The organism is Corynebacterium sp. ACRQJ, assembly GCF_022346045.1.
GTDB classification, from domain to species: Bacteria; Actinomycetota; Actinomycetes; order Mycobacteriales; family Mycobacteriaceae; genus Corynebacterium; species Corynebacterium evansiae.
In genome coordinates, this window is record NZ_JAKRMT010000009.1 from 1 (window position 1) to 57671 (window position 57671).

The window sequence follows — 57671 nt, forward strand, 5'->3', positions numbered from 1 at the left end:
TCGAAACACTCCACCAGCTGCTCACGCTGATGCTCACTCAGCGAACTTCGTGCTCTCAATGAAAACTACTCCCCACTAGTCGGTAACTGATTTCTCAGTCCAACTAATGGGGAGCAGTTCACTTTGCTGTGGTAGGGGGTCTTTTTCGTTTCTTGCTAACGCCCTCGCAGGGGACAAATGCTGTTGGGGTGTAGCGGAGGTAGGTAACTGCCGGCGTGGGGGTCTAACTTCGGGGCGTTTAGGACATTTGTCCCGGATGACCCGTGGAAAGTGCAACGTTGAGCGTGGAGGCACGGGTGAGGTTTGGAGGGTGGACCATGGCGAGTGGAGACCCTCACGGTGCGTCCGCGTGTACACGTGACCGAGTCATGCCACACCCACCTGCATCTGTTCGGGTGTCAGCCTGTTGCCCGCCTAGACCCACATCTAGCTTAACTATCCAGCAGTTCGATCCAGGCCGTCAGCCGAGTATCCTCCGCTAAGTCGGCGAAGCTCACATCGTAGCCTTTCTCCTGCAGCCAAGTGAGAACCGTAACTAGCTGCAGAGAGTTCATACCCTGGTCATAGAGTTCCTCGGAAACCTCGATCTCTGCTGGCTCCATCTTCATCGTCTCGGCTACACATCCGCGCAACTGGTCTTCAGTGATTGGTTCCATTAGTTCGCTACCTCAATCTTCCGTTCGGCCGTGCTATCTGCGTTGTTCTGTTGGATTCGTTTATTCACTTTGCCCACCCCGGTGGTGGGGAACTCCTCCACTATGTGCACGTGGTCCGGTACTGCGAACCGCGCGATACCGGCAGCCCGAGCATGCTTCCGGACAGCAAGTGGCGTTAGATCATCCACCCCATCCCTCAGGATCACATAGGCCGTGATGGCTTCGCCCAGATTGTCGTCCGGAGTGCCAACCACCGAAACATCGTGGATATCCGGATGGCTGAGCAACGCGTTTTCGACTGCTTCCGGAGCCACCTTTTCCCCACCGCGGTTGATCTGATCCTTTGCCCGGCCGACAACCGTCAGAGCACTATCGTCGACGGTGACGATGTCGCCAGTAATGTAAAAGCCATCTTCGGTGAATGCCCTAGAGTTGATCTCTTCAGCACGGTGATAGCCCCGGATCGTGTACGGCCCGCGGGTGAGTAGGTGTCCGGGGTGGCCTTCGGGGAGGGGGAGCGTGGCGTCATCAACAATGCAAATCTCATCGTGGCTGCTCATGGGGCGACCCTGTGTATTGATTATTTCCTCGGTCGAGGCGTTTAACGGTGTGAAGTTTACGAGTCCCTCAGCCATGCCGAAAACCTGTTGCAGTTGACAGTCGAGTTCCGGCCGGATGCGGCGGGCCACCTCGGCAGATAGCTTCGCCCCACCCACCCATAGCGTGCGCAGAGTGCGTAGGTCGTGGCGATCGCGGGCCGGTGCGTGGAGAATGCCCAGTACCGCCGGAGGTACCAGGGCGAGGTGAGTCGCACCGTGGCGGTCAATGGCAGGCAGCAGATCGCTGGGCATCGGTGATTTGGCGAAAACGATGTGCGCTCCGCGCAGCAGCGCACCCAGAATTCCCGGCGAGCTGAGAGTGAAGTTATGCGCCGCGGGCAAAGCGACGAGCAGGCAAGATTCCGTCTCCAAGTCACAGGCTTGCAACGCACAACGGATCGAATAGAGATAATCCGCATGGGTTCGCGGGATTAGCTTCGGTAGGCCGGTCGTGCCACCGGAGAGTTGCAGGAACGCAAGCTCGTCTGCTTCTACATCGGCGGTTGGAGGGGCGGGTGACTCTTCGTTTGCAGCCTCCGAGTGCCCCGTTGATTCGGTAGCCCAGGGAGATTCGGCGGTCTCGTCGATGAGGATCGCTCGAACAGTGCGGCCATCGTCCAGCGGCTCTTGTAGCGTGGCGTGGACGCCCGCAAGGTGCCGATCGGGGCGTGACGTGCTGATGTAGAAGCGTGCTGGCGCGTGGCTGGCGAAGTGGCGCACCTCCGTGGAGCCGAGGTCAGGCAAGGCGAAGATGGGAATGGCGCCGAGCTTCCATAATGCCAAGAGAGTTTCGAGGAACACCACACTATTGGGAAGCTGCAGGATGCAGCCATCGCCCCGGCGTACTCCGGCTTGGTGAAGGTAGTGGGCGGCGGTCTCGACGCTGTTGTCTAGTTCGTGCCAGGACAGGCTGCGGTGGCCGTCCGTCGTGGCGGGTCGATTGGGAAAGGTGGCAACCGTTTGCTGGAAGACATCCCAGTGGGTGTGGTGGGTCCATATTCCCTGGCGGTGGTATTCCTGCGCGAGGGTACGGGGCATGTGGTTGGCCAGTACCTCTGGGCCGTGGCTTCCGTTAAGCGGGCTGAGGTGGGGCTCGGGATTGGGCGCTATGTGTGCTGACGGGGGCTGTGCGGTGCCTTCTGTATCTCCCTTTGCGGCCAGTCCCAACAGCGCACGCACCGGACCGAGTTTGAAGTTGGTTTCCTCGATCTCCTGGTCTGGCTGGGATTCGGCAACGATTCCGCCGCCGGCTCGGGCAGACACTTGGGAGCCTTGAACCGTGGCACTTCGGATAGCTACCCGCCACTCGCCATCGCCGTGGGAATCTGCGTATCCGATGGCGCCGCCGTACAGACCCCGCTCCGGCTCCTGCTGGCGCAAAAAGTCCAACGCAGCAGCGGACGGTGCTCCATTGACTGCCGGAGTGGGGTGTAGCAACGCAGCCAACTCCAGAACGGAGGTATCAGGGTTCCGCAACGTGCCTTCGATATGGGTTCCTAGGTGCCAGGTGTGCGACGTGGCGGTCAGCGTGGGTAATTCCGGAACGTGTAGCTGAGTACACAGGGGTTCAAGAACCTTCCGGATGGCCGTGGTCACGAAGCGGTGCTCGGCGATGTCTTTGTGGGAGAGCGTGAGCTCAATTGCCCGCGCCCAGTCCGTCACCGGGTCCTCCGATCGAGCGATAGTTCCGGCCAGCGGGTGGGAAACAATCCGCGCGCCTTCCTTGCGGATCAGTAGCTCCGGGCTAGATCCCACGAAGAAAGCTTCTTCGGGGCCGTTAGTCGTAGCTACCAGGTGCCCGTGCCCCGTGGCGGAGGTTTCCATGAACCCTCGTAGCAGGGCTTCCGGCTCCACAGGGCTAGCCAGCGTGTACTCCTCCTCGCGGGAAAGCACCACCTTTTGAAACTCGCCACGCCCAATCGCCTCCACGGCACGGCTAACCCGCCGGCCATGCTCTTGCAGGCTGGGGCGTTGTGAGATGTCCACCACGTCGGGAACCAATGGAGCCGTCTTCCAACGCGGAGCTCCCGCGTGCCACTGAAAGCCCTCGGGGGCCAGCAATACCGGTGCTGTGTCTGGATCGAAGGGCAGCGCTCCCACCACGACGTCTTCCCGTCCTGCCTCCGCCGCCCTACGAAGTGCTGCGGCGGCTTGCTCTACCGTGCCATAACGAGTTTTGACGCCGCAGGTTGTCAGAGTCTGGTCGCTGTCGCTCATGACAAAGCTGGGTGGGCCACTAGCCTCCCCACTGGGCGGACCATCGTGCACCTCCAGCTGTTTCAGCGCGCTGGCCGTATCCAGGCTTCTTCCACAGCGCTTGGCTACCCAATCAATCGTTTCCTGGTGGTCCTGTGCCGTGAAATCCGCAATTCCGTCCGTGATCACAAACGGCTGAATGTCCTTCATAAACGCATCCACCGCGGTGACCTTGCAGCCCATGTGGCCATATACCCCGGTGATAATTAGCTGATCCCGCCGAGCGAAAGCCAGCGACTGGTAAAGGTCCGTGCGCTCGAATGCGGAATAGCGCCACTTCGTGAGTATCTGGTGATGCTTGCCTGGCGCCAACTCTTTGATGATCGACGCTTCCTCGGCTGTTTGTAAACCTTGTCCCCACATATCGCTTAAGAGCCCTCGTCGGGTGGGGTGCTGTTGCGGCGGCTGGGCGGAATAGAACACAGGAATACCCAGCTGATCCGCCGTGGTGATGAGGCGCGCGATGTTGGCGAGCGCCGAGTGTAGCGGTTCTTTGTTCCAGTCATAGGCAGCTAGGAAGTACTTCTGCATGTCGTGCACCAGCAGTGCTGCGCGTGCGGGCTCCAGGGCCCAGGATCTCGCCGGACAATCGGCGGGCAGTGTGGTGGATGGAGTGGGGATGGGATAGGGCGAAATGGGTGGAATCGCCATAGAGATAACCTTTCGTTGGGCTGGTGGGGTACAGAGGCTAGGCATCTAGGGTGGCGCCACCATCAACACGGAGGTCGTGCATGGTGATGTGGCAGGCTGCAGGGGAGATAAGAAAGAGGCATGCTGCCGCGATATCTTCTGGCTGCGCGATGCGTTGTAAGGGGATGCCTAACCGGTAGTCCTCCGGTACACCGGCAAGGGTCTGCGCGGCTCGATCCTCGCCGTGCCAGCTGGTGCGTAGCATCGCGGTGTCTGTGGAACCAGGGGATACGCTGTTGCAGCGCACCCCGTGTGGGGCGCACTCTAGCGCCAGAGTTTTCAACCAGGCAGTCGCTGCCGCTTTGGAAGCTCCATAGGAGGCCATGCGTGCCCGGGGCTGTGCTGCTGCATTGGAAGTCACTGCCACAATTGCTCCAGTGCCGCGATCCACCATGTGCTGGGCGATTGCGGAGCATGTGCGGGCTAAGCCGGTGACGTTGACAGCGAAGTTGTTTTCCCAGGCTCCGGTCTCGTCGGGGTCCGCACCGATACCCGAGACTGTGTCAACTGTGTCAACTGCCGTGGGGCCCGTCAGTGCGCTATCTGGGATTAAGGTTCCCGCGCAGTGGATGAGTGCATCAATGTGCCCGTGAGCTGCCAGTGCTTTCGACAGGTGGCTTTCCACGCTGCGTGGGTCAGTCGGGTTTGAAGAGGTGATGTCTACTTCCGGTAGATCCCAGCCGATCACGGTGTGATCGTTCTGTCGTAGCAGGCGCACACACTCGCGGCCGATGCCTCCAGCAGCACCTGTCACGATCACCGTTTGTTGTAGTTGCGCTTGCTCCGGCGGCGACTCGGTTGGCTGCCGTGTGGCTAGGTGCGGAGGAATGTTGAAATCCATAGCGGACACTGTAATCGACTTAGGTTAGGCTAATCAAGGGTGTTATTTTTGGATTTCTTGAGAGGGATGATGAGCGGGTCACCAGTCTCCGGATCTTCGATCACCCGTGCTCGCAGGTCGAAAGCCCGCTGCAGTAGCTCTGCAGTAATGATCTCCGAAGGCGAACCGGAGGCCATCACCTGGCCTTCATTCATGACCACTAGATAATCGGAATAACGCACCGCAAGATTTAGATCGTGCAGCACCATAACCACGGTGCGGCCAAGCCGTTGGCACAGGTCCTCAACCAGTTCCAAGATGTCCACGGAAGTCGCCAGGTCTAAGTAGGTGGTCGGCTCGTCGAGGAAAAGGATGTCGGTGTTCTGCGTCAACACCATGGAAATCCACACGCGCTGGCGCTGGCCGCCAGAGAGTTCATCCAGCGTGCGGTTAGCAAGATCCTTGGAATCTGTTTGCTCCAGGGCCTCGAGTACCGCCCCTTCGTCCGTGGAAGACCATTGCCGGAACCACGCCTGGTGTGGGTGCCGCCCGCGAGCCACCAGATCGGAGACCAGCAGGCCCTCTGGGGCCACGGGCGATTGGGGAAGTACGCCCAATAGTCGGGCGACCTCCTTGCGTTTCATGGCCGTGATGTCCTGGTTATTCACACGAACGGTTCCCGTATTGAGGTCAAGTAGGCCGGACATGGCACGCAGCAATGTGGACTTACCGCAGCCGTTGGGCCCCACGATGGTAGTAATCTTGCCCGCCGGGAACGTGGCACTAAGGTCGCGGATGATGGTGCGCTCGCCGTAGCCCACCGTGATCGAGGACGCAACTACGCCGCTGGTGTCGCTTGGCTGTGCTGTATTTGGTAGTGCCGTGTTGTGCTGTGCTGTATTTGGCTGGGGTGTGGAAGAGGTCATGCGTCTGTGCTCCTAGTGCGTTGAACGAGCAGATAGATGAGGAAGATGCCACCTAGGGCGGAGGTCACAATGCCCACCGGAAGTTCCACCGGCAGAATCGCTTGGGTGACGATGTCCGCCCCCAGCAGCAGTACTGCACCGGTGAGCGCCGAAGCCGCAAGCGGTGGGGTGGGTACGCCGCACATTCGAAGGGCCACCTGGGGTGCTACGAAGGCGACGAAGCCGATGGGGCCGGCGGCGGAGACTGCTACCGCAGCTAGGGCCACGGCCAGCGCCAGCATCGCGACCTGTACACCGTTGACTCGCTGGCCGAGTGCCCGAGCCAGATCGGGTCCCAAAGTGGTGGCCAGCGCCTGGTAGCCGATCCAGGCCAGTAGGGGACAGCACGCGATCACCAGAATCACCATCGGGATGGTGGTATTCCAGCCCGCTGTGGCCAAGGAGCCTGTGAGCCAGAACTGCGCTTGGGTAGCATTCCGTAGCTCCGAGCGGATCATAAGGAAATTGATGTAGGAACTGAGCAGCGCGGTGATGATGATGCCAAAGAGCACTAGTCGGTAGGAATCCGCCTGGCGCCGCCACGCCAGTGCCCAGATCGCTGTAGCGCTGAGTATCGCCCCTAGTAGTGCGGCCAGAGGGATTCCGATTCCGGACAGCCAGCTGAGAAATCCGCTGCCACCGCCGAGGACGATGACCGTCACGGCCATGGCTGAGGCGCCCGTGGTGATACCAAGGATATCCGGGCTGGCCAGTGCGTTGCGGGTGACTGTCTGAGTTAGCGCGCCAGAAAGCCCCAAAGCACTGCCGACCGCGATGGCGGTTGCCACACGGGGCATGCGCCAGTCCAGGACCACTAGCCTTTCCACGCGGTTTCCATCCCCGCGGAAGACAACCTCCAGCACTCGGGAAACGGAGATGGGGAAATCACCTAGTCCAATGGAAAATGCTCCCAAGAAAACGATAAGGGCCGCGGCAATGAGGCATACAAGCAGCACTCGTGGGCGCCAAACGAAGGAGATTGGCCCGACCCTGAATGCCGGACGGCCTGGAACCCGCTCGGTAGCGGTGAGCCTATTGCGCGAAGTCTTGTTGAGCCCCATCAGAGCGTCGCCACCTTCTTTCGGTAAATCAAGACGATGAAGAACGGTGCACCCACGAACGCCAGCACAATGCCCACCTGGAGCTCGCCGGGCCGGGCGATGAGGCGCCCCACCACGTCCGCGTAAAGAAGTAGTGCTGCACCGGCTAGCGCGGAGTACGGCAGAATCCACTTGTAATCCGGGCCGGTGAGGGCTCGGACGATATGGGGTACCACCAGGCCGATGAAGCCCAGCGGTCCTGCAGCGGCAGTGGCTGCACCTGCCAGCAGTGCGATGATGCCCATGCCCCCTAGTCGCGCGGCCGCAGTGTTGATACCTAAGCCAGCAGCCACGTCGTCGCCCAGATTTAGGATGTTCAGCTGCGGGCCCGTGGCAAAGGCCAGGATCAACCCCAGAACCACAAACGGCAAGACGCTGAGCGCGATGTTCATATCCCGGCCCGCTAGGGAACCGACGGTCCAGAAGCGCATCCTATCCAGGTTGTTTTCACTTGTGAGAACGAAGGCGCTCGTGATGGCACTTAGCACTGCCGACAGCGCGGCTCCGCCCAGCACGAGGGTCAGGGGATTTACCGTGGCTCTGCCCGCGGAAGCTAGGCCGAAGACCAGCGCCGTCGCTGCGATTGCACCAAGGAAGGCAACCACCGCAGTCGCCCAAGGCGCGCTGATGCCCAACAGGGCGTAGCTGGCCACCACGCTCAGTGCCGCGCCGGAACTGATTCCCAGTATCCCCGGATCCGCCAGGGGATTGCGGGTATGTCCCTGGATTAGGGCGCCGGCTACGCCTAGTGCCGCGCCCACGATAATGGCCAATATGGTGCGTGGCAGGCGCAGCTCGGCGACCACGCGTTGGTTGATTGGAACCTCCTCCGGGGAGCTACTGGTAGCCGGGAGATCCCGAAGTGCAGCCCACACGTCCTCTGCGGGGATGGAACGGGCGCCGTACAGGAAACTGCAGATCGTGCCACTGACGACCAGTAGGAGTAGTACCCCCAGACCCAGTAGGCGGCTGGTGCGCACACTCATGGCGTGGCCTCCAATCGCTGTTGCGGCTCACGCCCTGCGCTAGGCCGTGTTAAGCCGAACAACCGTACGCGCCGGTCTGCCCGCTGCTGTCGCTCGCCGAAATCTTGGAAACTGGCCTTGGCCAGCGCCCGGTGCGTGCGGGTGTTGCGATAGTCCGGCTCGCCAAGCACCAGCTGGCACTGCGGGTCTTGCTCTAGCAGTGCTGCGGCCAGCTTGCTCAGAAAAGAAGAGAAGATCCCATGGCCAGTCAGTTCTGGCTTGCCGATTGCGATATGGGCTCCCAGGTCGTGGGGTTGAGAGAGATAGCTGCTGCCAATCTCGTCCCGGTGTGGGCGATAGATTTCCACGTACCCCACCGGGGTTGTGGCGTCATTCTCGTCAGACGGTGTAGGAGCTGCGGAGGCATCGCCCCTCGTGGCTTCCTTTGCAGCCCGGATGTGGGGGGAGCGGGGTATCGAATAGGACAGTATTGCGGCGCGAGCGTAGGTGGTGTGAGTTTTTGCGACCCAGTCCTGGCGCCAGCGTTCGGCTGGCCAGGGTTGTTCCCACGTCTCGCGCAAGTGAGGGCGGGACATCCACTCGGCCACCAGATCGGCATCGGAAGATTCGGGATCTGGGTCCGCAGGGCGTAGGGAAAAGGGAGGGTTCATCTGCGGTAACGGTGGCGGGGAAGGGAGGAAATCCGCTGTCGGGATGTCGTGGCGCAACCGGGCCAGTATTTCCTCCGGGCGGGGTTGGGAGCTTCCTGTGAGCAGTGACTCAGGCTGTTGCTGGGGGTCATTGTCAATCATGGGTAAGCATACTACCGTCTATGTGTAAGGTAAGCCTTCACTTGGTAAGGGAATGGTAAGTTGAAATCATTGGCGATCATCGGAGCGGGGCCAAAAGCGCTAGCCGTTCAGGCGAAACTCCACGCTCTGCGCAGCCTGGGCGTTCCAACCCCGGAAGTAACCGTGCTGGATCCGCACGGCATTGGCGGTAATTGGAAGCCTTGCGGTGGGTGGACGGACGGGCGGCAGTTGCTGGGAACCTCGCCCGATAAAGATCTGGGATTTCCCTACCGCACGCGCATCGCGGGCGAGCTCAACGAGGCCGTGGACCGGAGCATGCTGGGGCTTAGCTGGGTGCGCTTCCTTACGGAGTCGGATCGTTATGCCTCTTGGATCGACCGTGGCCACCCCAACCCACCGCACTACCTGTGGGCTAGCTACCTGGAGTGGGCGGCGCAAAAGATGGGAATGCGGGTGGTTCCAGCAACGGTGCGGCTACTCGACGTGACCACTGAAAGTAGTGCCACTAGCCCTACGGGCACGGCCACCGGCACTGCCTCCCAGCCCTGCCGGTGGCGCCTCACTGCCGAGGACACACGTGGCGCCGAGTTCACTCTGGAGGCCGATAGTGTGCTCGTTACCGGCCCTGGCCGTAGCGACGGCAAAATTTCGGATGTTCCGGGTGTGTTCTCTGTGGCAGAATTTTGGGATCTCAAGGCGCGTGGAAGCCTCCCCGAGGTCCCTCGTGTTGTGGTGATCGGTACTGGGGAATCTGCAGCTTCCGTGTTGGACCAGCTAATTCACCTCAATATTGAGGAAGCTCTGGCCGTATCGCCCCTGGCCACGATGTTCAGTCGTGGGGAGAGTCAATTCGAAAACGAGTTGTATACAGATCCGCGCAAATGGGTGACACTCAGCGAAGCAGCGCGTAGAGACTTCATCCGCAGAACCGACCGTGGGGTGCTTTCTGTGCGGGTGCAGCAGGTGTTAGATTCCGATGATCGCGTGGCGCATCGCCGTGGCGTTGTCCGCCGTGTGGAGCTGGCGAGCTCGCCGGACGCTGATTTTCGACTGCGGGTGCATATTGATGATGAAGTGTGTGGCTCCTACACCGAGCTGTGCGATCTCGTCATTGACGCTCGCGGTGGTAGGCCCTTGTGGTTCTGTGATGTGATGACGCCACAGGTGCGCCTCCTCCTGGAGCGCGCACTAGGCAACCAGTCCGATGCAGCGCTGAGCTCCGTTCCGGCCTGGGAGGCCAGTATTGGGGCAGATCTGGCAGTGGAGGGATTGGTTCCGCACCTGTTTGTTCCGGCACTGGCAGGTATGCGCCAGGGGCCGGGGTTTGCGAACCTGAGCTGCCTGGGCGAGCTTTCCGATCGGGTAGTAGCTGGGCTCGGTGTAGGGGACGGCCTGGGCGATAATGCCGCCGATGTGCAGGCTGGGGTTCGGGCGGAGGTGCGTTCATGAGTGCATTTCCAGCACCGCGGCCTCATGGCCGCCGAGTGAAGCAGCGCTATGCCACGGTGGATGCGATGATTTGTGCGGCAGTCCAGGAGTGTGGGGTAGATAGCCCACGGCTAGCGGTTACGGGGCCTGCTGGGGCCATTACTTGGCCAGAACTGGCTAGAGGTGCCAGGCGAGTGGCCGGCAGTATTAGCAGCCGCGGGCTGGGTAGAGGGGACCGGATCGCGGTACTGGCGCGCCGGGATACTCGGCTACCGGTAATGGTGGCAGGGATTCTTCACTCGGGCGCAGTCTATTGTCCATTGGAGGTGGATTCTCCAACAGAGCGTTTGCGTTGGCAGCTGGAAGATCTTCAGCCGGAGCTGGTGATGTTGCTCGGTGTGGAGCAGTCTGCGGAACAGGAGCTGCGCCGAGTCGTCGCCGAAGCTTGCGCCGCTGAAGTGTGGATTGGTGGCGCAAAGTGTGACCGCGAAAATATAGATGGATCGGGTGGCTCGCTGCAGGTGAGCGGTGCGCTGTTGGAGGTGAACACGGACATTTGCCCGGAGGATCCCTGTTACATCACGTTCACCTCAGGTTCGACCGGGCGGCCGAAGGCGGTGGTGAATACTCACCGTGGCGTAGCCTGCCATTTGGAATGGAGCGCCCGGATCGTGGGGCCTGGCGAGGAACTTCGTGTGCTGCAGAAGGCGCCGGCGGTGTTTGATGTGGGTATCGCGGAGATCCTGAACCCCCTGGCTAATGGTGGAACGGTGGTGATGCCCGATTCACAGTGGTGGATGGGGGATATCGATGGCTTTTTGGATTTGCTGGTGGATTACCAGGTCAGTGTGCTGTCGATGGTGCCGAGTATGCTCGGCACGCTGTTGGATGTCATGGACGACATGGGTGAGCCTCTGGAAAGGTTGGCTGGGCTCAAGCATCTGCTGCTAGGTGGCGAGGCTGTGCCCAGTGCGCTGGCAGAACGGTGCCTGCGACAGATCGGTTGCCGGGTGCATGGACTTTATGGGCCCACGGAGGCCGCGATGGATGTGCTGTGGGTTGAATATACCGAGGAATTGCTGGCTGAGCTGGCGGGATCCAGCGCGGGGGATGGTCGGCAACCGTCGCTGTTGGGTCTGCCTCAAGACAATGTGAGCTGTTATCTGCGCGCTGAGGATGGGAAAGAGGTTACCGATCCTGGCCAGGTGGGTGAGCTCTGCATTGCCGGGGTGCAGGTGGCTACTGGCTATTGGCGCCGCCCGGAGCTAACGGCACAATCTTTTGTGCCCAGTTGGTACCCACAGGTTGATGGCGGCCGAATGTACTGCACCGGAGATCTAGCACGATGGAACCAGGTGGGGTTGCTGGAATTCGTAGGTCGGGTGGGTGACCAGGTGAAGATCCGGGGCAACCGAGTGGAGTTGGGAGAGGTAGATGCGGCGCTGCGACGGGTTCCTGGTGTGCGGCAGGCGGCCAGTCGTGTCGTTGGCGAGGATTCACCAGTGCTGGTGGGCTATGTGGTGTGGGATCAGGAAGCAGTGGTACTACCGCCTACGGAGGTGGCTGCTGTGCTGCGCGAATCAGTACCGGAGTACATGGTTCCCAGCCGTGTAGTGGCTCTGCAGGCATTGCCGCTGAGTAGTAATGGGAAGCTGGATCGTCGTGCCCTCCCCGATCCAAATTAAGTTAAAAAGTCTCAGATTGCCCTTGTTAGCCTACCCTTGGTGATGGTAGCCTTACCTTATCTTGTTCGTTTAGTGAAATGGAAACCCATTCAGAATGAAGAACTCAAACGTTGTCCGTGCGCTCAGCATCGCCGTGCTCTCCACTACCCTGGTGTTGGGAGCCTGCAGCTCCGATGCAGATGACAAGGCGGAAAATACTTCCTCAGGCGCAAACTCCGCAGCGAATTCCGGCGATAATGCCTCCGAAGTCAACATCAAGCACGCCTGGGGGGAAGACACATACCCCGTAAACCCCGAGCGCGTCGTTGCCATTGGTCCAGCCATCGACAACCTGCTGGCTATGGGCATCAAGCCCTCCGCCGTGGTGGTGTCTGCTAAGGACATGAATGCCCCGTGGCGCGACGGCAAGTTGGATGGCGTGGAGATTATCAAGCAGACCGATTTCAAGACTCTGCCGAAGGAAGAGATCGCCGCCGCTGCTCCGGATTTCATCGTCGGGGACTACTGGACGATCTCCGAGGATAACTACACACAGCTCTCCGAGATCGCGCCCACTCTGGGTGGTATTGGCACCGAGGGTGAGGGGATCAGCTGGAAGTCGCAGTTGAAGGAGCTCGGCAAGATCTTCAACAAGGAAGATAAAGCTCAAGAAGTCATCGACCAGGATGAGAAAGTCTTCTCCGATGCGAAGTCCGAGCTGCCGAATATCGAGGGTAAGACCGGTGTGGTCTCCCAGTTCGCTCAGGGATCCTTTGGAGCTGTGGCCGACCCGAAGGATCCAGGAGCCTCCTTTATCTACGACCTGGGTATGAAGTTCCCGGAATCTCTGACCGACGGCTCAATCGAGGTACAGCAGGGGCGCGTGACTCTGTCGCCAGAAAACGTCTCCGCCCTGGCTGCGGACTTCATGGTGATCTATAACCGCACCGGTGACATCGCGGAGGTGGAGAAGATCCCGGGCTACTCAGACCTGCCGCAGGTCAAGTCCGGCGCCACCCTGGCGGGTAACGAGGCTGTGGTTGCTGGCCTGAACACGCCGACCGCCCTGTCCCGTGCATGGGTATTGGAGCAGGTCAAGCCTACCTTGAAAGAGATCTCTTAGTCTCTTTTCTCCAGCACCCCTCGCGAATGTGTCGCCCGGTGTGGCAGCGTGGGGTGTTTTCTTATGCCCTTTCTTGTTCTCTCACTCGCCTCCCCGCTGCCGCCCGCCGACTCACAAGGAACTTGACTTGTCTTCTACGCTGCCGTTAACGAGCGCTCAATACGGTGTCTGGAACGCCCAAAAACTCAACCCCGAATCGCCCTACTACGTGGTTGGTGAGGTACTGCACCTGGGGCCAGGGCACATCGAGCTGGAAACTCTGCAGCACTCCATCGCACAGCTGCAACAGGAAGCTGAGACATTGCGCGTGCGCGTCACGACGGATGGCCTTACCCCGCAACAATCCGTGGTACAGGAAGGCCCCGGGGTCGACCGCGTGATCGACGTGCGGCACGCCGCGGATCCCCAGCGCAGCGCGGAAGCCTGGGTAGATGCGCTACGCGCCGAATGTGCCGAGACGATGCGCACCATGGTGGATCAACCGTTGTGTCGTTATGTCATTATTCTTCTCGACGTCACCGAGACCTGGGTTGTCCAGCTTTATCATCACCTTATTGTCGATGGCTTCTCGGCTTCCCTGCTCACGCGTCGCCTTAGTCAGATTTATACCGCTCGCGTGGCAGGAAAGCAGGCTCGTCCATTCCGGGCAGCTTCGCTGTCCGAACTGGTGGCGCTGGATCAGGAGTACCGCGAATCCGCGGAGCATACCCGGGATAAACAGTATTGGACGTCCGTACTCGCACAGCTTCCGGAAGTTGCTGAGCGCGCCACGATGAATACGGCCACAAAGGCAGAAGGCACAGGGCAAACCACAATCACCACCACCATGCGCCTGGGGCCGGAGATCATGGAGAAGGCCACGAAAGCCGCTACTGATGAGCAGATTACGTGGGTAGAGCTCATGATCGCACTGTACGGGGCGTTTGTTCACCGTCTGTTGGCTCCACGCTCGACCAGCGAACAATTCCTGGCTGTGCCCGTGATGGCACGCTCGCATACGCGAGAGCTCCGCACGCCTGCAATGGCCGTCAATGTGCTGCCACTGCGAGTCAACGTCGACAATCAACAAACGGTGCAGGAGTATCTACACCATGCGGTGGAGTCGCTGCATGGTCTACTGGCCCACCAGCGACTGCGTGGAGAGAGCCTACCGCAGATCACGGGGGACTCCCGGGTGGCTGACGTGCTACACGGAGTGGGAGTGAATGCTAAGGCCTTCACCACCCGGGCGGATTTCGCGGGGGTTCCGGGGCGGTTGCGCAATGTGGCGGGTGGGCCGCCGGAGGATTTGGGATTGGTGCTCACCCCGGCCGAGGATGGCGGACTGGACATGGCTTTTGAGACGGATCCGGCCCGCGTGAGTGCCGAGCATGCGCGGGCTCGGTTGGAGGCACTGCGGGAGTTCACGTGTCAGGCGCTTGAAGACACATCCCGAAAGATCGGGGAGCTGCCACTGCATAGCCAGAGACGGCGCGTGGAAATGTTAGAGCAGCGGCGCGCCCAAGGTGTCGAAGTGGCCGAAAATAGCCGATCGCAGGACGCTCTGAGCACCGCTTTGTCCACGCTGCGAAACCACACACAGGCACATCTGGTGGTTCACACTGCCGATGGCTGGGATACCGAGCCCGGAACTGAGATGTTGGATCGAGAGATACTGGGCGCTGCAGTGCTGAACAGCAAGGATCTCCACGCTGCAGTACATCGCCTGGCTAGTTACTTTCGCCGTGAGGTTCTGGGAAGCGACAGGTGGCGCCAGGCGGAACAAGTCACCGAGCAAGATAGGGCGCGACCAGTGCTCGCTCTCGAGATGGAGCGGGGGCGCGAATTGGCCCTTGCTGTGCTAGCCGCTTTCGCCGCGGGTGTGCCCTTCGTCTATATCGATCCCACCAGTCCTGCCCAGCGCCGTGAGCAAATCCATGCGAACGCTGAACCGGTAGCTAGTGTGGATGCGGCGGCCATCCGCTACGCCCTAGCCTTGGGCAGTACCACCTCGGAGGAGAACGTCGTAGAACGGTCCGCGGAATCGGCAGCCTGTCCAGACCCGGAGCAATTGGCCTACCTGATCTATACTTCTGGATCCACCGGCAAGCCCAAGGGCGTGGAGGTTCCCCGCCGTGCCATTAGCTCTCTGTTTGCCCAACACCGCAGCGGATTGTACGACAGGCCGCACGCGGTGGTGGCGCATACGGCGTCTTTCAGTTTCGATGCAGCATTCGACCAGTTGCTGTGGCTGCTGGCGGGCCACGACGTGCACCTCTACCCAGAACAGGCCACTGGGGATGCAGACAAGCTGGTGGAACACTTCGCTACACAGCAGATCAATGTGGTGGATACGACTCCCTCCATGATGAAGGCGTTGTTGGCCGCGCAGTTATTGGAGAAAGTACCGAGCCTGCAGTTAGTGGTTTTGGGTGGCGAAGAGCTGCCCGCTGAGCTGTGGGATCACCTGGCGGCCACCGGCCTGGAGGTCGTCAATGCCTATGGCCCCACCGAAAGCACTGTAGATGCCCTTTTGGCCCGAGTGGAGCCGGGCGTGGCACACCTGGGGCGGCCCGTTGCCGGTATGCGTGCCTACCTGGTGGATAACGCCCTGCAGCTGGTAGGAGACCAAGAAGTAGGCGAACTGGTTCTAGCCGGTCCACAGCTGGCACTCGGCTACCGTGGCCTTCCGGAGGCCACCGATGCGGCGTTCAAGGAGGACGTTCGCATCGACCCGCGTCGGGCTCCGGAGCGCATTTACCGCACCGGGGATCGGGCACGATGGATTCCTGGGCGGGGCTACCAGTTTCTGGGGCGTGCCGATGAGCAAGTCGAGATCAATGGGCAGCGCGTGGAGCTGGCCGAAGTGGAAGCTGTACTAGCCAGCGTGAACGGCGTGCGGCACTGCGCCGTGGCACCACTGAATCGCAGTGGGCAGGCCACTGTGTTGGTTGCTGCGGTGGTAGGGGATTGGCCCATGGACGCTTCAGATCTGACCGCTATCCGGCACCAGTTGCAAGCTGCTTTACCCGCCGCGGCGATCCCCCGGCGCATCCATCCAGTGCGAGCGCTGCCCACCACCACCTCCGGCAAGATCGACCGGGAGGCCATCGCCGGATACGGACTGCAGCCGCCGACCGCTGGTGCGAAGGAGGATACCGCAGCTCCCGAGGCGACCGAACCCGTGGAGGTCTCTAGCGCAGGTAACGCAACTACAAGCGGTAAAAACGACCCGCTTGCGCCGCTCGACCCTGCCCACCTCCTGCTGCATCGCACGGTGTGTGATGTTCTCCATCTACCGCCGCAGCAGACTGATCCTGATCAGGACTTCATCAGTTTGGGAGGGGAGAGTATTGCTGCTCTTCATGTGGCCTCTCGCGCACGTCAGCAGGGGCTGCTGTTGCAGCCGAAGGACCTAATGGGCGGCATTGCGTTAGCGCAGATCCCATTAGACTTCCGTCCTCCGCAGAATCCGCAGGCTCCCCAGGTTTCGCAGGCTGCGCGCCCGACCTTCCTTAGTTCTGGTGAAGACCTGGGCGATAAGAGTAATGAGGGCTCCAATAATGGGGACGACCAATGGCTGGATTGGGGTGTATTGCCGTGGAGTCCGGTGGCGCGCACGCAGATTGCAGCTGCTCCCACCGTGCAAGCGATGCGTCGCCACGTGATGTACCGGTGGCTAGATGTGCCACCCGGGTGTGGCCAAGCCGATGTACTGCGCGCGGTGGAGGTGCTTCAGCGCCGGCACGCGAGCCTGCGGATGTTGCTGGACTGGGACAACGTAGTGCAGCTGATCTCGCGTGTGCCACTGGCCAGTGCCACGGAGATTGTGGTGGAGCTTGCGCCGGACGGCCCAGATCCGGTGGAACAGCTGGCCGCCCGCATAGCCCCCGATAGAGGAGTGATGTGGCAGGTGGGGCTGTGTGCGGAAGGCGCGCTGGTGATGGTGCACCATCTGGCAATCGACGCGCTGTCCTGGCCGAACCTGCAGCGCGAGTGGAATGCTGTATTAATTGACGCCAACGTGAAGCTTCCCGCACTCACCGGCCTCCTGCGCGCCCACGGGATGCAGCGTGCCGTGGAGCACCAGGCCGTGCAGAACGTGCCACCGGGATCGGCGGAGCTGTCGGTCTTGCCGGAGTTGCCGGAGAAACTGCTATGCCCACGGGGGCAGGCCACGATGATGTGGCGACATATTGCGATGCCGGACGCTGCGGCGATGAGTTCCGAGCTGGCGCAGCGTTTTCGAACAGACCGACAGGTCGTGGTGGTGTCATTGTTAGCGCAAGCGCTACAGGCCGTAGGTTTGACCGAGCTTCAGCTGGTGGTGGAAGGGCACGGCCGCGATGGCGGCACCGGTGCCACTCGTTCTGGTGACTATGGCAGCACCGGTAGCGCGGTGGATTGCATGGAGCTGATCGGTTGGTTCACTACGGAGGAGCGTTGGGCTTTCTCTGTGAGGGCTGACGGTGCCTCCGTTCATTCATCCGCCAATTCTCCGAGGTTTATGGCAGCGTGGGTTCGCGCTGGGCGCGTGGCCGAGTCGCAGGCTCAGCCGTGGGATCCAGCTTCGTGCCCTCCAAACCGTCGTGTGGTGATTAATGTTCTGGATGCACAGCCGGAGGAGAGCTTCGGCGTGTTGGAATCCGACGACCGGCGGATGACGGAGGCTCTGACGATAAATGTCTTCCTCACCTCGGACGGCGCAGACGTGGAATACGTGGCGGACCTGGCAGCACTCAGGGATGCATCCCCGACCGTGCTGGAGAAACTGCACGAACAGCTACAGCGTGCGGCGCGGGACCTGCTGGTCGCGGATCGGTTGGTACTGCGCCAAGCACTGCCTAGCGACTACCGGGCATTCGATACACAGCCGACGAACCCTCGGCTAGGCCACAGCTCAACCAACCAGCCCACACCGACCCTCAGCGTTGCTCATCTGCGCTCCCTGGAAGCCGCCCACGGTCCCCTGGAAGACATTGTCCCGGCTACTGCCTCCCAGCAGGGGCTGCTGTTCCACGGATTGGCCGGAACCGACCGCTACGTCATTGCCGCCGCCGTGGACCTTACTGGTGTGGCTTCCCCAGAGCTTATCCACCAGTCGATGCGGGCAATTCTGCGCCGCCACGCAGCACTGCGCGCCGTGTTCGATTGCAGCGACCTTCCGCTGATGCTGATTCCGGAGCGGCTCGATCTGCCCTGGACAATCCACGACTGCAGAGACTTCTCACCGGCTGCAGCTCATGCGTTCGTGGAACATCTGCGGGAGTTGCGCGGCCACCGCGCCGTGGACCTGGAATCCGGCCCGCTAGTCACCGCAGACCTGGTGCTGTTGCCAGAGAGTAACCGACTAGAAACCAACCGCCCTGCCACACTTGTGCTGGGCAGCCATCACATCCTCACCGATGGCTGGTCCACCGCCGTGATGCTGCAGGATTTGCAGCGACTGCTAAGCGGCGAGGATCTGGACCCCGCGCCCTCCTTCGCGGAATTTGCTCGAAGCCTGTGCCAACGCAGCGTCGAACAACTGGAGCGGGAACACCGCGCCTGGCAACAGATTTTCACCGGCACCGATCAGCCCCATGAGGCCAGTCGCACAGGCGAGCACGGAGGTGTGATTGCGGGCTTGCGGCCGGTGGCGTCAAGTAAAAAGAGCACAACAGAAGCCCCAGAGGTGCCGCACGTACTGCACCGCGACACAGACGGGCGGGTGACAACGGCCGCGGCGAGCCTAGGGACCACACCCAGTGTGCTGGTACAAACCGCGTGGTTGCTCACGCTGGCTGCGCTGCATGGTGGGCGCCGAGTGACTACGGGGGTGACTCTTTCCGGCCGGTCCGCGGAGCAGCCGCGAATGGCTAGTGCGGTGGGCATGTTCATCACCACACTCCCGTTGCACGTACAACTCGAACCGGGGCACACGCTGCGCCATACCGTGCGACAGGTGGCAGATACCATGGCGCTGATCAGCGAGAACCAGACCACGCCGCTACAGGAGATCGAGACCCTGGTGGGAAGTGCACCGTTGTTCGACACCGCGGTGGTGTACGACCATCACGCACACTTCGGTGCACCGAGCGGTCCACACACAGTGGAGACCTCCGAGTCGTGCCTGCGCATCCAGGGGCTGCGCACCAGCGGTCGCACGCATTACCCGCTGACTGTCGTGTGCCCGCCCGGGGACGTTTTGGAAATTACGCTGGTGCACCGTCCGGATGTGGTGGAACGCATTCTTCCTGACGCCGCCGCGAGGTGGTTCGGCACATTCCTCAATGCACTGTGCGACGCCGCCACCGGTAGGGATCTCCGGTTGGTGGAGTTGCTTCCGGAGCGCGGCGAGTTTGAGGAGCCAGCGGACGGGCAAATAGAAGTAGATGGGCACAGCGAAGTAGAGGAAGCGGATACGTGCAATACCGGTAACCGGGAGCTTTCTGAGGACAACCCCGTATGCGCCCAGGTGCAGGCCGCCATGGAGAGCTTGCTAGGCAACCCGATCGGCCCCGAAGAGAACTTCTTCACCTCCGGTGGTGACTCCCTGCTGGCCATGCGTTTGATGGGTGTGCTGCGCAAGCAGGGCATGCAGTTGAAGATCCAGCACATTGTGGATGCTGGTACTCCGGCAGCCATCGCGGAACGGCTGGGGCAGGGCACTGGTGGAGCTATGAAGGCTAAGCAGCCGCCGAAGCCGCAGCAATCCCAGCGCTTACAGACTGCCGAGCATCCGCAACGCCGCCCGGTGTGGTGCCTCCATCCGATCGGCGGACATGGCTTGGCCTTCGCCCCGCTGGCCAGCCTTCTGGCGGACACTGAGTTCGACGCCCGCCTGATCGAACTACCGTCCCCGCTACCCCAGGTGGAAACACTGGCCGAGCTAGCGGAGCTCTACACCGAACAGATCCTGGCCGAGCAACAAGAAGGACCCTTCACGTTGGTGGGCTACTCCTTCGGTGGCGTGGTGGCTGAAAACATCGCTGCCGCGTTGCAGCGCCGGGGCTATGAGGTGCGGTTCTTAGGAATTCTTGACGCCTACCCCAGCGGCAGCAGCCCCAGCTCCGGTACGCATTCCTGGCCGCCGGGCACGCCCGATGGCAGGACAGCCTTTGGTGACTACGACGTTCGGGCAATTGCGCGTGCCGATGGGATGTCACACGAATTGGGCACTGTGGGCGTCGACATAGAAAGCAACATCCGTTTCTGCATGCAGATGCTGCACACAGCAGCACCCACCAGCTACGAAGGCCGGGTCGAGCTAGTGGTGGCAACGCAAAACAACAGTGATGTGGCACACGGGCAGTGGGATCCGGCTGCTGCGTGGAGGCGCCGTCCGGGGGCGTATCCGGTGCGGGTGAGCGAGCTTGAACTTACGCACGCGCAGCTGGTGAAAGCCGATGGCTGGAAGAACGTTTTCCAGCAATGGGCACCGCGGCTGCTGAACAAGAGTTCGGCTGACCGGCCAGCACCCGAGGCGACAGACATCGACCCTGCGCATGCCGCCCCACCGCATGCCGACCCTGCGCACTGACCCGCTACACACCGACTCACCGCACACCGCCAACCCAGAAACGAGAAAGGAATGACCATGGCGAGGAATAGCCGAGACAGGGAAATCTACCCCATTACGATCCGCGAACTGCAGGTTGCTGACATCGAGGACATCACACCAGGGATGCGTCGTATTACTCTGACGGGCGAACAGTTACGCGCCCACAGTGCATTCGGAGTAGAGGCACCACCACTAATCAGTGATGGTTTCGACGACGATATCCGTATCATCTTCCCCGACCCGGCCACCGGGGAGCGCCCTCACCCCATCACACGGGAGGACGCGACGGTGCTATGGCAAGAAGAGGTCAAAGATCTGTTTCGGACGTATACCGTCCGTTCCTTCGACGCCTCCCGGGGGCGCCTCGTCGTAGACTTCGCGCGGCATGGCCAAGGCTTGGCCGAGGACTGGTCTGCACGAGCTCGACCGGGGGATTCCCTGTATATCGCGGGGCCGAAATCGTGCGCAGCGCTGCCCACTCACACTCCGTGGTTGCTGATGGCGGGCGACGAGACGGCACTGCCGGCGATTTCCCGCTGTATAGAGACTTTGCCCGCCGGGTATAGGGCAGTGGCGATTATTGAGGTAGCCACGCGGGCACATGTCCAGCGACTGGAGTTCGAAGCACAGGTGGACATTCACTGGCAGGTGCGAGACGAGGGCGGGGACTTCGTGGCGAAAGCTACCGAGTTGTACGGAGAACACCCAGAGTGGGCGGCCGAGCCCGCCGCGATGCCCTATGTATGGGCTGCGGGAGAGGCCGGGCGATTGAAGGCGATCCGACGCTGGGTTCGAGCTCTGGGGATTCCGCGGGAAAACGTGGAGATTACGGGGTACTGGCGCGCAATGGCACCGGCACAATCGGAAGCAGGGGCGACGGCTACGCAGGGCGACAGTGAGGGGGCGGAGACAGGGGCTGTGACGAGCCACCGTAATGCGGTGATTGAGCTGCATGAACTCACCGAGATGGGGTCGGCGATTCTGGTGCGCCAAGCCGTAGGGTTGGGGATTTTTGGCCTGATTGATGAGGGCGCGGATCGAGTGGATCAACTGGCCGCAGCAACTGGCCTGCAGCAGGAGCTGGCTCTCCGGATTGCGCGTTACTTGGAGGCAGTGGGGTTAGTGACTTTGTCGGCGGATGCAGCACTGGATAGCTCAGCGGAGGATGTGGCGGACCAACGGGCGGTTCGAATCGGCCTCACTGCGCTGGGCAGCGAGTTAGCAAACCCGGATTCTCCAGTAAGGGATTGGATTGCCGGGCCGGCAGCCGCCAAGACCGCAGCACTTGGCCAGCTAGGGCAGGCACTGCAGAATCCGGCTGATACGGGCGAGCACCGCTGGGACTACATTGTGCAAACCCAGCCACAACTGGCCGTGGAGGAACACGAACAGGCGGCCTCCAGCGCTCAGTGGTCGGCCCCGGCCGCAGCGGAGATTCTGAGCAGCAAGCTACTAGCGCGACAGGATGCTGGCTCGCTTCGGTGCGCGGTGGGAGGTCCGGCCGCGGCGGTGTATGCGGATGAGATTCTACGTAAGATACCGCAGGCCAACGCCGTGGTGTTGGGGTCGTTTTCGGAGGCAGAAGATGACGCAAGGATTTCAGTAGGCGCAACAACTGCAGCGATGACGGAGCCTGGGGCCAGCGCAGAGGAGGTTATGCTGCGCGATATTGCTCCACGCCGCCGGGATCGTGCTCGCTATAGTGCACTGCACGCTCCAACGGTTGGGCGTAGCGGTGAGGATGTGCGCCGGGCGGATTGGGCTGGCACAGTGGCTACTTTGTGTGAGCAGGTAGATGCTGTGGTGCTGGTTGATCCGTGGCGGCGTTGGCCAGCTATAGAGCTGCAACAGCTGGTAGCTGCCGTACTACGTTTTGGGGCGCAGCTGTTCCTGGTGACCCCAGTGTTGCAGGAAAGCGGGGCCGAGGATCATGACTACGAGGAAGATTTATCACGCCTCGTTCTGTATGGATCGCAGCTGCCCACGGCCCGTGTGATTGCGAAGCACCTGGCTGCCGTGGGTGCGGTAGTGCGTTCGCAGCAGGCGGTGGGGTGGAGTGCCCAGCTGTTCGAGGTGGGGAGGGGAGGTAGGTAACTGCCGGTGGTCGGGCGAACCTCAGGACATTTGTCTCGGGCGAAGCGTGTGGAGGAGCGGCGGACGTTTGGTGGTTTGCTAAACCGTTTCTAAAGTGCCCCCTGTCGGCTGGCCCCTAGCGGCTGAGCTGCCTCCATATCGGCGGCCACACATCCCCCAAAATAATTAACTTAGGGCAGCATTTTGTGTGGTTAGCCTAACCTGTGTAAGATGGGCGCGATTGCTGAATCCACCGTAGCTGAAAGAGGCCATCAGCCCTTTGGGGCTACGGGTACTTTACAGCGCCTCAAAGAGTTCCTTACACGTTAGGCTTTCACATGTTTCGAAACAATTCGCTGACCCGTCGAGCGGCACTGAAGACCGCCGCTGTCTTGGCAGCATCCACTCTTGTTCTGTCTGGTTGCTCCCGAGGCGATGACGCGGCGGCGTCAAAAAATGAGGGCACCGGGGACGAGCGCATCGCCGCAGTTGGCCTGGGAGACAGCGATACCTTGCTCGCCCTTGGCATCCAACCAGTCCTCGTAGCGCCCTGGGGTGCTGAGGGGGATGTTGATGCGTCTGGCGTCGGCCCATGGGCTACCGAAAAGCTCGGCGACAACAAACCAGAGGTGGTCTACGGTACCGCCAACGGATTCACTGCTGAAATCCTGGAGAAGATCTCCGCCGCTGATCCGGACAAGATCATTGCGGTGAACTCTGCCGTAGACGCGCAGGCGAAGAAGGCGCTTAATGACATCGCCCCAACCACCGTTAAGCCAGACGGTGCCACGGACTGGCAGATCCCATGGCGGGATCAGGTCAACCAGATCGCCGGCGCTGTAGACAAGCAAGAAGAAGGCGACAAGCTTGTCAAGGAAACGCAGAAGGCCTTCGATGATTTCCAAAAGCAGCATCCTGAACTCAAGGGCAAGCGTGCGGCTATCGTCATGCCTTATCAGGGAAAGATCGGCCTGTACACCTCCGGTGACGGCCGCGGGCAGTTCATCGAGAGCCTGGGCTTCGAGATCCCGAAGGAGCTCGAAGGCGACGGGGGCGAGTTCTATCGCGACATCGCACCTGAGAACTACAGCGACCTCAACAACGTCGATTATCTTTTCGTCCTTGATTACCAGGGTGCCGCGGATACCTTGAAGAAGGATCCAACATTCAGCAAGCTGGATGTTGTTCGCGAAGGCAAGGTCCGCTGGATGGACGAGAACGTGGGCAATGCAATGAGTATGCCGAACCCATTGACCATCCCCTGGGCAGTCGACAAGTTCTCTGACGCAATCTAGTTGAAAGTGTCTGCGTCAAGAACTCGACATTCTTTGGTGTTTTCCCGGCGTTTGCTTGCTTTGGCCGCACTCGCTGGTTTGGCATTGCTTCTGCTCGCTTCCCTGTACTTGGGTTCCAAAGATCTTTCCATTGGCGAGGTGACCAGCATTCTTATGCATGGTCCGCACCCGTCCGCGCAGTCCGGGATTAATGCTGAACAGTCCGGCATTATTTGGGATCTGCGCGTTCCACGCACGCTCTTGGCTGTGGTCACAGGTGCGGCCCTGGCTATGGCGGGTGCCATTGCTCAGAGTTGGACCCGCAACCCCTTGGCAGACCCCGGCATTATCGGCGTGAACGCCGGAGCGAGTTTCGCAGTCGCCGCGGCACTGACCTTGGGCTGGGCAACGACGGTCGGGGAGCGGACACTTGTGGGACTCGTCGGAGCTGCCGTCGCCGCTCTAGTCGTGCTGTTGATTTCCCGCGTATCCCGTAACCCACTAACTCTGGTACTGGTGGGCGTGGGAGTTACCTTTGCCCTGCAAGCGGCCACGAACATGCTGAGCCTCTATTCTTCCGACACCCTGGAAGGGCTCCGTCGCTGGACTGTCGGCTCTACGGCTGGGCGGGGTATGGAAGACGTGGCCTTAGCTGCTTTAGGTCTAGCACTAGGTGCTCTATGTGGTGCGCTTGCAGCACGCCCGCTGGATCTACTTGCGATGGGAGAGGACTCCGCCCGTTCCCTTGGCAGCTCGCCCACGAGAACCCGCTTGTTGGCTGCCGCAGCGGTGATCATCCTCGCCGGCTCGGCGACTGCCACCGTGGGGCTTGTGACATTCGTGGGCTTCGCCGTGCCACACCTACTGCGCCCGTTTACCGGCCCGGCACTTACCCGCCTCTTGCTACCAACTGCCATCGTCGGCGGTGCGGCTGTACTGCTAGCCGATATTGTGGGCCGCTTCGTCCTGCAGCCTAACGAGCTGGAAATGTCCATTGTCCTAGCTATTGTCGGCGCTCCAGTGATGATTCTGGCGGTACGGCGTAAGAAGAGCTCACCGACCTCGAATGACTCGGAGCTGGCGATATGAGCGATATGAGCGATATGACGTCTATCCGTAGTATCAAGCGTTCACGAAGCAGACGCATCTTGGCAGCCACATCGGGGTTCGCCCTCATAGCGGCTCTGTGTTATTGCCTGATTCTGGGGCAAGGCGCGGTGAAGCTCAGCCCGATGGAAGTCATCGAAGTGCTCACTGGTGGGGGCACACAGCAAGCAATCAACGTGGTGTGGGATCTCCGCCTGCCTGTAGCAATCGCTACCGTTCTGGTCGGCGCGGCGCTGGGGCTGGCCGGCGCGTGGACCCAGACCATGGCTCGCAATCCGCTAGCTAGCCCGGACATTCTCGGTGTCTCCGGTGGCGCAGCGGTTCTGGTTGTGGCGGGCACCGTAGTCACCCGCCCCGCATGGAGCGAGGAGTTGCCGACGTTCTGGTGGCGTGCTGCACTCGCTTTGGTTGGCGCACTAGTAATCGTTGGTTTGCTCGTTCTACTCGGTGGTTTCGGGACGTCCCAGCGCGTAGTGGTCATCGGCCTGGCACTGTCGTTCCTCACACAGTCCTTAGTGCAGTATCTGTTGCTCAGGGCTGACTTGACTCGTGCCACGGATGCTCAAACCTGGCTCGCTGGGTCTACCGGCTTTGTGCGCACGGAAGCTTTGTTGCCTATGGCGTTGGGCCTATTGCCCTTCGTAGTTTTAGGCCTTTGCGTTACGCGCGACGTTCCTCTTCTTTCTCATGATGACGCCACCGCGTCCACACTTGGAGTAAATGTCACAAGGGTGCGAGCTATTTTGCTCATCGCCGCAACGGGCATCGTCGCGGTGGTGGTTTCGTTTGTCGGCCCGATTGGATTCGTCGCACTGTTGGCTCCTCAGCTGGCCAAGCTGGTGGCGGCCACTCCCACGCCCCATCCGCTGTGCTCTACTTTCGCAGGCGCCGCTCTATTAGCTGCGTGCGCCGTCGTGGCGGGCGCACTGCCATTTACATCCCCTGTGGGTTTGGTTACCGCCATCATCGGTGGCCCCGCGCTGGTGCTGCTTGTGTGGTTGGCGGCCCGTCGCGGAACTCTGAAAGGAATGGTTCAATGAACGTTCGTGTTGATCGCGTCACCGTGGGCTACAACGACGGCCCAAGCATCGTTAAAGACGTGTCTTTCGATGCAGAGCCCGGGAAGGTCACCACGCTCTTAGGCCCCAATGGTTGTGGCAAGTCGACGTTGCTCAAGACGCTTTCTCGGCTGCTTGCTCCCACCGAAGGACAGGTACTTGCCCAGGAGAAAGACGTGCATAGTTTGCGGGCGCGTGAAGCCGCCCAACTAATTGCGCTTTTGCCACAACACCCGCTGTGTCCGGCGGGGTTGACCGTTGGAGAACTCGTGGAACGCGGACGGCACCCTTATCGTCGATCGCTCTGGGGTGGGGGAGCGACGGCGTCAGAAGATAAAGAAAAAGTGCGCGAGGCGCTGAAGAAGACGAAGGTCGACAATCTTGTTGCCCGCGACGTGGCGGAGCTTTCTGGCGGCCAGCGGCAGCGGGTCTGGATGGCGATGGTGTTGGCGCAGGATACGCCAATTGTGCTGTTGGACGAACCGACAACGTACCTGGATCCGGCACATGCGATAGAGATTCTAAGTATCGTGCGGGAGCTCGCTCAAGAGGGCAAGACGGTGATTACCGTGCTTCATGATCTTGGCCTGGCGGGAGCTTTTAGCGACGAGATGATCGTCATGAAGGAGGGGGAAAAGATCGCCGAGGGTTCTCCAAAGGAGGCTCTGACGGTGGATGTGTTGCGCGAGGCATATGGCCTGAATGCCGAGGTGTGGGAAGATCCCCGCGGTATGGCTCCGATCATTGTGCCGCGAGGCATTGTGGCTAATTAAGGCCGCGCCCTGCCGAGGAACCAATAGGGGCACCACTGCACGGATTCGCTATTGAGGCCCCAGGTGTGAACTGCGTGGCGCCGTACTTCCTTGCAGAGTTGCCCTTCGCCCGCGACCCAGACGTATTTCGACTGGGTTGCAGGGTGTTCGGCACGGTCCAGTTGCTGTAGGTGGGACATCACTGCCGCGCTGAAGTCCGTTGTAGCGCTAAACAGCACTTCGAGGCTGCCCAGCTTGCTCTCCCAGTCGGCGACGAGGGATGGCTCGAGGTCACCGTGGTTCTCGGCGACCACTACGAGGTGTATGTCGCGCAACTGTTCCGGAGCGAAGGCATGCGCGTACTCCAGGATGGCACGAACGGAAGGTGCGGCAGATGGGTCTGCGATAAGTGTTTGTGAACTTTGCGAGCGGTGCCAGAGGCCCTGGCATGTCCAGATGCCTACCTGGTCGCCAACACGAGTTGCAAGAGCCCAGGCGAGCCCTGGTCCGACGTGTTCATCCTTTGGATTTTTGACGCCATGTGTCGCCACGTCGAAAGTTATCTGTCCGCACTCGGGATCGAGTGAGCGTACGGTGTACCAACGTAGATTTGGGCGTTGGGTCTCCGGCATGGCTGCAACGCTTGCGCGGATATTGGCGCCACCTCCGTGGAGTGGTAGATGGAGATTCTCGCCGGGCTTAGCGGGCATAAAGAGGCCAAAGAATTCGTCAGGGCCGGAAAGTTGAAAGCCGACTAATTCAGGGGAGTGGATGACAATCCGTTGCAGGTTCTCTGCCGGGGTACTGACGTCGTAAACGGTGGCGCGGATGATCTGGTGGTGTGGTTCAGCTGGGGCGGCCAGGAGTTGGTGGTCAGAAAAGGCTGCGCGGTAAGCGGAAGTGTTCGTCGGAGTGTTCAGGGTAAAAGGACTCGAAACCATAGTGGACGTGAGCCTACCCTTACCTGAGGGAGAGTGAAAGAGCGGGGGCATAGATAAAGCCCCGCGGCGATTCGGGGATCGCGGCGGGGCTGGAATCTGTTCGGCTAACTTGTCTATGTAGTCAGCCCGAATTTGGCTCCTGGTGGAACCGAGTCCTGGTTACTTGACCAGCTTGCCCAGCTTGTCGAAGTTGTTAACCAGCGTAACGATGCCGGCCACCAGCGCGCCGACAGCGGTAATCAGAGCGGTAACGTCCTGGAGCTTCTTCAGGGGCTTGGTGTCCTCGTCCCAGCCGAAGAACTTTGTGGAACCAGCCAGGTCCTTCTTACCGGGCTTGCCGTCGTTGTTGCCATCCTTGCCCGGCTCGGTGCCGGGCTTGTCGCCGCCCTTGTCGTTGTCGGTAACGATGGAGCCTGCAGGGGTGTTGGGCTCCTCAGCAACAGCAGCGGTGGAGCCAGCAACTGCAACGGTAGCGGCGGTGGTCAGAGCCAGCAGGGACTTCTTGAGCTTCATGTGTTTTATCCTCACGTGAAAGATGGTGCGTCGGCCGGAACTGGCCGTGGTACGGGGATAAATTTAACATGCCCGTGAACTTTAAGCACGGTGCAAAAGTGCTACCTGCCCGCTGAAGCGGTGCATAAACGATTCTTTATGTCGCCTGGGTACAGGCTGAAAGATGCCTGTTAGCGCGAAGAAGGATCTGGCCGAAGCTGCCCTTCTACCAGTGCGAGCGCCGTTCCGGGTACTTAAGTTTTTAAACATAACCCCACGCTACGGGCATATTCAGGCCAGAGATTTTGATGGCCAAAACACCATGCGGGCTCAGTGTTAGCAGACCTGCTGGAATGTCGAAGCAATGGGGAGTGAGGGGGCGTCAATAAAGAATGAAAATAGCGTTACGCGGGGGTGAGCCAACATACCCCCGCAGAGCGAAATCCACCGCCGCCCCGAAAAACTCTGATACGGCGATTTGGTCGGCCGAACAGGGATGTGGAAGAATATAGCGGTTGCCAGAAAGCGAAGTGAGTTCACGATGAACTGAACGCGCTGGCACGGACCGCGTGCGCGAGGGTCGGAAATCCCACGCACGGCAAGCAAAAATCTAGGTCAAATTAGGAGACTCAAGTGATTCAGCAAGAATCGCGTCTGCGAGTTGCCGACAACACCGGTGCCCGGGAAATCCTGGTCATCCGTCCGCTCGGTGGTTCCGTTCGACGCTCCGCTGGTATCGGTGATGTCGTCGTAGCTACCGTCAAGGAAGCTGCACCGGGCGGCACCGTCAAGGCCGGCGACATCGTCAAGGCTGTCATCGTCCGCGCAAAGAAGGAGACCCGTCGTCCGGACGGCTCCTACATCGCATTCGATGAGAACGCGGCTGTCATCATCAAGGCAAACGACAACGATCCCCGCGGCACCCGTATCTTCGGCCCGGTCGCACGTGAGCTTCGCGACAAGAAGTTCATGAAGATCGTTTCCCTGGCTCCGGAGGTGCTCTAAATGAAGATCCGTAAGGGCGACACCGTACTGGTAATCTCCGGCCCGGACAAGGGTGCAAAGGGCAAGGTCATCGAGGCCTACCCGCAGCGCGACAAGGTCCTGGTCGAGGGCGTCAACCGAATCAAGAAGCACGTTGCAAACTCCGCTCCAGAGCGCGGCGCTGAGTCCGGCGGCATCGTTACCCAGGAAGCTCCGATCCACGTGTCCAACGTGATGGTCGTTGACTCCGACGGCAACCCGACCCGTATCGGCTACCGCTTCGACGAAGACGGTAAGAAGATCCGCGTGTCCAAGCGCAACGGGAAGGACATCTAACGATGAGCGAAAACTACACCCCACGTTTGAAGACTCGCTACCGTGAGGAAATCCGCGAGAAGCTGAACGGCGAGTTCAGCTACGAGAACGTCATGCAGATCCCGGGCGTCACCAAGGTTGTCGTCAACATGGGTGTCGGCGACGCTGCTCGCGATTCCAAGCTGATCAACGGTGCAATCGAAGACCTGACCAAGATCACCGGTCAGAAGCCGCAGATCCGTACCGCGAAGAAGGCAATCGCTAACTTCAAGCTGCGTGAAGGCATGCCCATCGGCGCCCGCGTTACCCTGCGTGGCGACCGCATGTGGGAGTTCCTGGACCGCCTGCTGACCGTCGCTCTGCCGCGTATTCGTGACTTCCGCGGCCTGAATGACAAGCAGTTCGATGGCCACGGCAACTACACCTTCGGCCTGTCTGAGCAGTCCATGTTCTACGAGATCGACGTCGACAAGATCGACCGTCCTCGCGGTATGAACATCACCGTCGTTACCACTGCAACCAACGACGACGAAGGCCGCGCACTGCTGCGCGAGCTGGGCTTCCCCTTCAAGCAGAAGGGCTCCGCTGAGTAAATCAGCGTGACAAAACCCCCGCTTCCCATCGAGGTTCTCCTCGAATAATAGGGAAGCGGGGGTTCTTTGTTTTTGGTATCCGCTGCCGGTTTACAGGAAGATCTTAACGATCTTGCCGATGAAGCCGATTACGTCCTTGACCTTGTCCAGGGTAGAGGTGGAGTCGTCCCAGCCGACCAGCTTGTCGATGGAGCCCTTCAGCTTCTCCTTCTTCTCGTCGTCGATGGAGCCCTGGGTGCCCTCCTCGGTGGAGCCCTCGGAGGAACCCTCGTTCTCGGTGCCCTCGGCGTTCTCGTCTGCGGTCTCGCCAGCCTCGGCCTCGTCGTCTGCCTCAGCCTGGTCATCACCAGCGGTAGCGTCCTCAGCCGGTGCGGCCTCGTCGGCAGCCGGCTGGGTTGCGACATCGGCGGCGACCGGTGCCTCAGCGGCGTCGTCTGCAACTGCAGCCGGAACGCCAGCCAGGGCGACGGAGGATGCTGCGGCCAGGGTGATGAGGGACTTCTTGAACTTCAAAGGAATCTCCTTCCGAGAGGGGTGTATAAAAACTGCAAAGTTGCGGCGGGGTAGTGATCGGTTCTGCGAGTTCCGACCAGGTGCCGCAAGTCTGTACTTCGTGTACGTACAACATGTGTAGTGAATTGCGCCTCACTCTCGCAACAGGTGCAGCAAAAGTGTGAGGCAATTCACGTAACGGCTGAAACGTGCAGGTAGGGACACTTAATTCCTCTTGTTTTTCCGCTCATGTAGCACAAATGCTACACACAGTGTTCGCTTATCCGTCACTGCTTGACGCGCCACACTAACCCCGCACGCCACCGCTTAAGCCGCCGCCTAAACCCCCGCACGTAGCCACCGTCACGGTCGCCGGGGGTTGTTGAAGGTAGTTGACTCTTTTGTGACGCCCCTTGCCTCCGCCGGTCTAGTTCACCGACCGAAGCGCCTACGCATCCGCGGGTTCAAAGATTGCCACGATCCCCAGCTCGCGGAAGCGGTCGGGTGAGCGCGCGGACTTTTGGGTTAGGTCGTGACTGGGACTGGCCTACTCCTGATCTGCTGGATTTCTGGCCCTAGGGGCGTCCCAAAACAAGAAAAACAGCGATTTGGGGAAACCCGCAGGTGATTGCTAGAGTTATCAGGTCTTGCGTTGCCCCATGCCCAAAACTGGGTTGGCAGCGTGAGCAGTGTAAACATCAAACCACTTTGTTGTAGGCCCCTCGCCCAATAAAGCGGCCGCGCGGACACGGCGGCGAGCACCCCACGTTATTTAGCATGGGGCGCGCTAGTAGCCAGCAAGCGCGCGGTACACGCATCCTGGGTGGGCTGGGAACCGCAATGAGAAAGGCTATAGGTCAAAACTTATGACCATGACTGATCCCATCGCGGACATGCTGTCCCGCGTGCGGAACGCATCCAACGCGTTCCACGAGTCCGTCTCCATGCCTTCCTCCAAGATCAAGGCGAACATCGCCGAGATTCTGAAGGAGGAGGGTTACATCGCTGACTACACCGTCAATGACGCCAAGGTTGGCAAGACACTGGACATCGAGCTGAAGTACGGCCCGTCCCGCGAGCGTTCTATCTCCGGGCTGCGCCGTGTCTCCAAGCCGGGTCTTCGTGTGTACGCAAAGTCCAACGAGCTGCCGCAGGTTCTCGGCGGCCTGGGCGTGGCCATCATTTCCACGTCCCACGGCCTGCTGACCGACCGTGAGGCTCAGAACAAGGGTGTAGGCGGAGAAGTTCTCGCCTACGTCTGGTAACTAGAGGAGGTCTAAACCATGTCTCGTGTTGGCAAGGCACCGGTGGCTGTCCCCTCTGGCGTCACCATCAACATCAACGGCCAGTCTGTCGAGGTCAAGGGTCCGAAGGGCACCCTGAGCCAGGACATTCCGGCCCCGATCACCGTGGCTCAGGAAGGCGAGGAGCTCGTCGTTTCCCGCCCGGATGATCACCGCAAGAATCGTTCCCTGCATGGCCTGTCCCGCTCCCTGGTCTTCAACATGATTGAGGGCGTGACCAAGGGCTACACCATCAACATGGAAATCTTCGGTGTTGGCTACCGTGTGCAGCTCAAGGGCAAGAACCTGGAGTTCGCACTGGGCTACTCCCACCCTGTGCTGATTGAGGCACCGGAGGGCATCACCTTCGCCGTGGATGGCAACACCAAGTTCTCCATCGCAGGTATCGACAAGCAGCAGGTCGGACAGATCGCCGCGAACATCCGCCGTCTGCGTAAGGACGATCCTTACAAGGGCAAGGGCATTCGCTACGAGGGCGAGCAGGTCCGTCGCAAGGTCGGAAAGACGGGTAAGTAATGAGCAACACTGCACAAAACGAAAAGCGTCTGCCGGTGGGCAAGGACATTTCCACCCGCCGCCGCACCGCACGCGCACGTCGTCACTTCCGTATCCGCAAGACCCTCTCTGGCACCCCGGAGACCCCGCGTCTGGTAATTCACCGCACCTCTCGCCACATGCACGCACAGGTCATCGACGATGTTGCAGGCCACACCCTGGTCGCAGCATCCACGATGGAAGCCGATGTGCGCGCTATGGAGGGCGACAAGAAGGCTCGCGGTGCGAAGGTCGGTCAGCTGATCGCCGAGCGCGCCAAGGCCGCTGGCATCGAGGCTGTCGTCTTCGACCGTGCGGGCTACAAGTACCACGGCCGCGTCGCCGCTCTGGCTGATGCTGCCCGCGAAGGTGGTCTGAAGTTCTAATGACCAACTCCACGAACAACACCAACGGAAGGAACGCGTGATGTCGGGACGTGAACGTAACGGCGGACGCTCCGCCGAGAACAACGACAAGAAGGAGCGCAACGAGCGTAACGGCCGCAACGACCGCGGTGGCCGCAACGATCGTCGCAACCAGCAGGATGAGCGCAGCCAGTTCATCGAGCGCGTGGTTACCATCAACCGCGTCTCGAAGGTTGTGAAGGGCGGTCGCCGCTTCAGCTTCACCGCGCTGGTCATCGTCGGCGACGGCCAGGGCATGGTCGGCGTCGGCTACGGCAAGGCCAAGGAAGTCCCTGCCGCCATCCAGAAGGGCGCAGAAGAGGCTCGCAAGAACTTCTTCCGCGTACCGATGATCAACGGCACCATCACCCACCCGGTTCAGGGTGAGGACGCTGCAGGCATCGTCATGATGAAGCCCGCAGCACCCGGTACCGGTGTGATCGCTGGTGGCGCTGTCCGCCCGGTGCTGGAGTGCGCCGGCGTGCAGGACATCCTGTCGAAGTCCCTGGGCTCCGACAACGCCATCAACATTGTCCACGCAACCGTGGCTGGCCTGAAGCAGCTGGTCCGTCCGGAAGAGGTTGCCGCACGCCGTGGCAAGTCCCTGGACGAGGTTGCTCCGGCCGCTATGCTGCGCGCCCGTGCAGCAGGACAGGGGGCATAAGCAATGGCTTTGAAGATCACCCAGGTTAAGGGCTTGGTCGGAACCAAGCCGAAGCAGCGCGATTCCATGCGCTCTCTCGGCCTGAAGCGCATTGGCCAGACGGTCGTCCGCGAGGACAACCCGATCGTCCGCGGCCAGATCAACACTGTGCGCCACATGGTCGAGGTCGAAGAAGTGGCAGGAGAGTAAACATGAGCGATCCAATTAAGCTCCACGACCTCCGCCCCGCTCCGGGCGCCAAGAAGGCCAAGACCCGCGTGGGTCGTGGTGAGGCGTCTAAGGGTAAGACCGCAGGTCGTGGTACCAAGGGCACCAAGGCTCGTAAGCAGGTTTCGGCAGCATTCGAGGGTGGCCAGATGCCACTGCACATGCGCCTGCCTAAGCTGAAGGGCTTCAAGAACCCCGCCAAGGTCACCTACCAGGTGGTAAACGTGTCTGACCTGGAGAAGGCATTCTCCAACGGTGGCGACGTCACCGTTGCAGACATCGTTGCAGCTGGTCTGGCTCGTAAGAACCAGCCGGTGAAGGTTCTGGGTAACGGCGAGATCAGCGTGAAGCTGAACGTCACCGCTAACAAGTTCTCGGGCTCTGCAAAGCAGAAGATCGAGGCTGCCGGTGGCACCGCTACCGAGGCTAAGTAAACAAGACGGCTAGCCCGCTCTAGCCGCGCTTAGCTCTTAAGAATCGCCCCGCCAGTGCATTGTTGCGCTGGCGGGGCGATTTCTTTCTTTATCTATTGACGCCCTCATTTCGGCGGGCGATGATTCCAGGTAGATAGAGCGGGGCCGGTGGTAGGGCGGTGGCGCTTAATTTGTAGTGCGCTATGGGTGGTACAGTAACCTAAGCATTTGTCCTGTCTGCTAACCTGTACAGGTTGCAATTGGTGTCGCCTCTATGCGGGCGTATCTTGAAGTGCAGGTGCGCTGGCCAGCAGATCCCGCACGAAGGTAAGAAACTACACAGGAGGCAAAGTTTGTCCGCCCTCACCTCGGCGTTCAAGAACGCTGATCTTCGCAAGAAGATCTTGTTCACGCTTGCGATGATCATCCTCTATCGCATCGGCGCCCAGATCCCCACCCCAGGCGTGGATTACGGCTCGATCCAGTCGCAGATCTCCGACCTGACCGACAGCTCGGCCATGTACTCGCTGATCAACCTGTTCTCAGGTGGCGCACTGCTGCAGCTTTCGGTGTTCGCCGTCGGTATCATGCCGTACATTACGGCCTCGATTATCGTGCAGCTGTTGACAGTGGTGATCCCCAAGTTCGAGCAGCTGAAGAAGGAAGGCCAGTCCGGCCAGGCGAAGATGACGGAGTACACCCGTTACCTGACCGTGGCTTTGGCGCTGCTGCAGTCCGCGGGCATCGTGGCGCTGGCGGATCGCCGGCAGCTGCTGGGGCAGGGCGTGCAGGTACTGAAGGACGGCACGGGTGTGTTCGGGCTGGTAGTTATGGTGCTGGTCATGACCTCCGGTGCGGTGCTGCTGATGTGGATGGGTGAGCTGATCACCGACCGCGGTATCGGCAACGGCATGTCGCTGTTGATCTTCGCGGGTATTGCCACCTCTCTGCCGGCGCAGGGCGCTTCCATCTTCTCCAGCTCCGGTGGCTTCGTCTTCGGCGCAGTGCTGGTTGGAGTGCTGATCCTGGTCGTCGGCGTGGTCTTCATCGAGCAGGGCCAGCGCCGCATCCCGGTTCAGTACGCAAAGCGTATGATTGGCCGCCGCCAGTACGGCGAGACCTCCACGTACCTGCCGCTGAAGGTTAACCAGGCCGGCGTTATCCCAGTGATCTTCGCCTCCTCGCTGCTTACGGTTCCGATTCTGATTACTCAGATCATCCAGTCCGGAAACCCGGAAGGTGCTGGACAGGAGAACTGGTGGAACCAGAACGTCATGTCCGTGCTGACGGACCCGGCTGCCTGGCAGTACATCCTGCTGTATGTGGCACTGATCATCTTCTTCTCCTTCTTCTACGTTTCCGTCCAGTACGATCCCTACGATCAGGCGGATAACATGAAGAAGTACGGTGGCTTCATTCCGGGCATCCGCCCGGGCCGCCCGACCGCGGAGTATCTTGGATATGTGATGAACCGTCTGCTGATCGTCGGTTCCATCTACCTGGCGCTCATTGCCGTTCTGCCTAACATCCTCATCAACATGGGTGTGCAGACGACGCAGGCCGCAGGCCAGGGCCAGATGCCGTTCGGTGGTACCGCCATCCTGATTCTGGTATCCGTTGCCCTGACCACGATCAAGCAACTCGAATCGCAAGTTATGCAGTCTAACTACGAAGGATTCCTCAAATGAGACTAGTTCTGCTCGGCCCTCCCGGCGCTGGCAAGGGTACCCAAGCATCACTGCTGTCCGATGCACTGAAGATCCCGCACATCTCCACCGGCGATCTGTTCCGCGCCAATATCTCCCAGGGCACCGAACTGGGCAAGCAGGCGCAGGAGTACATGGACGCTGGCAAGCTGGTCCCGACCTCCGTCACTGCCGACATGGTCCGCGACCGCCTGAACCAGGACGATGCCGCCGACGGATTCCTGCTGGACGGCTTCCCCCGCACCATCGAGCAGGCAGAGCTGCTGGAGAAGATGCTGCAGGAGGACGGCCACTCCCTGGACGCAGTCATCAACTACGTAGTCTCCGAAGACGTTGTTGTTGATCGCATGCTGGCCCGCGGCCGCAACGATGACAACGAGGACACCATCCGCACCCGCCTGGAGGTCTACCGTGAGGAGACCGCCCCGCTGATCGACCACTACAAGGACGTTCTGCTGAACATCGACGCGGAGGGCACCGTGGAGGACATCTCCTGCACCACGCTGAACGCGCTGGACAAGTAAACACCCTGCGCAAGAATCGCTGATCCCGCCAGCCGGCCCCACACGGTCCGACCTGGCGGGATTTGTGGTTATTCGCCCCGCGAGGGGCGTCACTAAGAAAGAACGAGTAAGCAAAGAGAACAGAAGCGAAACCACATGGGCTTTAGGCGAAAGAACAAGAAGATCGCGGCGAAAACTGCCGAGCAGCTGGATGCGATGCAGGCCGCCGGGGAGATCGTCGGACTGGCGCTGCAGGAGGTCAAGAAGGTTGCGGCGCCGGGCAAGACCACGCTTGACCTGGACCGCGTGGCCGAGCAGGTCATCCGCGACCACGGCGCCACCCCGACCTTCAAGGGCTACGGCGGCTTCCCGGGTTCCATTTGCGCGAGCCCGAACGACATGATCGTCCACGGCATCCCGTCCGCAGATGTGGTGCTGAAGGAAGGCGATCTGATCTCCATCGACTGCGGCGCAACGCTCGACGGATGGGTGGGGGACTCCGCCTGGACCTTCGGCATCGGCGAGATCGCAGACGAGCACGACCGCCTAAACCGCGCGACCGAATGGGTGCTGTACGAGGGGCTGAAGGCAATGGTGCCCGGCAACCGCCTGACGGACGTGTCCTGGGCGCTGGAAAAGGCGACCGAAGCCGCTGCGCGGAAGTTCGACGTGGAGCTGTGGATCGTCGATGGTTACGGCGGCCACGGCATCGGCCGCACCATGCATGAGGATCCGTACCTGGCTAACGAGGGCCGCGGTGGGCGAGGCCCGGAGATCCAGGAGGGCTCTGTGCTGGCCATCGAGCCGATGCTGGCGCTGGGCACGGCGGATTCCTACGTGCTGGACGACGAGTGGTCGGTGCTGACCGATGACGGCAGTTTCTCCTCGCACTGGGAGCACACCGTCGCCGCGACCGCCGACGGCCCGCGGATCCTTACGCCGCGCAAGTAGCTCCTTCTTTCTTGGTGACGCCCCCTGCCGCCTGCCCCGGCAGGCGCGGTGTCGGGGGCGCAGCAGTGTTGGGGATGGCAGGGGAGCGTAGTTGGGGAGAGCCGTAGTAGGGAAGACGGCAGTGGTGAGGGGGCAGCAGGGGTGGGGTTGATGGGCGACGGGCGATTATTGGGGAATCAAGTATTGCGAGTAGGCTAAACATAATCGTTTCTTGAGGACCTACAAGTATGTGCAAAGGGAAAGCGCCAGCATGAATGGATCCCGATTCCTTAATTCTCTGATATTCAAGATCATCGTCGCGATCGTCCTGGGGATCGTCTGCAGCCTCTTCTTCCCGGAATGGGCCGGCCGCGTATTTGCGACCTTCAATGGGCTGTTCAGTAACTTCCTAGGATTCTTCGTCCCGGTTCTGATCTTCGCTCTGATCGCCCCGGCTATCGCCAGCCTGGGGCGCGGGGCAGGTAAGTGGCTGGGCGTGACCGCCGGCATCGCCTACGTCTCCACCATCATTTCCGGCCTGATCGCCTACGGCGTGGCGGAAGGGCTTTACCCCTCGCTGCTGGGCAATGAGTCGATGATCGAGGCCAAGGATATTGACGAAGGCGCGCTGGCGCCGTTCTTCTCCGTAGAGATGGACCCACCGCTGGGCGTGATGTCCGCGCTGCTGCTGGCATTTACCGTAGGTATCGCTATGGCCTCGATGCGCACCGAAGTTTTGTACAAGGGTGCTGAGGAGCTGCGCGAGGTGACCATGAAGGTCATCCAGAGCTTCATCATCCCGCTGCTGCCGTTCTACATCTTCGGCGTGTTCCTGACCATGGGGATGAACGGCAACCTGAAGCTCACGCTGACGCAGTTCTCTAAGGTACTGATCCTCGCCGTACTGATGACATGGGCCATCTTGGCGCTGCAATACCTGCTGGCCGGACTCTTCGCGCAGCGCAACCCGTTCACGGCGCTAAAGAACATGCTGCCCGCCTACTTCACCGCCCTGGGTACTTCCTCTTCTGCCGCAACCATTCCGGTGACCCTGGAGTGCACTCGCAAGAACGGGGTATCCCAGTCTGTCGCCGACTTCGTGGTGCCGCTGTGTGCAACGGTGCACCTATCCGGTTCCATGCAGAAGATCGCTCTGTTTGCGTTCTCCATTGTCTACATGACGGGCGTGGACATGACCGCAGGCATGGCCCTGGGCTTCATCTTCTTGCTGGGCGTGATGATGATCGCAGCTCCAGGTGTGCCGGGTGGTGCGATTATGGCGGCCGTGGGTCTGCTGCAGTCCCAGCTGGGCTTCGACGATGGCCAGGTGGCACTGATGATTGCCGCTTACATCGCCATCGACTCCTTCGGTACCGCATGTAACGTCACCGGTGACGGCGCGATTGCGCTGACCGTGAACCGCCTGGCGAAGGGCGAACTGCGTCGCGAGGAGCAGCCCGCTTAGAGGTACAGCCCGGGCCGCCGTCAAGGTGCGGCCGCTAGAAAAGAAAAGCGCTCGTGTTAGCTCCCGAAGGGGCTGGCGCGAGCGTTTTGGCATCCGTGCAGGTCGCGTGTATTGTAAGCAGTTGGTGCATGAGGCTTTCGCATCGGTAAGTGCCCTAGGTGGCTGCCATGTGGGAGGTCTTGAGACTGCACCGTATGTAGCAAAACATCACCCATACCAGCCATCTGAGCTGGGGAAACGTTGGAGGATATGGCAAAAGAAGGCGCCATCGAGGTTGAGGGTCGCATCGTCGAGCCCCTGCCAAATGCGATGTTCCGTGTCGAACTGGACAACGGCCACAAGGTGTTGGCCCACATTTCCGGCAAGATGCGCCAACACTACATCCGTATTCTCCCCGAGGATCGGGTTGTCGTGGAGCTGTCTCCCTACGACCTGACCCGTGGGCGTATCGTTTACCGCTACAAGTAAATCGTTAAGCCTCCATACATCCAATCTAGGTAGCCCCGCCGAGGCGGCAGCTACCTGGTCACTACCTCTGGCCGCGGCGGCCGGAGCCCTCCTTCCAACACCCCAATAGTTGGGGTGTTGGTTTCGCACGTTCAAGGCACCTAGTGCCCGAACAGTCTCTTCCGTGACTGTTGGCGAAATACTCGAAGGATCAAAAGGGACGAGTGTGGAGAAAACCGTCGCTAAACCGGAAGGAAAATGCCCTATGGCACGCCTTGCTGGTGTTGACCTGCCACGCGAGAAGCGCATGGAGGTCGCACTGACCTACATCTTCGGAATCGGCCCCGCCCGTTCCAAGGAGCTGCTGGAAAAGACCGGCATCTCCCCTGATCTTCGCTCCAAGGATCTGACCGACGAGCAGCTGTCCGCTCTGCGTGACGTTATCGAGAACACCTGGAAGGTGGAGGGTGACCTCCGCCGCGAGATCCAGGCCGATATTCGCCGCAAGATCGAGATTGGTTCCTACCAGGGCCTGCGCCACCGTCGTGGCCTGCCGGTCCGCGGTCAGCGCACCAAGACCAATGCTCGTACCCGTAAGGGCCCCAAGAAGACGATCGCAGGAAAGAAGAAGTAACCTATGCCTCCGAAGACTCGTTCCGGCGCGCGCCGTACTGGCCGTCGCGTCGTAAAGAAGAATGTGGCCAATGGCCACGCATACATCAAGTCCACCTTCAACAACACCATCGTGTCCATCACGGACCCGAAGGGCGCTGTGATTTCCTGGGCTTCCTCGGGCCACGTCGGCTTCAAGGGCTCCCGTAAGTCCACCCCCTTCGCTGCTCAGATGGCTGCCGAGTCCGCTGCCCGCAAGGCAATGGACCACGGCATGAAGAAGGTTGACGTTTTCGTGAAGGGTCCGGGCTCCGGCCGCGAGACCGCTATCCGTTCCCTGTCCACCGCGGGCCTCGAGGTTGGCACCATCGCCGACGTCACCCCGCAGCCGCACAACGGCTGCCGCCCGCCGAAGCGTCGTCGCGTCTAAAGAGAAGAAAGGATTAGGGATCAAAAATGGCTCGTTATACCGGCCCCGTAACCCGTAAGTCCCGTCGCCTCCGCGTCGACCTCGTCGGCGGCGACAACTCCTTCGAGCGTCGCCCCTACCCTCCGGGGCAGGCTGGCCGTGCTCGCATCAAGGAGTCCGAGTACCTCCTGCAGCTGCAGGAGAAGCAGAAGGCGAAGTACACCTACGGCGTTCTGGAGAAGCAGTTCCGCCGTTACTACGCAGAGGCCAACCGTCGCCCGGGCAAGACCGGTGACAACCTGGTCATCCTGCTGGAGTCTCGCCTGGATAACGTTGTCTACCGCGCAGGTCTGGCACGCACCCGCCGCCAGGCTCGCCAGCTGGTTTCCCACGGTCACTTCACCGTGAACGGCAAGAAGGTCAACGTTCCTTCCTTCAAGGTCTCCCAGTACGACATCATCGACGTGCGTGAGAAGTCCCGCTCGATGCTGTGGTTCGAAGAGGCTCAGGAAGCCCTGGTCGATACGATCGTTCCTGCTTGGCTGCAGGTCGTACCGTCCACTCTGCGCATCCTCGTGCACCAGCTGCCCGAGCGCGCTCAGATCGACATTCCGCTGCAGGAACAGCTGATCGTCGAGCTCTACTCGAAGTAAACCTGACGAACCTATTCGTTAGAATTACTTCGGATAGAACACCAAACGCGGTTTTCTACCGTCCGCACCGTCTACCAAACCTGGTGGCGGTAGTCCCCCTAACGGCGTCATATAGCGGTCGCCGGAAAAGGAGAAGCTTAAACAATGCTCATTTCACAGCGCCCCGCGCTCACGGAAGAGTTCATCGACGATTCCCGCTCCCGGTTCGTCATCGAGCCGCTGGAGCCGGGCTTCGGCTACACGCTGGGTAACTCCCTGCGCCGGACCCTGCTGTCGTCCATCCCGGGCGCGGCAGTGACCTCCCTGCGCATCGAGGGTGTGCTCCACGAGTTCACCACCATCCCGGGCGTGAAGGAAGATGTTTCCGACATCATCCTGAACATCAAGTCCCTGGTTCTGTCCAGCGACTCCGACGAGCCCGTCTCGATGTTCATCCGCAAGGAAGGCCCGGGCGAGGTTACCGGCGCCGACGTTGAGGTTCCGGCTGGCGTGGAGGTTCACAACCAGGACCTGCACATCGCCACCCTGAACGAGCAGGGCAAGCTGGAAATCGAGATGACTGTCGAGCGTGGCCGCGGCTACGTTCCGGCTGCTGCAGCTTCTTCTGAGATCGGACGCATCCCGGTCGACCAGATCTACTCCCCGGTTCTGAAGGTCAGCTACAAGGTCGAGGCAACCCGTGTGGAACAGCGCACGGACTTCGACAAGCTGATTCTGGACGTGGAGACGAAGAACTCCATCACCGCCCGCGATGCCATGGCATCCGCAGGCAAGACCCTGGTGGAGCTGTTCGGTCTGGCCCAGGAGCTGAACCACGAAGCAGAGGGCATCGAGATCGGCCCGTCGCCGCAGGAAAGCGAGCACATCGCTGCCTACAGCATGCCGATCGAGGACCTGAACTTCTCCGTCCGCTCCTACAACTGCCTGAAGCGTGAAGAGATTCACACCGTCGGCGAGCTGGCTGCACGCACGGAGTCCGACCTGCTGGACATCCGTAACTTCGGCCAGAAGTCCATCAACGAGGTCAAGGTCAAGCTGGCTGGCTTGGGTCTGGGCCTGAAGGACGCTCCGGAGGGCTTCGATATCACCGATATCGAGGGCTACGACGCAGAGACCGGCGAGTTCATCGACACCGAGGGCGAGGACATCGCGGAATAACCCGGTGGTTAACCGCACGCGCTCACTGATTTAAAGATCCACACGAGGAGAACTAATGCCTACCCCAAAGAAGGGCGCCCGCCTGGGCGGTTCTGCTTCCCACCAGAAGAAGATCCTGTCCAACCTCGCTGCTCAGCTGTTTGAGCACGGCGCCATCAAGACCACGGACGCAAAGGCGAAGCTGCTGCGCCCCTACGTCGAGAAGATCATCACCAAGGCCAAGCGCGGCACCCTGGCGGATCGCCGCAACGTGCTGAAGCTCATCCCGAACAAGGAAGTTGTTGCTTACCTGTTCAACGAGCTGGCTCCGAAGTTCGAAGGCCGTCCGGGTGGCTACACCCGCATCATCAAGCTGGAGAACCGCAAGGGCGACAACGCTCCGATCTCCCAGATCTCCCTGGTGACGGAGCCGCTGGCCTCCACCGAGGCAGAGCGCGCTAACCGCGTTGCTGCTTCCAAGGCCAAGAAGGCTGAGGCCGAGGCTGCTGAGGCTAAGGCTGAAGAGGCTGAGGAGGCTCCGGAGGTTGAGGCTGACACCGCAACCGACAAGGCCGCTGAGGCTGAGGCTGCTGAGGCTGCCGACGAGGCCAAGGCTGAAGAGTCTGCTGAGGACAAGTAAGTCCGGCGCTCTCGCCTAGCTTTGAGGCGGGTCACGGTTACCCAATCGGGTAGCTCGTGGCCCGCCTTTTTTGTTGCCTATTGGTTGCTTATTTATTGACGCCACCCGCCTCCGCCGGCCCCGATGTCACCGAACAGGCAAGGGTGCGCCTGCTGGCCTGTGCGGGGCGGGGTTTGTGGGTTTGTGTTGGGTTTGGGCGGGGTTTGTGGTGGGTTTGGGTGCCGAATGTCGTTAGATCGGGAATGCGTTAATGCGAACGATTTGCAGTTCTGCAAAAGTGCAGGTCAGAGAGTTTTCGTTTTGCCGGCACTTTACTTTCGTCGCACGTATTCCCGTTCTAACGACATTGGCCGGTTCGCCTAGTCCATCTCGAGCTCCGGCTCTTCCGCTCGAGCTTGCTCAAAGACCTCCTTCGCCGCCGAGAGGTTAATCAGACCGATGACCACGCCGACCACAATGTCCGGCCACGCGCTGGCCCAGAAGATCATCACCACACCGGCGCCGAGGATCAGAACATTAGCCGCCGCATCATTCCGCGCGGCCAGCCAAGCACCCTGCACCAACGCACTATCCGCCCCGCGCAGCCGCAGCAAAAGCACTGCGCAGACGAGGTTAATCACCAGCGCTCCGATGGCCGTCACGCTCAGAGTCACGGGCTCCGGGGGAGTGCCCGTCACCACCTTCCACGCGGCCGTGCCGAAGGCCGCGAAAGCCGGAATCAGAATCAACCCTGCCAGGGCATAGCTGGCCTTCCGGCGGCTGGCGACTGACCACCCCAGGGCGGTAAGTACCAGAACGTTGATGAGGGTGTCTTCGAGGAAGTCTGCGGCGTCAGCAAAAAGGGCGGCGGAGCCGATGACCAGCGCAACCGTCACCTGAACGACGAAGCCAAGCCCGTTAAGAGCAGCGATCCACGCGACTAGGCGGCGGGCGCGCGAGTCGAGGGTAGAGGCAGAGAATTCGTTGTCTTGAATGCAGACTAGACTAAGGCGCGCACAGTGACAATGGCGAATGCAGCAGCCCAGCAGCAGCTAGACGAACGTACATCCTAAGGAGCCGCCCCGACCATGTCCGACAAATACCCGGCCGACGAGGCTAAGCCGGCCGATCAGCCCGACACAGCCGACGAGCTGGTGCGTGTGCGCCTGGACGTGGCCTACGACGGCACGGATTTTCACGGCTGGGCGACCCAGTCCGGGGGCTTGCGCACGGTCGCGGGAGTGCTGCAGGAGAAGTTGTCACTGGTCACGCGCCATCCCATTGAGCTGGTCGTTGCCGGGCGCACCGACGCGGGCGTGCATGCCAGCGGCCAGGTCTGCCACGCGGACATCCCTGCGGACGCCTTCGAGCAGCGCTCGCTGACTCGCCCGGAGGATCTGGTGCGGCGCCTGTCGCGCATGTTGCCGGCGGACGTGCGGTTGCACGGGGCAAGTGTTGCTCCGCAGGGTTTTGACGCCCGCTTCTCCGCGCTGCGCCGGCACTACATTTATCGCGTGACGACTCATCCGGCCGGCCCCGTGCCGGTGCGGGCGCGGGATACGGCAGCGTGGCGCCACCCGATTGATTTGGAGAAAACTCAGGCGGCCTCCGATGCGCTGATCGGTTTGAACGACTTCGCGGCGTTTTGCAAAGCTCGCGAGGGTGCCACGACAGTTCGCGAGCTGCAGGAGTTCCGCTGGGTGGACGTCTCCACGGAGGCGGAACCGCAGACTTACGAGGCGCACGTGACGGCGGATGCTTTCTGCTGGTCGATGGTGCGATCCCTGGTGGGGGCGGCCCTGACGGTCGGATCGGGCAAGCGACCGGAGGATTTCACTCCGGGGCTGTTGAAGGAGACGAAGCGCAGTTCGGCCGTGCCGGTCGCGCCGGCGGCTGGTTTGAACCTGGTGCGGGTGGATTACCCGGCCGACGAGGAGCTGGCGGAACGCGCGCTGACGACGCGCGCCAAGCGCTCCCCAGTCGGGAGTGGGAGTGGCTCGGCGGACGCAGACCCAGTAGATGCGGAGCCAGCCGCAGGACCAGATACCGCGCCGGATGCAGAGCCAGCCACGGAGCCAGATACCGCACCGTGAGGGAAGCGGTGCTTGTGAGCATTCGCCCTCGCGCGGCGATGCTTTGCACGCCTTGAACGAGCGGGCGCGGGAGTGGCTACGCCCGCCTTCGGAGCCGTGGCCGGGGTGGCAACCGGCGCATTCTGTGGAACCGGCTGCGGCGCAGGTTTCGGCGCGAGCTGTGGCACGGTCTGTGTCGCAGGTTTCGGTGCTGGCTTCGGCGCGGGCGCCGAGACGGCGAAGAAGTTGAAGTACTCCCGGTGTTCACCGTGAGCCAGGATCGTGCCCGTGCCAACCGGCGGAACCGCGATATACACATCCACTGTAGGGTGCCCCAACAGTTGCAGGCGCTCGCGCCCCTGGGCGAGCACGTCCTCCGCAGCGGCGAAGCCAACACTCCCATGACGTGAACCGCGCAAGGCTGCAGGAATCTCCACGAGCAACACCCGAGTTTTCGTGTCCTCTTTGCTTGAAGCTGGATCTGTCGGATCCGTCTGATTCGTCGTACCCGACGCATTCGGCAAGTGCGCTGCCTCCCTTGGGTCGGCTGCCCCGCCAACACCACCGCTAAACCTGCGCAGCTCGAAGAGCTCCTCCGGCCAGTTCATCGACCCCTCCAGCGCGCGCAGTTGCGCACTCGTGCCAAACACCGCAAAAGTCGCGCCGGGAATGGGGTGCACCAGCATGGATTCGCCCGCGTCGGTCAGCCCGATAAACCATCCCGGTGCAGGCGGAACGCTCAACTGGTTCGCCAAGCCGGATATCTGCGCGCCCTCCGGCGGAGCCTCCGCAGGCAGAGCCCATACCCCGCACCCGCTGGCGGCAAAAGGCATCCGCGCCGCCGCGTGCTCTGGCACGCCGACCAGGGTGGCAGAGGCATCCCCCAACCAGCCGCGCCCGAAAGGTTTGGTGGGGACGGTAGCGGTGGAGAGGGTGGCGTCCATAAGAGAAAGACCCAAACCACCGGCCAACCGGTCGGCAGAAATCCGCCGCGACGACGGCTCGCCCCACAACCTGTCGTGCACGCAGAGCAGGCGGAACCAGCGTGTGCCCTGGTCCGTGGTGGCGCGGCTGCGGGCGAAGGCGAACCAGCCCGCCGCGATGCACCCGATCGCCACCAAACCGCATAAAACCCATGCCCACCAGGCCGTATGTCCAACATCGGCAGTATCGGCAGCCAACAGATCCGCTGAACCCATTATTCCCAACCCCCAAAGTATGAAATTCCCCCGAATGCGAGGTTCGCCTCGCGCAAGCAATTCAACCATGAAATACTTAAGCGCGCTAGCGGGGGCTAGAAACAACAAAACACAATAAAAGGGGGAGCGCAGTAACCATGCGCACAACGGGGATACAAGTATCTGGGTTTAATTTTCTGCTGCGTAGGCTCGAGCTCGCGCTGGTTATTGGGGATCCGCGAATGGCTCATGATCCGCTCCGCAGCCAACGGCGGGCGCTGGTCGTCGGCGTGCTGCTGAGCCTCCTGATCGCCGGTGGCGCGGTGATGCTGGGGCTACTGCGCCCACAGCCGAGCCTGGACGGAGCCGACCTGGTGGCCGACGAGACAGGTACGCTGCACCTGCGCCTGGAGGATTCCTACCATCCGATTACGAACGTCGCCTCCGCGCGGCTGATTCTGCAGCAGCCCGTCGAGGTGCAGAAAACCACGGCTGAGCAGCTATCCCAGGTGCCGTTGGGGCAGCCGATTGGTATTCCGCAGGTGCCGGGGCTTTCCGCCGCTCCGGACCGCGAGTGGTTGTACTGCGACCGTACGGACGGTGGCGTGGGCACGGTCGTGGCCGTCGAACGCATCAAGGCTCATCGCCACGCTCTGCTGGCTGCGCCTTCGGGTTATTGGCTTATTGACGCCACCACTCGCGCCCGCATAACCCCAGATGCAGCCCGGGCTTTCGGCACGGAGGCGGTGCCCGCCAGTGATGGGCTGGTCCAGCAGTTTCGTCGCAGCCCCGACATCGCCATGCCGGCGGGGAAGACGAAGATGCCCGCGCCTTTCGACGTGGCGGGCAGGGTAATCACGGCTGGCGACCGGGCGTTTCTGGTGGACCGAGCGGGCGTGGGGGAGGTCAAAGGTTCGCGGCGTGACTTTGCTTTGGCCAGCAGCCCCGTGCCGCCGGTGGAGGCCCCGCTGGCGGATGTGATGCGCCAGCCGAGCGTGGACGTGTTGGCGGGAATCCCGGAGTTCGACGGTGAGCAGCCCGTGACGTGGGCGCAGCCGCAGATGGTGTGCGCGGGGCCGGAGGGGCTGGCGGAGCCGGAGGATGGAGCCACAGTCGGCAGCGGCGCAGGGAAGGATGGCACAGGCGCGGACTCAGCCGGAATCAGCGCCGTGCTGGCTGCCGACGAACCTACCGCCTACTACGGCCCGCGGGGCACGTCGGCGCTGAAGACGGAGCGCGGATACGTGCTGGTCAGTGATAACGGAGTGCGCTACTCCGTGGGCAGCCAGACCGAGCTGCGCGCCCTGGGGTTCACCGCGGAACAGGAGGTTCAGTTCGCCCGAGTGGCCTCGCTGCCAGACGGCGGCCTGCTGTCTGCAGAGAAGGCCCGGCAGACGACCGTGGCGATGATGCCCAGCGCCAGCACGAGGGAGAGCACGACCGGCACGGAATAGTCGGCGGCCCCCGGCTGGTGAGGCTGGGTGCTGACGGTCTGCAGCTCGTAGTGTGCGCCGGTCGAGCCATCGCTGCCAATGCTGCCATTGTTGCCGTCGCTGCCGTTGTCGCCAACGCGGATCCGCGCATCCCGCAGGTCGAGCGCCTTATCCACGGCCGCGGCGGGATTCACAACCAACATCTGCTTCCCCAATCCCGGTCCGCTCGCGCCGGGAGAGGCTGTGGAGGTCAGCAGTTCGCGGACCTCCCGTGCGCTGAGGTGCGGGACGATCTGCCAGACTAGCGCCGCTGTCCCGGACACCACCGGCGCGGCGAAACTGGTGCCCTCGAAAGGATCGGGGTTGCCGACGATGGTGTGCACCTTCCCGCGCACATCCACCTGCCCTTCGACCGGCCCGCCGGGGGCGAACAGATCCACCCAGTGCGTCGGCGCGCTGTACTGCGCGGGCACGCGACCCTGGTCGGCGGAGTTCTCCTTCCCGGCAGCTGACCCTGCACCGGCCCCTGCGCCTGCCGCCAGCTCCTGTGCCCGCGGCGTCACCGCGCCCACGGCCAGCACGGAATCCAGGCTGGAAGGAAATGTCGGCGCCCCCTCCGGGCACTGGCCCGTGTTGCCCGTGGAAGCCACCACCAGCACCCCGGCCTTCTCTGCCCGCCCTATGGCCTCCCGCAGTTCCGCCGTATCCTCGCAGGCCACCATCGAAATATTGATGATCTTCACCCGCGCCTTCAGCGCCCGGTCGATCGCGCGAACCAGATCCTCCACCGTGCCCTCAGCACGGGAGGCAACCGCGTTATGCCTAAACGAATGCACCTTTGCCTCCGGCGCTATTGCCCGCAACACGCTGGTCACCACGGACCCGTGCAGCACGCAAAAATCACGGTCTCCCACCACGCCCGGCCCGGCGGAACCCGTATCAACCACAGCCACGTCCACGTCCCGGCCCCGGGACAGGGCGTGCAGCGCTGGGCACGAGGGGGCGTCAATATCCGGCAAAGGCAAGGTACCCGGCGCCGCAACGGTGCCTTCCTGGCAGTTCCCGTGCGGCGAGGAATCCTGGATGATCATCAGCCGATGCCCCGAATCGCCTCGAAGATCCCTGTGGTCTGCAGCGCCAGGGGGATGGCCAGACAGAACGCAACGGCCTCCACCATGTCGATCACCCGGCCCAGCATCGGCGACTGCACGCGCACCGCCGGCAGACCAACCAGCACCAGGCACACCGCACCCCAGGGTTCGTGCAGCGCCAACCACAGAATCGTCGCCGCGGAAAGCACCGCCAGCGCCACCGAATGCACCGGCCGGGTGCTGCGAGCACTCACGCCCAGCACGGCCACCAGCACCAACAGCGCCGCACGCCACAGGCTCAGCGGCTCACCCCACGGCGCCAGCTGGTACACGCACGCACCCAGCACCGCCACGATTGCCACCACCAGGGCGGAATGCACCTCCACCACCTGGCCCGCACGGGTGGTCGTCGGCTGAGTAAACACGCCAGTCGCGGGCACCTTCGGCAACTTGATACCCGCCAGTCCGATCGCAATCTGCCCCGAATAAGCCAGCGCGAACATCGCCAGCAGCAGCGTAACCCCCGGCCAGAAGTTCATCGCCGCGAACACCACCCATGTGGCCGTCACGATCCGCGCCGGGCCGCTGCGCCACACCATGAGGGCCGCCACAAAGCACGCGCACAGCACATTCACGTGCAGGCCCAGCCCGAAGCCGAGGATCGCGGCCAGGTAGGTGAAGTTGCGGTGGTGCAGCGAAGCCGCCGCCGTAGCCAGTGCCGCCACTGCGGTTGCCACGATCGTTGCGGTATCTGCCGAATGGTTGAGGTTAAGGACGCCCCCAGCTCCAACCAGCTGATTGTCCAAAGGGTGCCACGCAGGGGCGGCTTGCAGGCTGAACAGCGCAACGATGGTTGCGGCGATCCAGGCAGCAGGGCTGGCGGGGATGGGGCCGGAGAGCTCCTCAACCGCCTCCGCCGGCGGGGCGGGAACGGTAGCGATCTGCAAGGTCAGCGACTCGCCGGGGCGCACCCCAGCTTCCGCCAGGGTGTGCTGGGGCTGAACCTGCCCAACCGCCCGGTGGAGAGTCCAGTGTTCCCCCGGTTCCGCATCCACGAGGTGTGGAATGAGCTCCGCGACGGGCACATGGTCGGCGATGGCAGCGTTGATGGTGGTGCCCTTCGCGGGCACGGAAATGCTGAGAGCTAGCACAGTAGAAAATCCCCCTGGTGGTGCACGTTTAGACCGTGCCCGATTGAGTGTGCAGCGAGGATCCCCCCTTTGGACCCCGCCGGTGTTTCTTACACGGCACAGATAGTAACCCAGGCGAGGCGAGCTCGCTTGCCCTGCGGGTTGTCCGGGGAAGGTTTAGAATCAAAAACCACATCCAGGGGGTTGGATGGGGATTAGTTGGGGACTAGCAGGTAACCGGGGGATTTTTCACCATGCAAACACAGGCGCCGCCGACGCTGCCGAAAGACAAACAACCGTTCATCAGGCTGCTGATGCCTGCCGTCATGCTGATCGCGGTGGTGGGCATGGTGGCCGCCATGGTGCTTTCCGGGTCGGGGCGCAACCCGATTAGCTTCATCTTTCCGCTGATGATGTTGGGAAGCATGGCGATGATGTTCCAGCCGGGGGCGAATGTGGACGAGACGCGGCGCTCGTTCCACCGGCATATCGACGCGCTGAAGGACAGCGTGCAGCGCAGCCACGACGAGCAGCTGCAGGGTATGTTGGCTGCCCACCCGCACCCGCAGGCTCTGTGGACGCATGTGCACACCGGCACCGACGTGACTGCCGAGCCGGGCGTGGTGCGCATCGGCACCGCAGTGCAGACCCCGGACGATCCGCTGGAAGTGCCGGTGAATGCTCCGCCGGAGGACCTGGAGCCGGTCAGCGCCATGAGCCTGCGGGAGGTCGCGTTGCGCTACGCCACCATCGAAGCGCCGGTATCCGTGGAGCTGGCCAGCTTCCACTGCATCGTGCTGCTCGGCGACGGGGCTGCTGGCCTGGCACGTGCCATGCAGGCGCAACTGGCGATGCAGGACCCGGACATCATCGGGATCACCGGGCCTTTCGAGGAGTGGTTGCCGCACGACGGGCCGCGCAAGGTGCACTTCTGCACGGGACAAAGCCCCGTGGTCGCCGGCGCGGTGGTTACCGACCCGAGCGACGAGTGGGTGGAAAATGCCAAAGGGCATGGCCTGTTGCTGCAGGTGGACGATGCCGCCGGCGGGTGCCTGCTGAGCGCCTGGACCGTCGACGGCTGGGTGCCCTTCGGAGTGGCCGACCAGCTCAGCGCGGTGGAGCTGGCGCAGATTTGCCGCGCCAGGTCCACCGTGAAATCCAGTACCTCACTGCTGGAACTGCCGGGCGGTGACCTGCGTGCGCCCATCGGTTTTTCTGGCGCGCCGGTGTACCTGGACATCAAGGAATCCGCCCTGGGAGGCATCGGCCCGCATGGCCTGTGCGTGGGCGCGACAGGTAGCGGGAAGTCGGAACTGTTGAAAAGCGTAGTGATTAGCTTCGCCCACCAGCACAGCCCGGAGGAGCTGAATTTCGTGCTCGTGGACTTCAAGGGCGGCGCCAGCTTCCTGGGAATGGACCGGTTGCCCCACACTTCTGCGCTGATCACCAACCTGGCTGAGGAGGCGGGGCTGGTCGACCGAATGCAGGATAGTTTGCTGGGGGAGATGCATCGGCGACAAGAAAAGCTCCGCGCCGCAGGCCTGACCACGGCGGCGGAATACAACCGCGCCTACCCGGGGCAGATGCCTGCGTTGTTTATCGTGGTGGACGAGTTCTCCGAGCTGTTGCACGCCCGGCCCGAGTTCGCCGAGGTGTTCGCCGCGATCGGGCGGCTGGGGCGCAGCCTGCGAATGCACTTGCTGCTGGCCACCCAGCGACTGGAGGAAGGGCGCCTACGCGGCTTGGAATCCCACCTGAGCTACCGCATCGCCCTGCGCACGTTCTCTGCCTCCGAATCCCGGGCGCTGATCGGCACCACCGAGGCCTACGAGCTGCCCGCAACCCCAGGAGCGGCGATTCTTTCCGCCGGGGACAAAGTGCGCTTCCACTCCGCCTATGTTTCCGGCCCGGAACTGCCCCGCGACCAGCGACTGGTGCGAGTGCTGGGCTCCACCGTGGAGGCGGAGACCACCACCATGCAGATGGTGATTGACCGGCTAGAGGGGCCGAATAAGAACCCGGTGTGGCTGCCGCCTCTGCCGGAAGACCTACCCGCCAGCGAGGTCATGGAGCCCCGCGCGCCGGGCGTGGCCCGCATCGGCCTGGAGGACCTGCCCTTCGAGGGGCTGCAGGTACCGATGGATGTGGACCTGCGCCGCAAGCATTGGGCGATCGTCGGTCAGCCGCGCACGGGCAAGACCACGGCGGTGCGCAGCCTGGTGTTGGGGTGGGTTCTCAGCTCGCCGGGCTGGCCCGTGTACATCTTCGACCCGGGCGGCGGCCTGCGGGATCTCGCGCGTTTGCCGCAGGTGGCGGCAGTGGTGGGGCCCGATGGGTTGGCGCGCCTGTTCGATGAGATGGAGCAGACGGAGGGCCAGCGCCTGCTGATCATTGATGGGCTAGACCAGGTGGGGACGGCCAGCGGTGGGACGGGCGAGGAGGAGCAGCGCCTCATCCGCCTGGCCACCACCGGGCTGGAGCGCGGCCTGCACGTGGTGGTCACAGCACTGCGGTGGAACTTCCGCCCCTCGCTGCGGGACGTGCTGACCGGCCAGATCGAACTGCGGATGACCCCGCTGGATGCGCACTTCCGCGATGCGCAGAAATCCCTGCCCGACGTGCCTGGCCGGGGTGTGTCGCCCCGCGGCAAGCACGTGCAGTTCGCAAACTCCACCGCGCAGGACGTCGAGCACGTACGGATGGAAAGTGCCCGTCGCGGCGAGACGGAGGTGGCCATGCGGGTGCTGCCGGAGCGCATCGGTTGGAAGGAGCTGGGCGACCCGCAGGCATTCGCTATCGGCGGCCCGCGCCTGGATCCGGTCCGCTGGGATCGGGGTACTTTCCCCCACCTGGTGGCCATTGGCCAGGCGGGCAGCGGTGTGACGACCGCCCTGCGCGCCGTGATGCAATCCGTCGCTGACACCCGCAGCCACACCGGCGAGCCGCCGGAGTTCCTGGTCACGGACACGCGCCGCGGGTTGCTGGGGGTTGCGGGCTACCGCGTGCCGGAGGACTTCCGCGCGGACTTGGCCGACTGGGTTGCCACGCTGCGGGAGCGCATTCCAGGCAGCGACGTGACCCCGCAGCAGCTACGGGAACGCTCCTGGTGGTCCGGGCCGGAGCTATTCGTGGTGGTCGACGATGCGGACGCCGATCCCGGTCTCGACCAGCTGCTTCCCCTGTTGCCGTACGCCGCCGACATTGGCCTGCACCTGGTGCTCGGCCGCCGCTCGGGGCAGTTCGCCCGCGCGGCCTATCAGCCGTTGACGCAGGCCATGCGCGACCAGAGCGCGTGGTTGCTGTTTTCTGCGCCGCGCGAGGATGGACCGATCGCGGGGGTTCGTTTAGTACGACGCCCACAGGGGCGCGCCGCCTATGTGCACAAAGAAACCTGGACGGTGCACGTGGCCGAAATGGCAGAAGAGAACTGAGAACGGTTGAGAGTAACTAGGAACGATTGAGAGTAATGAGCGGGGTGGGGAAAATGAGGGTAGATCAGAAGATTGGGGAAGCCCGGGGACTGCTGGCCGAGGCGCTGGCGCTGCAGGAATCGGGTGTGCTGGTCAGTGGCATGACGGTGACGGATCTGGCCACGGGGTTCGTGGTGACCGGCGATGCCGAGATGCAACGGCCGGGATACTTGCAGTACGAGGGAGCCGATAGCGCAGCGGGGGCCACGGGCACTGCGAGCGCCGCGGGTGCCGTGAGTAGAGCGGACGCAATGGACGACGTGGAGTTCCAGCGTTCCGGGCTGAGCCTCGGCAGGCTCTCTGAACTCTTTGAGATGGTCAGCGAGGTGCTGGAACAAAGGCAGGAACACCCGGAGGCTGCGGCGGTGAACCCGCCGGAGCCTCGCGAGCTGTTCCCCTGGGGCATCGGACTGCGGGAGGTAGACGTTCTCGTCACCGGTTCCTTTGCAGTGCAGGTTGTGCACTATCTGCGGATCATGGGCGTGCGTGCGCGGCTGGTGGATAACGACATGGTGCTGCGGGTGGCTAGCGAGCTCGCGCTGGCGCAGCAGGAGCTGCAACACCTTAACCTTGCCGAACCCGTTCGCCTCGGAGAGGTAGACAGCGGGGCAGCAGAGCCCGTAGAGGAAACGGATGAGTGGCAGGAGGTGGAGGAGGGGGCGTCAATAAGAAAGGAAGAAAGAAAAGACAACCGCAGGCTGCCCGCGGCGTTGGCCGCCTTGGCGCTGTTTATCGTCGGCGGGCTGGTGGCGACGTTCACGGTGTTCGACTCGCAGGCAGCAGAGAACACGGTTAGCGCCGATGGTGCGGGAAGTACAGGAAGCACTGGAATTACTGGAAGTACCGAGAGCACTGCGAGCGTGCAGGGTGACTCGAGTGTCGAGTCGGAGGAACCCGTTGCAGACGAACCCTTCCCCGAGCCGCACAGGAGGGGTGTGACCACGGCCGACCAGAGTTCACGGCGCGCGGACATACCGATCAGCGTGAACGTGGATGGGTGGCACTTGGGTGGTGCAACCCGTGCGCGCGAGGAATATGTCGGCGATGACGAGGGGATGCGCGTGCTGGTGGCGGCCAAGGAGACGCCACTGAAGACGCAGGAGGAGATGGATGCGGCGATGCTCGGCGCACTGAACGATGTGAGCGCGGGCGACAGCGGGGTGACCGTTGTGTCCACCCAGCCGGTGAGCTACGAAGAGAACTATCCGAGTTCGACGACTCTGTGGCACGTGCGGCTGGTGGACGGGCACCAGATTTCGGTGGGCTGCCAGTACAGGCAGTGGAATGAGCAGCGGGAAAAGGTGTGCCAGGAGTTTGTAGCGACGGCGCGTCCGGAAAAATAGGGGAAAGCAGGAAATGTGGGGACTACCGTGAACCTTTTCACAGGACGGCGAGTATAACCCTTACGATGGCGCCTTCAACAGGGTTTTCAAGGGGATACCCGGCGGCATGATCGACAAATTGCAGAATTTTCAACAGGGGGATTTTAAGGCATGAGCTTTAAAACAGATGTCAGCACGATGAACCAGGCGGCGAACAACGTCGACCGTGTGAAGGACGAGGTCCAGGGCGAGCTCAGCCGACTGCGAGGCGTTGTGGACGACGTTTCCGGCAGCTGGAAGGGGCAGGCTCAGGTCTCCTTCCACTCGCTGATGGAGCGCTGGGACGAGAACGCGCGGAAGCTCAACGAGGCACTGCAGAGCATCGCGGACAACATCCGCGCCAACGCAGGCGACTTCGATACCACTGACGTGGACAACGCGGCAGCTTTCAACGCCTAACCCGGGTCCGTTGGACCCACAAGAGATTCATTACAGAATTCATTACAGAAGGGGACAGGAATGATTCAGTACAACTTTGCACAAATCGCCAATGCTGCGGATGACATCAACCGTGGCAACGGCACTATCAACGGTCTGCTGGGAGACCTCAAGCGCGATCTGCAGCCGATGGTTAGCGAGTGGGAGGGCGCGGCCTCCGACAGCTACCAAGCTGCTCAGAAGAAGTGGGATGACTCCGCACAGGAGATCAACGAGGTGCTGGGGCAGATCGCCCGCACCGTCCGCCAGGCAAATGATCGCATGAGTGAAATCAACACCAATGCAGCAAATAGCTGGGCATAAAGCCAGCTAAACAATCTTCTCCCGTCATATTCTCAGGCCCCCTTTGAAATGGAAAAGGGGAGCCTGAGATTTTTCTTTAATTGACGCCTCGCGTTGTGGAATAAGCGGGCGGGTTGCAGTGCTAGAAAACTTGACACAATCGTGATGTTTGCAATGACCTGGGAGAATGGGGTGGATAAATCTAGCTTCATGCCTATTGGAAAGCATTTTGGTTGAAGTGTTAATAAAACCATGCGTAGCGTCTTTTGTGTACGGGAAAGACGACAACAATCAGCTACACCACTGCTGTTGTTACACCACTACGTAATTCCCCACTGTTGGTACTCACCAAGCAAGACAAACCCCCGTATTGCGTACCAACAAGGTGAAAGGATTTATTAACAAAATGAGCAACGACATCAAGGATCTTTTCAAGGCAACCGCATACGACAACGCTGGCGACAAGCTGGGCAGCGTCAAGGAAATCTTCGTTGACGACAAGTCCGGCCAGCCCACCTTCGTTGAGGTTAACCACGGCCTGTTCGGCATGAACTCCAGCCTGGTTCCGATGCGCGGCCACAAGTTCGACGGCGAGAACCTGAACCTGGCTTTCGCCAAGGACCGCGTCAAGGACGCGCCGGACTTCGACGCTGACCAGGCTCTGACCCCGGAGCAGCAGAACGAGATCTACCGCCACTACGGCCTTGACAATGTTGAGGACACCACCCGTTACGGCGAGGGCGCTGGCAACCAGGATGCAGGCGCGAAGGATGCAGGCGAGGAGCGCTCCACCCTGGATCGCCACGAGGCTGCCGGTGGTAACACCACTGCTGGCGCTGGCGTGGGTGCTGCAGGCGCAGGTGTTGCTGGTGCAGGCGTTGCAGGTGCGAACGCGGACCAGGCGGGTGCCACCGAGCGCGAAGCTGCTAACACTGACGCCGCCAACCGCGAGGCTGCCGTGAACAATGAGGGCGAGATCATCCGCTCCGAGGAGCGCCTGAATGTTCAGAAGGACAAGGTGCAGACCGGCGAGGCTCGCCTGCGCAAGTACGTAGTCACCGACACCGAGACCGTAGAGGTTCCGGTCACCCGCGAAGAGGTTCGCGTCGAGCGCACTCCGATCTCCGAGGAAGAAGCAGCTAACCTCAAGGGCAACATCGACGAAGCTGGTCAGGAAGCCTCTGTCACCCTGAACGAAGAACGTGTCTCTGTGAACAAGGAGACCGTCCCGGTGGAGAAGGTATCCCTGAACAAGGAGCAGATCACCGAGACCGAGCGTCACACCGAAGAGGTCCGCAAGGAGCAGATCGACTCCAACCTTGACGGCGACGTCCGTAAGTAACAACAAGGACTCAGCGACAGAGCCCCGGCTCGCCCTCCCCAATGGCAGGGGAGAGCTAAAGCCGGGGTTCTTTACTGTGCAACGTTGGCGGCGACCAGCTCGCGCGCCCAGGTAGGCGTTTTGGTCTGCGCGCCAACCTGCACTAAACTCCCAAGGGTTGTGTGCACAGTGCCCGGCCTGCCCGGGCGCATGCATTTCTGCGGGTCCCAACCGGCCGCCGCAGAAGCACTCACGTACTTCACGTTTAAGTGTTCATCTGGCTGGCAGTTCCAAGATCAAGACTTTAAGGAGTCCCCTGTGACTACTTTCCACCCGAAGAGCGGTGACATCACCCGTAAGTGGTACGTCATCGACGCCACCGACGTGGTGCTGGGTCGTCTTGCTGTTACCGCAGCTGACCTGCTGCGCGGCAAGAAGAAGCCCTACTTCGCACCAAACGTTGACTGCGGCGACAACGTCATCATCATCAATGCGGACAAGGTCCACATTTCCTCCAACAAGCGCGAGCGTGAGATGCGCTACCGTCACTCCGGCTACCCGGGTGGTCTGAAGACCATGTCCCTGGGTCGTTCCTTGGAGCTGCACCCGGAGCGCGTCATCGAGGAGGCAGTCAAGGGCATGATGCCGCACAACAAGCTGTCCCGCGCGTCCATCAAGAAGCTTCGCGTCTTCGCTGGCCCGGAGCACACTTTCGAGGCCCAGAAGCCTGAGACCTACGAGATCAAGCAGGTGGCACAGTAATGACTGAGTACAACGAGAACGTAACCGACGAGCAGAACGCTGCTGTCGAGGAGAACTTCGAGGGCGAGTACACCGCTACCGACGCAGTGAACGAAGAGTTCGTTGCCACCATCGGTGACTCCATCGCTTCCGAGGACGAGGCTGAGCAGGTTGAGGCTGAGCCGGTCGTCTTCGAGGGCACCATCCAGACCGTTGGCCGCCGCAAGGAGGCCGTCGTCCGCGTCCGCATGGTTCCGGGCTCCGGCGAGTTCCTGTGCAACGGCCGTTCCCTGGAGGACTACTTCCCGAACAAGCTGCACCAGCAGCTGATCAAGGCTCCGCTGGTCCTGCTGGACCGCGAGAACCAGTTCGACATCCAGGCCAACCTGAATGGTGGCGGCCCCTCCGGCCAGGCTGGTGCTTTCCGCCTGGCTATCGCCCGCGC

The 57671-nt window shown here is 61.6% G+C and carries 49 protein-coding genes and 1 pseudogene (1 of these 50 running past the window's edge); 37 read left to right on the forward strand and 13 right to left on the reverse strand.

Going from position 1 to position 57671, the window contains the following annotated elements; all coding sequences use genetic code 11:
* Positions 1 to 431 precede the first annotated feature (431 nt).
* Genes MHX52_RS06210 through MHX52_RS06240 form a run of 7 tightly spaced genes read right to left on the reverse strand, consistent with a single transcriptional unit; the run spans position 432 to position 8722 of the window.
* Entirely contained in the window at positions 432 to 656 is a 225-nt protein-coding gene (locus tag MHX52_RS06210) for a phosphopantetheine-binding protein (RefSeq protein WP_034984987.1), read from the reverse strand.
* Complete coding sequence (locus MHX52_RS06215; protein ID WP_239317170.1) at positions 656 to 4162, reverse strand: isochorismate synthase; 3507 nt, start codon at positions 4160 to 4162, stop codon at positions 656 to 658. Before MHX52_RS06215 ends, MHX52_RS06210 begins: the two co-directional genes overlap by 1 nt.
* Positions 4163 to 4199: 37 nt before the next feature.
* Positions 4200 to 5042 carry a 2,3-dihydro-2,3-dihydroxybenzoate dehydrogenase gene (locus tag MHX52_RS06220; RefSeq protein ID WP_239317172.1) on the reverse strand — a complete coding sequence of 281 codons (843 nt, stop codon included), beginning with the start codon at positions 5040 to 5042 and terminating at the stop codon, positions 4200 to 4202.
* Between the two features lie 29 nt (positions 5043 to 5071).
* Entirely contained in the window at positions 5072 to 5947 is an 876-nt protein-coding gene (locus tag MHX52_RS06225) for an ABC transporter ATP-binding protein (protein WP_011274156.1), read from the reverse strand.
* On the reverse strand, positions 5944 to 7047 hold the full coding sequence (locus MHX52_RS06230) for an iron chelate uptake ABC transporter family permease subunit (protein ID WP_011274155.1): 1104 nt from the start codon (positions 7045 to 7047) through the stop codon (positions 5944 to 5946). Before MHX52_RS06230 ends, MHX52_RS06225 begins: the two co-directional genes overlap by 4 nt.
* On the reverse strand, positions 7047 to 8072 hold the full coding sequence (locus tag MHX52_RS06235) for an iron ABC transporter permease (protein WP_239317174.1): 1026 nt from the start codon (positions 8070 to 8072) through the stop codon (positions 7047 to 7049). The genes MHX52_RS06230 and MHX52_RS06235 overlap by 1 nt, the downstream gene beginning before the upstream one ends.
* Complete coding sequence (locus MHX52_RS06240) at positions 8069 to 8722, reverse strand: GNAT family N-acetyltransferase (RefSeq protein ID WP_230580592.1); 654 nt, start codon at positions 8720 to 8722, stop codon at positions 8069 to 8071. The genes MHX52_RS06235 and MHX52_RS06240 overlap by 4 nt, the downstream gene beginning before the upstream one ends.
* A 201-nt stretch (positions 8723 to 8923) precedes the next feature.
* On the opposite strand from MHX52_RS06240, the gene MHX52_RS06245 reads away from it, so the two are divergent.
* From MHX52_RS06245 to MHX52_RS06285, 9 genes are all read left to right on the forward strand, one after another.
* Positions 8924 to 10312: a SidA/IucD/PvdA family monooxygenase gene (locus MHX52_RS06245; RefSeq protein ID WP_239317176.1), complete on the forward strand. Its 1389-nt coding sequence runs from the start codon at positions 8924 to 8926 to the stop codon at positions 10310 to 10312.
* A complete protein-coding gene (locus MHX52_RS06250) occupies positions 10309 to 11976 on the forward strand; it encodes an amino acid adenylation domain-containing protein (protein WP_239317179.1) in 1668 nt (555 codons plus the stop codon). The genes MHX52_RS06245 and MHX52_RS06250 overlap by 4 nt, the downstream gene beginning before the upstream one ends.
* A 94-nt stretch (positions 11977 to 12070) precedes the next feature.
* The gene (locus tag MHX52_RS06255; RefSeq protein WP_034984980.1) at positions 12071 to 13078 is read left to right on the forward strand and encodes an ABC transporter substrate-binding protein; all 1008 of its coding nucleotides are present in this window, start codon (positions 12071 to 12073) and stop codon (positions 13076 to 13078) included.
* A 127-nt stretch (positions 13079 to 13205) separates the two neighbouring features.
* On the forward strand, positions 13206 to 20579 hold the full coding sequence (locus MHX52_RS06260; RefSeq protein ID WP_239317183.1) for a condensation domain-containing protein: 7374 nt from the start codon (positions 13206 to 13208) through the stop codon (positions 20577 to 20579).
* A 57-nt stretch (positions 20580 to 20636) separates the two neighbouring features.
* Positions 20637 to 22694 (forward strand): siderophore-interacting protein, encoded by a 2058-nt coding sequence (locus MHX52_RS06265; protein WP_239317186.1) that lies wholly within the window; start codon positions 20637 to 20639, stop codon positions 22692 to 22694.
* 317 nt (positions 22695 to 23011) lie between these two features.
* Positions 23012 to 23968 (forward strand): iron-siderophore ABC transporter substrate-binding protein, encoded by a 957-nt coding sequence (locus tag MHX52_RS06270; protein WP_049050529.1) that lies wholly within the window; start codon positions 23012 to 23014, stop codon positions 23966 to 23968.
* 36 nt (positions 23969 to 24004) lie between these two features.
* Complete coding sequence (locus MHX52_RS06275) at positions 24005 to 25036, forward strand: iron ABC transporter permease (protein ID WP_239317189.1); 1032 nt, start codon at positions 24005 to 24007, stop codon at positions 25034 to 25036.
* A complete protein-coding gene (locus tag MHX52_RS06280; protein ID WP_239317192.1) occupies positions 25033 to 26094 on the forward strand; it encodes an iron chelate uptake ABC transporter family permease subunit in 1062 nt (353 codons plus the stop codon). Before MHX52_RS06275 ends, MHX52_RS06280 begins: the two co-directional genes overlap by 4 nt.
* Positions 26091 to 26885: an ABC transporter ATP-binding protein gene (locus MHX52_RS06285; protein WP_239317195.1), complete on the forward strand. Its 795-nt coding sequence runs from the start codon at positions 26091 to 26093 to the stop codon at positions 26883 to 26885. The genes MHX52_RS06280 and MHX52_RS06285 overlap by 4 nt, the downstream gene beginning before the upstream one ends.
* Here the strand turns inward: MHX52_RS06285 and MHX52_RS06290 are convergent.
* The gene (locus MHX52_RS06290) at positions 26882 to 27805 is read right to left on the reverse strand and encodes a siderophore-interacting protein (protein ID WP_239317197.1); all 924 of its coding nucleotides are present in this window, start codon (positions 27803 to 27805) and stop codon (positions 26882 to 26884) included. The genes MHX52_RS06285 and MHX52_RS06290 overlap by 4 nt on opposite strands.
* 159 nt (positions 27806 to 27964) lie before the next feature.
* On the reverse strand, positions 27965 to 28318 hold the full coding sequence (locus MHX52_RS06295; protein ID WP_239317199.1) for a hypothetical protein: 354 nt from the start codon (positions 28316 to 28318) through the stop codon (positions 27965 to 27967).
* 612 nt (positions 28319 to 28930) lie between these two features.
* Between MHX52_RS06295 and rplN the strand changes: the two genes are divergently transcribed.
* Genes rplN through rplE form a run of 3 tightly spaced genes read left to right on the forward strand, consistent with a single transcriptional unit; the run spans position 28931 to position 30189 of the window.
* Positions 28931 to 29302 (forward strand): 50S ribosomal protein L14, encoded by a 372-nt coding sequence (rplN, locus tag MHX52_RS06300; RefSeq protein WP_005291942.1) that lies wholly within the window; start codon positions 28931 to 28933, stop codon positions 29300 to 29302.
* Positions 29303 to 29617: a 50S ribosomal protein L24 gene (gene rplX, locus MHX52_RS06305; RefSeq protein ID WP_005291939.1), complete on the forward strand. Its 315-nt coding sequence runs from the start codon at positions 29303 to 29305 to the stop codon at positions 29615 to 29617.
* Between the two features lie 2 nt (positions 29618 to 29619).
* Positions 29620 to 30189 (forward strand): 50S ribosomal protein L5, encoded by a 570-nt coding sequence (gene rplE / locus MHX52_RS06310; protein ID WP_011274139.1) that lies wholly within the window; start codon positions 29620 to 29622, stop codon positions 30187 to 30189.
* A gap of 90 nt (positions 30190 to 30279) precedes the next feature.
* Here rplE and MHX52_RS06315 read toward each other — a convergent pair whose 3' ends face one another.
* Positions 30280 to 30702 (reverse strand): hypothetical protein, encoded by a 423-nt coding sequence (locus tag MHX52_RS06315; protein ID WP_070488727.1) that lies wholly within the window; start codon positions 30700 to 30702, stop codon positions 30280 to 30282.
* A gap of 845 nt (positions 30703 to 31547) precedes the next feature.
* On the opposite strand from MHX52_RS06315, the gene rpsH reads away from it, so the two are divergent.
* From rpsH to rplQ, 16 genes are all read left to right on the forward strand, one after another.
* The gene (gene rpsH / locus MHX52_RS06320; protein WP_011274137.1) at positions 31548 to 31946 is read left to right on the forward strand and encodes a 30S ribosomal protein S8; all 399 of its coding nucleotides are present in this window, start codon (positions 31548 to 31550) and stop codon (positions 31944 to 31946) included.
* A gap of 18 nt (positions 31947 to 31964) precedes the next feature.
* Positions 31965 to 32501, forward strand: coding sequence for a 50S ribosomal protein L6 (gene rplF, locus MHX52_RS06325; protein ID WP_011274136.1), 537 nt, complete (start codon positions 31965 to 31967; stop codon positions 32499 to 32501).
* On the forward strand, positions 32501 to 32905 hold the full coding sequence (gene rplR / locus MHX52_RS06330) for a 50S ribosomal protein L18 (RefSeq protein ID WP_011274135.1): 405 nt from the start codon (positions 32501 to 32503) through the stop codon (positions 32903 to 32905). The genes rplF and rplR overlap by 1 nt, the downstream gene beginning before the upstream one ends.
* Positions 32906 to 32945: 40 nt before the next feature.
* On the forward strand, positions 32946 to 33587 hold the full coding sequence (rpsE, locus tag MHX52_RS06335; RefSeq protein WP_011274134.1) for a 30S ribosomal protein S5: 642 nt from the start codon (positions 32946 to 32948) through the stop codon (positions 33585 to 33587).
* 3 nt (positions 33588 to 33590) lie between these two features.
* Positions 33591 to 33776 carry a 50S ribosomal protein L30 gene (gene rpmD, locus MHX52_RS06340; protein ID WP_011274133.1) on the forward strand — a complete coding sequence of 62 codons (186 nt, stop codon included), beginning with the start codon at positions 33591 to 33593 and terminating at the stop codon, positions 33774 to 33776.
* Between the two features lie 2 nt (positions 33777 to 33778).
* Complete coding sequence (rplO, locus tag MHX52_RS06345) at positions 33779 to 34228, forward strand: 50S ribosomal protein L15 (RefSeq protein WP_034984966.1); 450 nt, start codon at positions 33779 to 33781, stop codon at positions 34226 to 34228.
* Between the two features lie 332 nt (positions 34229 to 34560).
* Positions 34561 to 35895, forward strand: coding sequence for a preprotein translocase subunit SecY (secY, locus tag MHX52_RS06350; protein WP_070488724.1), 1335 nt, complete (start codon positions 34561 to 34563; stop codon positions 35893 to 35895).
* The gene (locus MHX52_RS06355; protein ID WP_035003036.1) at positions 35892 to 36437 is read left to right on the forward strand and encodes an adenylate kinase; all 546 of its coding nucleotides are present in this window, start codon (positions 35892 to 35894) and stop codon (positions 36435 to 36437) included. Before secY ends, MHX52_RS06355 begins: the two co-directional genes overlap by 4 nt.
* Positions 36438 to 36572: 135 nt before the next feature.
* Positions 36573 to 37367: a type I methionyl aminopeptidase gene (map, locus tag MHX52_RS06360; RefSeq protein WP_239317201.1), complete on the forward strand. Its 795-nt coding sequence runs from the start codon at positions 36573 to 36575 to the stop codon at positions 37365 to 37367.
* 250 nt (positions 37368 to 37617) lie between these two features.
* A complete protein-coding gene (locus MHX52_RS06365) occupies positions 37618 to 38811 on the forward strand; it encodes a dicarboxylate/amino acid:cation symporter (RefSeq protein WP_070488721.1) in 1194 nt (397 codons plus the stop codon).
* Between the two features lie 249 nt (positions 38812 to 39060).
* Positions 39061 to 39279: a translation initiation factor IF-1 gene (infA, locus tag MHX52_RS06370; protein WP_003854422.1), complete on the forward strand. Its 219-nt coding sequence runs from the start codon at positions 39061 to 39063 to the stop codon at positions 39277 to 39279.
* A gap of 244 nt (positions 39280 to 39523) precedes the next feature.
* Complete coding sequence (gene rpsM, locus MHX52_RS06375; protein WP_005291872.1) at positions 39524 to 39892, forward strand: 30S ribosomal protein S13; 369 nt, start codon at positions 39524 to 39526, stop codon at positions 39890 to 39892.
* Between the two features lie 3 nt (positions 39893 to 39895).
* Entirely contained in the window at positions 39896 to 40300 is a 405-nt protein-coding gene (gene rpsK / locus MHX52_RS06380) for a 30S ribosomal protein S11 (protein WP_005291870.1), read from the forward strand.
* A gap of 26 nt (positions 40301 to 40326) precedes the next feature.
* Entirely contained in the window at positions 40327 to 40932 is a 606-nt protein-coding gene (rpsD, locus tag MHX52_RS06385) for a 30S ribosomal protein S4 (protein WP_005291869.1), read from the forward strand.
* A gap of 144 nt (positions 40933 to 41076) precedes the next feature.
* The gene (locus MHX52_RS06390; RefSeq protein ID WP_035003040.1) at positions 41077 to 42090 is read left to right on the forward strand and encodes a DNA-directed RNA polymerase subunit alpha; all 1014 of its coding nucleotides are present in this window, start codon (positions 41077 to 41079) and stop codon (positions 42088 to 42090) included.
* 55 nt (positions 42091 to 42145) lie between these two features.
* Complete coding sequence (rplQ, locus tag MHX52_RS06395) at positions 42146 to 42709, forward strand: 50S ribosomal protein L17 (RefSeq protein ID WP_239317203.1); 564 nt, start codon at positions 42146 to 42148, stop codon at positions 42707 to 42709.
* A gap of 359 nt (positions 42710 to 43068) precedes the next feature.
* Here rplQ and MHX52_RS06400 read toward each other — a convergent pair whose 3' ends face one another.
* Positions 43069 to 43683: a cation transporter gene (locus MHX52_RS06400; protein ID WP_035003043.1), complete on the reverse strand. Its 615-nt coding sequence runs from the start codon at positions 43681 to 43683 to the stop codon at positions 43069 to 43071.
* A 93-nt stretch (positions 43684 to 43776) separates the two neighbouring features.
* Here MHX52_RS06400 and truA point away from each other — a divergent pair, with 93 nt between their 5' ends.
* Entirely contained in the window at positions 43777 to 44781 is a 1005-nt protein-coding gene (truA, locus tag MHX52_RS06405; protein WP_239317205.1) for a tRNA pseudouridine(38-40) synthase TruA, read from the forward strand.
* A 1315-nt stretch (positions 44782 to 46096) separates the two neighbouring features.
* Entirely contained in the window at positions 46097 to 47392 is a 1296-nt protein-coding gene (eccB, locus tag MHX52_RS06410; RefSeq protein WP_239317206.1) for a type VII secretion protein EccB, read from the forward strand.
* A 218-nt stretch (positions 47393 to 47610) separates the two neighbouring features.
* Here eccB and MHX52_RS06415 read toward each other — a convergent pair.
* Both MHX52_RS06415 and MHX52_RS06420 read right to left on the reverse strand, forming a co-directional pair.
* A pseudogene (locus MHX52_RS06415) lies at positions 47611 to 48462 on the reverse strand (S8 family serine peptidase); the annotation flags it as partial.
* Entirely contained in the window at positions 48462 to 49613 is a 1152-nt protein-coding gene (locus MHX52_RS06420) for an EsaB/YukD family protein (RefSeq protein ID WP_239317207.1), read from the reverse strand. The pseudogene MHX52_RS06415 and the gene MHX52_RS06420, both read right to left, overlap by 1 nt.
* A 233-nt stretch (positions 49614 to 49846) precedes the next feature.
* On the opposite strand from MHX52_RS06420, the gene MHX52_RS06425 reads away from it, so the two are divergent.
* The 7 genes from MHX52_RS06425 to rpsI form a co-directional block, all read left to right on the forward strand.
* A complete protein-coding gene (locus MHX52_RS06425) occupies positions 49847 to 53023 on the forward strand; it encodes an FtsK/SpoIIIE domain-containing protein (protein ID WP_239317208.1) in 3177 nt (1058 codons plus the stop codon).
* Between the two features lie 53 nt (positions 53024 to 53076).
* Positions 53077 to 54405: a type VII secretion-associated protein gene (locus tag MHX52_RS06430; protein ID WP_239317210.1), complete on the forward strand. Its 1329-nt coding sequence runs from the start codon at positions 53077 to 53079 to the stop codon at positions 54403 to 54405.
* 150 nt (positions 54406 to 54555) lie between these two features.
* Entirely contained in the window at positions 54556 to 54843 is a 288-nt protein-coding gene (locus tag MHX52_RS06435; RefSeq protein WP_070488703.1) for a WXG100 family type VII secretion target, read from the forward strand.
* Between the two features lie 60 nt (positions 54844 to 54903).
* Positions 54904 to 55185 carry a WXG100 family type VII secretion target gene (locus tag MHX52_RS06440; protein ID WP_034984950.1) on the forward strand — a complete coding sequence of 94 codons (282 nt, stop codon included), beginning with the start codon at positions 54904 to 54906 and terminating at the stop codon, positions 55183 to 55185.
* Between the two features lie 385 nt (positions 55186 to 55570).
* A complete protein-coding gene (locus MHX52_RS06445; protein ID WP_035003054.1) occupies positions 55571 to 56506 on the forward strand; it encodes a PRC and DUF2382 domain-containing protein in 936 nt (311 codons plus the stop codon).
* Between the two features lie 297 nt (positions 56507 to 56803).
* Entirely contained in the window at positions 56804 to 57247 is a 444-nt protein-coding gene (gene rplM / locus MHX52_RS06450; protein ID WP_034984948.1) for a 50S ribosomal protein L13, read from the forward strand.
* On the forward strand, positions 57247 to 57671 hold the 5' portion of the coding sequence (gene rpsI / locus MHX52_RS06455) for a 30S ribosomal protein S9 (protein ID WP_005291842.1). Its footprint extends 136 nt past the window's final position; the window shows 425 of its 561 coding nt (coding positions 1-425); it begins with the start codon at positions 57247 to 57249; its stop codon lies beyond the right edge, outside the window. Before rplM ends, rpsI begins: the two co-directional genes overlap by 1 nt.

What these genes read in the sequence shown, in the direction of transcription:
- MHX52_RS06210 (WP_034984987.1), bottom strand. Translation starts at nt 656, where the DNA reads ATGGAACCAATCACTGAAGACCAGTTGCGCGGATGTGTAGCCGAGACG.
- MHX52_RS06215 (WP_239317170.1), bottom strand. Translation starts at nt 4,162, where the DNA reads ATGGCGATTCCACCCATTTCGCCCTATCCCATCCCCACTCCATCCACC.
- MHX52_RS06220 (WP_239317172.1), bottom strand. Translation starts at nt 5,042, where the DNA reads ATGGATTTCAACATTCCTCCGCACCTAGCCACACGGCAGCCAACCGAG.
- MHX52_RS06225 (WP_011274156.1), bottom strand. Translation starts at nt 5,947, where the DNA reads ATGACCTCTTCCACACCCCAGCCAAATACAGCACAGCACAACACGGCA.
- MHX52_RS06230 (WP_011274155.1), bottom strand. Translation starts at nt 7,047, where the DNA reads ATGGGGCTCAACAAGACTTCGCGCAATAGGCTCACCGCTACCGAGCGG.
- MHX52_RS06235 (WP_239317174.1), bottom strand. Translation starts at nt 8,072, where the DNA reads ATGAGTGTGCGCACCAGCCGCCTACTGGGTCTGGGGGTACTACTCCTA.
- MHX52_RS06240 (WP_230580592.1), bottom strand. Translation starts at nt 8,722, where the DNA reads ATGAACCCTCCCTTTTCCCTACGCCCTGCGGACCCAGATCCCGAATCT.
- MHX52_RS06250 (WP_239317179.1), top strand. Translation starts at nt 10,309, where the DNA reads ATGAGTGCATTTCCAGCACCGCGGCCTCATGGCCGCCGAGTGAAGCAG.
- MHX52_RS06255 (WP_034984980.1), top strand. Translation starts at nt 12,071, where the DNA reads ATGAAGAACTCAAACGTTGTCCGTGCGCTCAGCATCGCCGTGCTCTCC.
- MHX52_RS06265 (WP_239317186.1), top strand. Translation starts at nt 20,637, where the DNA reads ATGGCGAGGAATAGCCGAGACAGGGAAATCTACCCCATTACGATCCGC.
- MHX52_RS06270 (WP_049050529.1), top strand. Translation starts at nt 23,012, where the DNA reads ATGTTTCGAAACAATTCGCTGACCCGTCGAGCGGCACTGAAGACCGCC.
- MHX52_RS06280 (WP_239317192.1), top strand. Translation starts at nt 25,033, where the DNA reads ATGAGCGATATGAGCGATATGACGTCTATCCGTAGTATCAAGCGTTCA.
- MHX52_RS06285 (WP_239317195.1), top strand. Translation starts at nt 26,091, where the DNA reads ATGAACGTTCGTGTTGATCGCGTCACCGTGGGCTACAACGACGGCCCA.
- MHX52_RS06290 (WP_239317197.1), bottom strand. Translation starts at nt 27,805, where the DNA reads ATGGTTTCGAGTCCTTTTACCCTGAACACTCCGACGAACACTTCCGCT.
- MHX52_RS06295 (WP_239317199.1), bottom strand. Translation starts at nt 28,318, where the DNA reads ATGAAGCTCAAGAAGTCCCTGCTGGCTCTGACCACCGCCGCTACCGTT.
- rplX (WP_005291939.1), top strand. Translation starts at nt 29,303, where the DNA reads ATGAAGATCCGTAAGGGCGACACCGTACTGGTAATCTCCGGCCCGGAC.
- rplE (WP_011274139.1), top strand. Translation starts at nt 29,620, where the DNA reads ATGAGCGAAAACTACACCCCACGTTTGAAGACTCGCTACCGTGAGGAA.
- rpsH (WP_011274137.1), top strand. Translation starts at nt 31,548, where the DNA reads ATGACCATGACTGATCCCATCGCGGACATGCTGTCCCGCGTGCGGAAC.
- rplF (WP_011274136.1), top strand. Translation starts at nt 31,965, where the DNA reads ATGTCTCGTGTTGGCAAGGCACCGGTGGCTGTCCCCTCTGGCGTCACC.
- rplR (WP_011274135.1), top strand. Translation starts at nt 32,501, where the DNA reads ATGAGCAACACTGCACAAAACGAAAAGCGTCTGCCGGTGGGCAAGGAC.
- rpsE (WP_011274134.1), top strand. Translation starts at nt 32,946, where the DNA reads ATGTCGGGACGTGAACGTAACGGCGGACGCTCCGCCGAGAACAACGAC.
- rpmD (WP_011274133.1), top strand. Translation starts at nt 33,591, where the DNA reads ATGGCTTTGAAGATCACCCAGGTTAAGGGCTTGGTCGGAACCAAGCCG.
- rplO (WP_034984966.1), top strand. Translation starts at nt 33,779, where the DNA reads ATGAGCGATCCAATTAAGCTCCACGACCTCCGCCCCGCTCCGGGCGCC.
- MHX52_RS06355 (WP_035003036.1), top strand. Translation starts at nt 35,892, where the DNA reads ATGAGACTAGTTCTGCTCGGCCCTCCCGGCGCTGGCAAGGGTACCCAA.
- map (WP_239317201.1), top strand. Translation starts at nt 36,573, where the DNA reads ATGGGCTTTAGGCGAAAGAACAAGAAGATCGCGGCGAAAACTGCCGAG.
- MHX52_RS06365 (WP_070488721.1), top strand. Translation starts at nt 37,618, where the DNA reads ATGAATGGATCCCGATTCCTTAATTCTCTGATATTCAAGATCATCGTC.
- infA (WP_003854422.1), top strand. Translation starts at nt 39,061, where the DNA reads ATGGCAAAAGAAGGCGCCATCGAGGTTGAGGGTCGCATCGTCGAGCCC.
- rpsM (WP_005291872.1), top strand. Translation starts at nt 39,524, where the DNA reads ATGGCACGCCTTGCTGGTGTTGACCTGCCACGCGAGAAGCGCATGGAG.
- rpsK (WP_005291870.1), top strand. Translation starts at nt 39,896, where the DNA reads ATGCCTCCGAAGACTCGTTCCGGCGCGCGCCGTACTGGCCGTCGCGTC.
- rpsD (WP_005291869.1), top strand. Translation starts at nt 40,327, where the DNA reads ATGGCTCGTTATACCGGCCCCGTAACCCGTAAGTCCCGTCGCCTCCGC.
- MHX52_RS06390 (WP_035003040.1), top strand. Translation starts at nt 41,077, where the DNA reads ATGCTCATTTCACAGCGCCCCGCGCTCACGGAAGAGTTCATCGACGAT.
- rplQ (WP_239317203.1), top strand. Translation starts at nt 42,146, where the DNA reads ATGCCTACCCCAAAGAAGGGCGCCCGCCTGGGCGGTTCTGCTTCCCAC.
- truA (WP_239317205.1), top strand. Translation starts at nt 43,777, where the DNA reads ATGTCCGACAAATACCCGGCCGACGAGGCTAAGCCGGCCGATCAGCCC.
- eccB (WP_239317206.1), top strand. Translation starts at nt 46,097, where the DNA reads ATGCGCACAACGGGGATACAAGTATCTGGGTTTAATTTTCTGCTGCGT.
- MHX52_RS06425 (WP_239317208.1), top strand. Translation starts at nt 49,847, where the DNA reads ATGCAAACACAGGCGCCGCCGACGCTGCCGAAAGACAAACAACCGTTC.
- MHX52_RS06430 (WP_239317210.1), top strand. Translation starts at nt 53,077, where the DNA reads ATGAGGGTAGATCAGAAGATTGGGGAAGCCCGGGGACTGCTGGCCGAG.
- MHX52_RS06435 (WP_070488703.1), top strand. Translation starts at nt 54,556, where the DNA reads ATGAGCTTTAAAACAGATGTCAGCACGATGAACCAGGCGGCGAACAAC.
- MHX52_RS06440 (WP_034984950.1), top strand. Translation starts at nt 54,904, where the DNA reads ATGATTCAGTACAACTTTGCACAAATCGCCAATGCTGCGGATGACATC.
- MHX52_RS06445 (WP_035003054.1), top strand. Translation starts at nt 55,571, where the DNA reads ATGAGCAACGACATCAAGGATCTTTTCAAGGCAACCGCATACGACAAC.